Genomic DNA, 48401 nt, shown 5'->3' with positions numbered 1-48401 from the left:
CGGCAGGCTCGGTTGCCATCCTCTGCGGGGCGGGGTGCCGAGGCTCGGCCGAGCTGCTCCGCGACCTGTCGGACCGTCTGAAGGCACCGCTCGTCCACACGGTCCGCGGTAAAGAGATCATCGCCTACGATGACCCGCGCTGGATGGGCGGGCTCGGCATGATCGGCAGCAAGCCGGCCTACAATGCGGTGCAGGACTGCGACCTGCTGCTCATGGTCGGCACGGACTACCCCTATTCGAACTTCCTGCCGGCGCACGGGAACGTCATCCAGATCGACGAGCGGGCCACGGCGATCGGCCGGCGTGCGCCAACGGCGATCGGCGTAATGGGCTCGGTACGGCCGACGCTCTTCGCCCTCCTGCAGAGAGTGCGACAGAAGACCGGAAGCGCCTTCTTCGAGAAGGTCGCGCGCGGCCGCCGCGCTTGGGACGAGCTCCTTGACAAGAAGAGCGACCTCATGCGCAGCCACGACAGGATCCACCCGCAAGCGGTAGCCCGCATGGTCAGCGACCTCGCGAAGGACGACGCCGTGTTCGTCTTCGATACGGGCCTCAACACGCTGTGGTCGGGCAACTGGATTCGACAGAGCGGCAAGCAGCGCATTGTGGGCTCCTTCAACAACGCCGCCGTCGGCACGGCTCTCGGACAAGCCAACGGTATACAGGCGCTCGATCGGTCGCGACAGGTGATCGTCCTCACCGGGGATGGCGGTTTCAACATGCTGATGAGCGAATTCCTCACAGCGGTCCACCACCATTTGCCCGTGAAAATCGTGATTTTCGACAATGCAGCTTTCGGGCTCATCACGCTCGAGGCGCAGAGCGTGGGAATTCTTCCGTTCCGGAAGGCAATCGAATTCACCAACCCGGATTACGCAGCGCTAGGGCGCGCCTGCGGCGCGCAAGGTTTCACGGTGCGCGATCCAGCGCTGCTCCAGTCGACTTTGATCGAGGCGTTTGCGTGCCCAGGCCCTGCGATCGTCGCGTGCGGCGTGGTGCCTGACGAGATGCCGAACCTTCCCCACGTCGAACTCGAGCAGGTCGGCGGCTATGCCGTCGCGAAAATCAAGGAAGCGATCGCCGCTTTCACCGGTGGCTGATGGCTGCGCGCCTTCTCGCTCGTCTCACGCACGCCAAGGACCCCGACAATGAAGATAGAAGCGCTATTCGGCTGGGCCCGCGAGCAGAAGCACGTGGCCGCGGCGAGTTTTCTCGGCTGGACGCTCGACGCGTTCGACTTCTTCTGCTGGTGTTCGTCCTCAAGGACATCGCCGCCGAATTCCACACAGAGATTTCGAACGTCACCGTCGCGATCCTGCTTACGCTAGCTATGCGGCCGATCGGGCCGTCTTCGGCCGTGCCGCAGACCGGTGGGGCCGCCAACCGAATCTGATCGTCAACATCCTCGCCTACTCTGTCCTCGAGTTCGCCTCGGGGTTCGCGCCGAGCCTGACGGTGCATATCGCGCTGCGCGCCCTGTATGGCATCGCCTGGGCGGCGAGTGAGGCGTGAGCGCGTCGCTGACAATGGAGAGCGTCCCTGCCCACGCGCGCGACGTCGTCTCGGGACTTCTGCAGTCTGGCTACCCTGCTGGCTACTTTCTGGCTTCTATCGTCTACGGCCTGCTGTTCCAGTACATCGGCTGGCGCGGCATGTTCATGGTCGGCGTGCTCCCTGCACTGCTCGTCCTCTACGTCCGAAGGAACGCGCCGGAGTCGCCGAGTTGGAGCCGCGACGGAGCAGCTGGCGGCACGCCCGCTGTCGTGAAGTCGCATTGGCGGCTGGGAACCTATGCGGTGGTCCCGATGACCGCGTTCAACTCCTTCAGCCACGGGACCAAGATCTCTACCCAACCTTCCTGCAAGTGCAGCACAAGCTCTTGCCCCGCGCGGTCGGAATCATTGCCGTGATCTACAACATCGGCGCCATATGCGGAGGCATACTGTTCGGAAGCTTGTCGGAGTGTTTCGGGAGAAGGCGCTGCATCGTCATCGCCGCACTGCTATCCCTCCCCGTCCTTCCGATCTGGGCCCTCTCGAGACGCGAGGCCGCACGGCCACGCTGACCGTCGACGAAGCGTTGTGCCGAAAGTCCGAAACAGGACGCCGCGAGTCCGAAGTAGCAGCGCGGGCGCTAGGACTCGTGGCTGTTCGAATCCAGAGTGAAGCAAAGGTTTGGGCGGCGCTTGCCGCGCGTTCGCGGAGAATGCGGTCAAGGCATGCATATCGTCCTCCCGCACAGAATGGATTGGATGATGACTTGAGCGAGACGGATTTGATACAGGGGCCGCCAGGCACGTCGACACCGGCGGCCACGACTTCTGCGCTTTCGCGTGAGCCGGAGTTCGATGTCGACTTGTTCGTGATCGGGGGTGGGTCAGGAGGCATCCGCGCTGCGCGCGTGGCGTCGGGACATGGCGCGAAAGTGATGCTCGCCGAGGAGTACCGGCTGGGAGGGACGTGTGTCATCCGCGGCTGCGTGCCGAAGAAGCTGTTTGTCTACGCGAGCCGTTTCAGCGACACGTTCGACGAGGCTGCGGAATTCGGCTGGCGCTTGTCGGTCCCGCGTTTCGACTGGCCGTCATTGGTTGCCGCGAAGGACCGGGAGATCACACGCCTGGAAGGGCTCTACGGCACCGGCCAAGAAAGTGCGGGCGTCGAGGTCGTGAGGTCTCGTGCTGTGCTCGAGGACGCGCATACAGTGCGCCTCCTCAAAGACGGCCGTCGCGTGCGGGCGCGCACGATCCTCATTGCGACAGGCGCACGGCCCGAACTCCCTCCCTTCGACGGCATCGAGCTCGGCATCACCTCGGATGACATCTTCGACTTGAAGACATTCCCGAGGAAGCTTGTTATCGGCGGCGCGGGATACATCGCAATGGAGTTCGCTGGCCTGTTTGCCGCGTTGGGAAGCGACGTCACCGTCGTCTGCCGCGGAAGCAATGTCCTGCGCGGCTTCGACGAGGACGTGCGCCAGGCGGTCGCCGCGTCCTACACGATTCGTGGCATCAAGCTGATGCTTTGCGATAGTATCCGCCGCCTTGAGCGGCCGGACGAGCACGTCGGCGGAGGCGACCGCGCGGGAAGAATCGACGTTACGACCGAACAGGGCGGAAGGCTGGTGGCCGACCAGGTGCTGCTCGCCTTCGGGCGCAGCCCGAACACGACCTCGCTTGGCCTGGACCGCGCTGGGGTCAAGACTGGGACAGACGGCTCAATCGTTGTTGACGCGAGCTCCCGCACGAATGTCCCGAACATCTACGCCGTGGGTGACGTGTCGAACCGGTTCAACCTGACGCCCGTCGCGATCCGCGAAGGCCACGCGTTCGCTGACAGCGTGTTCGGCGAGAAAGCCTGGCAGGTCGACTACTCCAATGTGCCAACCGCGGTCTTCTCCAACCCGGAGATCGGCACCGTTGGCCTGACCGAGCTGGAAGCGAGGGCGCAATACCATGCTGTCGACGTCTACAAGGTCCGCTTCCGGCCGCTGAAGGCGGCCGTGACGGGCGATTGCCAGGCCTCGCTTTTGAAGGTCATTGTGGATTGCGAGACGGACCGGATCCTCGGGATCCACATCTTCGCTGAGGAGGCCAGCGACATGATCCAGGTGCTGGCGATCGCCATCGGCAGCGGAGCCACCATGAAAGACTTCATGTCGGTCATGGCCGTGCACCCGACGGTCGGCGAGGAGATCGTCGCCATGCAGACGCCGACGGTGCGTTACGATCGGCGCGACGCTTCGACCCCGCTCGTCCCAAGCGCCGCCCCTGACGCCACCGGCTCGCACCCGAAGGGGCTCGGAACATTGCGGGGTCGCTACCGAGCCCCGCAAGCGGCTGGAGATGAAATCGATAACGCTGCGCCACTTCCGTAGCGGCGAAAGCGCGGGCGATGTGGCGCCGGCCGCCTCAACCGGCGGCCCCGACTGCGCGGCCCTTGCGCGCAGTCAGTCTGAAATCCTGAAGGTGAGCGCGATGATCCGTTTCTATTTCCACCCGACGCCCAATCCAGCCAAGGTCGCCCTGTTCTTGGAGGAGTCCGGGCTAACGTATGAGCTGGTGCCGGTCGACACGAGCAAGGGCGAACAACATCGGCCCTCATTTCGCGCCGTCAATCCCAACGGCAAGGTGCCCGTCATCGTCGACACCGAAGGCCTGAGCGGCAAAGAGGCGCGGGTTTTCGATTCCAGCGCCATTCTGCTGTACCTCGCCGAGAAAACAGGCCGCTTCCTCGGGCAGCCCGCCGACCGGGGTGAGGTTTTGTCGTGGCTTTTCTTCCTCGGAACGGGCCTCGGACCCTTCTCGGGACAGGCCGTGCATTTCCAATTTGCGGCTCCCGACGGCCTCGACTACGCCGTCAACAGATATCGCCGCGAAGCGGAGCGCCACTACCGCGTACTCGACAGTCAACTCGCCGGCCGCGACTATATCGTAGGGTCCGACTACACGATCGTCGACATGTCCGCCTGGGGTTGGATCGATCGTGCCTCCCGTGTGATGAAGGGGGCGGCCGACCCCCTGGCCGCCTTCCCTAACATCAAGCGGTGGTTCGCCGGGATCGACGCTCGCCCAGCGGTTGCGAAGGCTCGGGCAGTTGGGCAGGATCACGAATTCAAGAAGACGAACGACGAGGAAACGAAACGCGCTCTCTTCCCGTCAAACTACCCTGCGGCCAACGCCTAGGCGTCCGGGTGTCATCATGTCGGGGTCGCGGGAATGGAAACGATAACAGCATGCTATTTCCCAATGCCGTAGACGAAACATAGCGTCCCGCGTTGCGGACTCTGTGGAAGCTGGCGGCCATCCGGCGCCCGTGTCCGCGGGTCGTGCGCTTATTGATTGACGCATCTGCAGCGGCAGCAGGAGCGCCGCGAAACCCGGGAGATTGCAAATGAACCTCGACGTCGGCGACAGGGTCGAGGCGGTTTCGGAACTCCTGAGACGCGGCTACAACCACAAGTACCGGATTAAAGACGGCCAGCTCGATGATCTGACCGCCGACAAGCCACTCGCCGTTGGCGACGTGCACGTGGATGCCGCGGTTATTCGCAAGCGCATTGAAGAGGCGTTCGGCTGGATCAAGACGGTCGCCGGTCAAGCGCCAAACCAAGTTCCGGGGCCGCGACCGGGTCGGATGGGCTTCGCCTTCGTTGCCGCCGCCTACAATCTGGTGCGGCTGCCGATGCTCATCGCTGGGACCCAGTTGACATGGCCACGGTTCCAGCCATCGCCAAGGCCTTTGCCGGTGGCTGGCGAATCGTCGAAATGGATGTCTGGGACAACGATTTCCTCGATCTCGTCGAAGAGGCGCATCTGACGTTCAAAGGCGCGGCGGGCGGCGAAATCGGCTTCGGCGCCCTCAAAGGCTTCCTTGATGTCCGCTACGGCGCGCGAGACCGCTCGGCCTGCGCGGAATTCACGTGGGAGGGTCACGACGAACGCGATCCCGCATGCGGTCGCGGATGGGCGATAATCGGCACCGCGAGTCGCCTCGTCGGTCACTTCCACATCCACAATGCCGACGATTCAGGCTTCGTTTGCGAGCGCCTGACTTCTCGACGAACCGCCCTCAACTGACCGACTGATGCGGCTCAATGTGGCATACACCTAAGTCACGGACGACGGGCGCGAGGCCCGTCGTTAATCACAGGCTTCAGCCCTATCTGTTTGCGCCACCTAGTTGCTTCAGGTTCGCGCAAAATTCCGCGTAAGGCTTGCTCATCGCTGCATCTTGGCACTCTCTCATCATCGCGTCCTGGTCGCTCTTCGACATGCTTTTCCAAGCGGCCTTGAATTTGGCCTTGGGTTTCATTGTTTTCATTCCTGCATCAGTGAAAAACGGCGCCATCATCGCTGGCGAATCGAGAGCGCCCGCGAAAGCCACGCCACCAAGCGTTGAGAGAGCCAATGCTCCGAACAGAATGGGTTTTAGGTTCATGATAGGGAGTCCTTCTAGTTTGCGGGAGTGCTTCGGCAACGTGTGTTGCGCCAGGTCGAACGTCCCGTTGTTTCTGGCGCGCTCAGAGTTCGCCCGAGGTTGCCGATCTAAGCCAATGAAAGCGTTGTATGGATTTCATGCCAGTCTGGAATATCTCAGCCTGCAAAAGATCGCCGACGATCTTCGGTGAGTCATGACTGCATTGCGGCCGGAGCCGTCGGTCCGCTATTAGGTCGCCTTAGCCACATAGCTGCCATTCAGCCATCGGCCTCAAGTCGGCCACGCAACCGGCTTTGTTTGATTATCAGTCTATGTAGTAAAATAACGAGTATCCAATCAACAAGTCTTCAATTTCACCTGTCCACTTCCCCAAAAACAATATCCAAAGATCCAAGTATAGCACTGATATCTGCCAGCATGTGGCCGCGGCAGAGGAAATCCATGGCTTGCAGATGCGCGAACCCAGGCGCGCGCAGCTTGCAGCGGTAGGGCTTATTGCTGCCGTCGGAGACCATATAGACGCCGAACTCACCCTTCGGCGCTTCGACCGCGGCATAGACCTCGCCGGCCGGCACGCGATAACCCTCGGTGTAGAGCTTGAAGTGATGGATCAGCGCTTCCATCGAGCGCTTCATCGCCTGGCGCTTGGGCGGCACCACCTTGCCGTCGAGGTTCGACACCGGACCGGTGCTCTCCTTGCCGAGCAGAAGGTCGACGCACTGGCGCATGATCTTCGCCGACTGGCGCATTTCTTCCATGCGCACGAGGTAACGGTCGAAGCAGTCGCCGTTCTTGCCGATTGGAATGTCGAAATCCATTTCCGAATAGCATTCATAGGGTTGCGACTTGCGCAGATCCCAGGCAGCGCCCGAACCGCGCACCATGACGCCCGAAAAACCCCAGGCCCAGGCATCGGCCAGTGAAACGGTGCCGATGTCGACATTGCGCTGCTTGAAGATGCGATTGCCGGTCAAAAGCGCATCGAGATCGTCGATCGACTTCAGGAACGGGTCGATCCACTTGCCGATGTCCTCGACCAGCTTCGCCGGCAGGTCCTGATGGACGCCGCCGGGGCGGAAATAGGCCGCATGCATGCGCGAACCGGAAGCCCGCTCGTAGAACACCATCAGCTTTTCGCGCTCGACGAAACCCCACAGCGGCGGCGTCAGCGCACCGATATCCAACGCCTGCGTCGTCACATTGAGTATGTGCGACATGATGCGGCCGATTTCGCAGTAGAGCACGCGGATCAACTGGCCGCGCTTCGGCACCTCGATGCCGAGGAGGCGCTCGACGGCCAGCGCGAAGGCATGCTCCTGGTTCATCGGCGCGACATAGTCAAGTCGGTCGAGATAGGGCACCGCCTGCAGATAGGTCTTGTGCTCGATCAGCTTTTCGGTGCCACGATGCAACAGCCCGATATGCGGGTCGACGCGGTCGACCACTTCGCCGTCAAGCTCCAGCACCAGGCGCAAAACACCATGCGCTGCAGGGTGTTGAGGGCCGAAATTGATGTTAAAATTACGGACGGATGTTTCAGCCATTTTGCGTCTCACATTTGCGGCCATCCAACAGGCAACCTCGGCCAGCTATCTTGGCAAAAAGAGAGAATGCGAAGGCGAACCCGATGTCAGCGAAGCCGGGATTGCTGACCCGGCCATAAAGTCCACTGAATCATAGCCGATAAGGGAATTCCCGCCTATTACCGACAGCTATCGATCTGATGCTCAGGCGTGACGCTCGTACCGGTGCACAGCCTGACGATCCGTCCGATGCACGCCTCGATCTCCTCCTTTTAATAGGTCCTGGGCCTAGCACTACTTTGGCAGATTTTTAGCGGAGAGGGTTCTGCGGCAGTGGGGACAACGGATTGGGGGCGGCTGCGCGAGCGCGGTGAGGATGGCTTGCCTGACGGCGGGTAGGCTCGGTTGGGGCGGCGGGCCAAGGATTCTTTTTTCCCCCTCCCGCTTGTTTGAGGCGGCGAGATTGCAAGAAGGCGTAGGCGATCATCGTCATCAGCGCGTGCCGGTGCAGGCCCGTCCATGAGCGTCCCTCGAAGTGGTCGAGGCCAAGTTCCTCCTTGAGCTGCTGATGCGCCTGTTCGCAGACCCAGCGCGCCTTGATGGCGCCTGCGATTTGCTTGAGCGGGGTGTCGGCGGGCAAGTTGGAGAGGTAGTATTTGCGCTCGCCGGTTGAGCGGTGCTCGCCGATCACCCAGACCTCCTCGCCGGGCAGATGCTGAGCGCCCATGTCGCGGATGCGCTGGGGTCGGCCATCTGCAACCCGGACACGGACAGCGGCGAAGCGCGCCGAGAGGCGGCCTTTGGTGCCACGCCGCCAACTGACCGCGCGCCATGGGGCTGTCTCAAGCATCGCCTGCGCGGTCATCGACTTCACATCGGGGATATGCCGCTGGCGCGGGCGGCCGCGTCCGACAACGGGAAAGATCATTGCCACGTCGGCGGGATAGACCTTTTGCTTGGACGGGATACCGACGGCCCAGTAAGGCCGCGCTCGGTGAGCGCCTGCCGGAAGGGGGCGCTCAAGCCATATCCGGCATCGGCGAGCACGCAGCCAAAGCGTAGGCCGGCTGCGCGAACCCGGTCGATCTCGGCCAGCGTGATTTCGGGCTTGGTCCTGTAGGCACGATGGTCCTCGGACACACCGGCACGGTCGAGCCGGGCGGGATCGGAAGTCCAGCTCTCGGGCAGAAACAGCCGCAGTCCCACCATGACCGGCACTTCGCTAGAGGCCAGCGTCAGCGACACCAGCGTCTGGCAGTTGGCGTTCTTGCCAAGCGCCGAGGCATATTGCGGCGCGACGCCGACCGAGTGGCGCCCCTTCTTGGGGAGCGCGGTGTCGTCCACGATCAGCCACGCATCGTTCCCGCCAACTTGTCTGTCGGCCTCCGCAAGTAGCACCTTCTCCAGCGGCGCAGCATCCCACACGCCGCTCGCGATGAAGTGGTGCAGTTGGTCATAGTTGACGCCTGCGTCGCGCGCCGCCATCGGTTGGATGCTCTTGCGATCCCCAAGGCCAATCAGCCCAGCAATATAGGCCGGACACATCCGCGCACGCGTCTTGTGCCTCGACGCCGAGACGAACGGCTCAAGCCACTGCTCCAGATCGACTTGCCAATCCCTGTTCATGGCCGGCCCCTCCAACAGCCGACCTCTCATGAATCACGCAAAACCGCTCTTGGGAATCCTCAAAACGCTCCCAATAAAAATCTGCCAAAGTAGTGCTAGTATACGGGCCAATTAAAAATCGAGCTTCATCCAAGACAACCGAGCAGGAACCGCCGCTCTGATGAGTGGAGGGAAAGGCGGTAGCGCTCTCCCGCTACCATCACTGTAGCGTTAGGCGCTGTTCCTGGCTTGCGATTTGGCAGGTTGAGAAGCTCCGCTAGCGCACCGTGGACCTTCAGCTCAACCTGTCCCCTACCCTCCGTCGGAATGATTTCGACCCCCGTGACCAACGAGCGGATGATCCTTGCCGCCTCGTTGCGCTCGGGCTCATCGGATTGCAACGCGTCTTGGAGCTCGGATACTTGCCGACGGTAAACCGTCACCGCGGCCGGATGAAACTCCACAATGCTTTCCGCGGCCGCCATCGCCTGAAGCTCTCGGGCTAGATTCTCCTTTTCGCGCTCAAGGTCTCCTCATTCCTCGCTCGGCTACCAGGCCCCGGCAGCCTATGCCGAGGTCATCACCGCAACCGGCTCCGACGCTGCGCTGATCGAAGGCTCCGCGCCTCCGCCGGTTGCTCAACCCGCGCCAAGAGGCATAACAGAAACGGCCAAGGCTCTAATCGCCACTGGATGACAGTTCAGTGGCAGGTCAGGTCGGGCTCATTCTTGAGGTAGGTGTCGAGGATTTTGCGGAGGTGGGTCTTGAGACTGATGGAGCAACAGAACGCCCAGCTGCATTACCGGACTGGCCCGGCTTAAACTGATGCTCGACGGGTGGCTTTTTAGCCCTGTTCGTCCCTGTTAGTTCCCATTACGGGGAGCATGACCCATCAAGCCTCGACAGGCAAGAAAAACTACTTGATGTTGCCGAAGCCGCCAAAGCTCTTCGCAAAAATTTTGTTTATGTCTTTTACCTGCCTTTGCATTGGGCCGATCATCGCCTTAATCATCTCATCAAACGCAGAGGGCTCCAGCAGTTTTAGATGAGAAGGTGAGAGGAGCTTTTCCCGTGAAATGTTGTCCAGCAGCGAATACTCCTCGACATACGGCTTAAAGTTTTCGCCGACCTCAGATTGGCAGCTATAAAACAGCAGGAGAAGCTCGTAGTCGGACAGCTGTGCTCGCAGGAGTTTCATGTACCGGCCCTTGTCGACCGCACTGCCTTCGATGAAACGAATGACATTGTAGAGGTATCGGAAATAGTGGCCTAGGTCCTGCCGGTAGCGCTTGATGAAACTGTCATATGCCTTTGCAATGCGCTGACGTTCATTCGCGGCCTTCGTACCTGCGTAAGCCAATTTGAAGCGTGCATAGAACGTTTTGAAGCAATCACGGCCCTGCGCCACAACCTGGCCATTGCTGCGCAGGTCCATTGCTCCAATCATCGAGTTGTGAAGGTTCAGCATGTTGAAGAACGTGGCTTCAAAATTCTGGCGCTCCAGAGCTTCTTGCTGGGCTTTCATGGCATTGCGGACTTCTTTCGACTCGGCTTGGGCGTGCTTCAGGGTCTGCTGCTGCAAAATGACGGTCCAAAGCAGTCCGAGAAAGGTCAGGAAGGTCAGGATCGGATTGACTATGCCCCCAACAAATTCGCCGAGAGCGGCCAGTCCTCCCTGCTTGCTGTCGAAACCCCATACCCCTATTGCAATGCAGCCTAGCAATGTGACTAACGCGAGCATCATCAGCCGAAACAGCGTCTGGGAAGAGTCGCCGGATTCCGGACGGATCATATTGTAGAACCATCGCGTACCGGGCAATTTGAGCTCGATTTCAAGCAGATGGTTCAGAATGAAAAAGATGGCGACTACCGTCGCGAAAAACGCGTAGGCAGAAAACACGGTACCCCCCCTAGAAACTGCACTTTTCGTATCGGATCGTCCTAACAGAAATTCAACAATTACTTCAACGCTATCCTTCCCTTCTGCTGCGGGCACCCCGTAAGCACCATAGCGCGACGGACCGACGCACCTATATGTTCGCAGCGGACATGGGTGGCCCGACACAAGGTCGGTAGAATTCAGGGGTGAATCCAATATGTGCATCAGGGCAATCAAAGGCGCGATCATCAACCTGGCACTCAAAATCGCCATGCGACGGCCCGCGCCGGACCGTATTCCGATGTCGCCGCCACGGTCATTGCAAAATAACTTCTACGAAATTCACCTCGTGGAGGATGCCCCCAGCACCTACATCCTTGTCCGAGACCGGACACGGGCAGGAATTACCGGCTTTCGGTTCGATGAAGCCGGCACGCGGACCGAAGTCTCGGTCGCTAAGGCCGACTTCGCCAACTACGGTTTTCAGTCAATTCATTACCTAAAGGGCTTCGTTTTAACAGTGCATTCCGCCGTTCTATTCATCATGGGGGCCATCACCTGGTTCCCGAGACTCCTGATTTGGATGGAGAGAGTGGCCCAAGCCATCTTCAATCGTCGCAATCTTGAGCGGCAAGACAGGTTGAATGTACTCCGCATCTTCCGGGACAAAACAGTTGAAAAGGATGATTTTGCGATTGGCGAAATCGCCCTCGTGCAGATCATTCACAGCAGCCGTGGACTTCACCATCCACGGCGTTACGAGCTGCTTCGCTACTACCGGCTTCTGATGGAATCGTTCGTGGCCGACGGCTACCTCGCACAAACCAGTGGTCTGTTCAGGCTGTCCCCTTTGGGATTTTCAGGGTTGGCGGGGCTCGAACTCGAAGAGCAGCGCTACCAGGGCAATCGCCGACAGCAGAATCTGATGGGCCTTTTCACGTTCGTTCTTGTTTGCATCGGGCTCATACAGGCTTACGCCGCCTACATGGCAATACCCGAGCCAATCCCCTAGTCCGAACGCTCTACTGTTTCTATTTCTGGTGGATAATTTCGAAACTATAGCTACCCGTCACGTATTTCGGCTTAGAAGCGAAACGGAGGGGTGAAATCATGTCTTTTGAAACTGTGATGCGGGAAGCAGCTCACAAGGCTGCAGATATTGCCGATGTAGTGATGGGAGACCTTGGCGCGGGCCTAATCAAACATGAGGATGATTTTTCGGGTGCGCTTGCGGGCGCCTTTCGTGAAGGGTTCCGGGGACTTCAGACGCAAGGCATCCATTGGAACGCGGCGGTCCTGACCCATCGGCGGAGCGGGGAAGAGAAAACCTACGGGGGCCGACCTTCTCATACATCTGAAGCTCGAAACGTCGGAACAGAGCTACTCCAAAGGCGTCCTTGCTCAGGCAAAGCGTATAGGTCCGGGCGAAAATATGTCCGGCAAACATCACCAGGACCTCAAAGACCATGCGACAAGATGATGGGCTACACCCCTGAATCATTCGTATTCGCGTACGATCCATCGGGCATGCGCTGCGGTTCGGCGAACAGGATAGCCGGAGCTACGGAGCGGGACATCTATGATCAATGCAGCTGGACGGCCTACGGGTTTTTCCTTGAATTTTTCAGGTGCCCGGCAGGTGACAAGAACATAACCAGTGCAAGAGTGGAGGACCTCAGGCCAAAAGTAGCTATGGAGATCACGGCCACAGGCAGCTTCAACCCTCCACGACGGCGCGTACGGTTGGATCGGTCGTAACCAGTCCAGCTGGCCATTTATCATGGGATATCGATTCCTGTTGGGCTCTTACTCTTCTTGCACCACTTCTCCCAACCGCTGCCCTTGCCGCGATCGAGCGCCATAGTAGGTGACGCCACCGAACTCCCTGGCTATCATCTCGGACTGCTCCGGCTCTTTAAAGCGGAAACCGAGCTATTCCTTGTTGTCACGGCGAATGAAAATCGTTCAGTCCGCGGTCCCCATGGTGCGCGCGCGGCTATAGAGGCGGCTCTTGTAGCAAGGCAATCAACGCCGTGAGAGGCTTAAATGTCGAACTGCGCCAGAATATTCTCTGCCACCCGCCTATGTGTCTCATTTGATGGATGGAAGTGGATCTCAGTCTGGAATTCAGGCCACTGGCCCGCCTTGCGGATGAGGTAGACCACTTCGGCCTCCACCGTCTCGATATCCAGCTCGTCGCGATCCACTGCGTCTGCGTGGCCCCAGACATCGAGATTTGCGGCCTCACCTTCATGGCGCCAAGCATAGCCGTGGTATCCGTGCTCCCCGACGGCCTTCCACCCGAATGTCAGCCGTTTCTGGATTCTCTGCTTGGTAACGCCAACATAAATTGGTTTCGAGTCGATGCTGGCGATGTAGAGCTTGGGCATTGGCGAGCTGGCTATCCCGGAGAATCTTGAGGTTCCCTTCTCGCACAGGACGGTGAAGCTGGCAGGCGTATATCTCAGAGCGTACCGCTCGGGGCCGACGATTTGCATGAGACTCACCAATGTCCTATTCACGCGACCTTTCGCCGGACATCAGTGGTAAAGCAGCAGGCCGATAACAGCCAGCACGGTGGCGATTGTCCATTGCCAATGGGCAAACCAGAAATCTGCCACCACTTGTGCTGCGCGAGCAGTCCAGTGTCGCTCATAGCTGCCCATCAGGATAAAAAACCCGCTGCCAGGGTCATACTGAGGCGGGACGTATCTACCCTGATACCATTCAGAAATGCGCTGTTTGAAAGCCATCGGTAGCACCCCTCTTCTCGCAATTGATTTAATTCCAAAAAGACAGGTTTCAAGCTGCGATGAACGAAGGCAGCTCAAGCCGGGTATAACCGGTCTCAGCGCGTTGTAGATTCGCTGTTTGTTCTATATGCGTTTTCGATCGCTGAAGGGCTTGGGCAATGCAGGAACTCTTGGGTCCGAACGATCCGAACAGAACGCAGCAGCCGGTGCTGGCTGAACAGATCGTGAAGCCACACGCGATATCTGAACTGTTTTCGCCTCTGTATGAGGAATCCCGTCAGGCCGATGACTGGATCATCGGTAAACGGCCGCTGCTGGCCCACTACACGTCAATCCAGACGCTCGAAAAGATCCTCGAAAAGGAGGAGCTATGGCTTTCGAACCCGCTTTTCATGAACGACCTGGACGAATTGCGGTTCGGCATGGTCCGCGGCAAGGCAATCTTTGACAAGACCGACGTCGAGAAAGAATGCGGACTTGATCCTGAGAAAGCGGCTTCGATCCGTGAGGCATTTACGCTTTACTACAGTGAATACGAGAACAAGCACGCACTCAATGTCTACATTCTGTGCCTGTCGGAACATGACGCGACAGACACAGATGGCATTCTGTCGATGTGGCGGGCCTATGCCAACAACGGCAACGGCGCCGCGATCGTTTTCGACACGAAGGTCATTGGAACCGTGGTCGAGGATTCTCCCTTCGTTTTGGTCAAGGTCAGGTATGCCTCCACTGAGGAGCGCCTGCAGTGGCTTGAGAAGACGGTATTGGAGTGGTGCCAGATCGTAGCCAAGTCGGATATCCCGCCCGACCTCCTGTATGTGGCCGCCTATCAGCTGTTTTACCTGATTTTGGTGTTCGCCCTTTCGGCCAAGCACAAGGGCTTCAAGGAGGAGAACGAGTGGCGCCTGATTTATATGCCGGATCGCGACCATAAGAAGCTGCTGAAGGACAAGTTCCATTATGCCGTTGGCCCTCGCGGCGTTGAACCGAAGCTTATTCTGAAGGTGGCGCCGATGGAGGGAGCAATTCCGGATTTCCGATTTTCCGAGATCGTGGAGCGCGTCTTGCTCGGCCCAAGCATTTCCTCGCCCTTGGCGACGGCAAGTGTGGCCCGAATGCTTGAAAAGCTCGGCAAGCCCGAGCTGGTTCCCAAGGTTCATTCCTCGACCATACCACTACGCCCTTCATGGCCGATGTCGCCATAGACGCCGGAATCCGACCGGCTACGATTCGCCGGCAGGGGCATGGAGGAAGGCTGTGGACGACCGGCAACACCACTTTTCGGGATGATTGGGCGATATCGGTTACGGCTGAGACGTCCGAAGTCCGCCCGTTGATGGGGAGCTTTTGCCCCTTTAGCATAACATAAATGGAAAGGTACACGCTGCGCGGGGCTGGCCTCTGTCCCAAATTGGAAAGTTTTGGACTAAACCGCGTGCCTCCGATAGCAGAAGAACGCCTCTTCGATAGTGGAGTTGTGATGTAGCGGTCTCCCGCTACCAAAATCAAATAAGTTATTGAAATAACTAGTAAATCATGCATCTGTGGTAGCGCTCTCGGACAAAATTCCTCAATAATTTCAATGCTGCACGACTGACGCTACCAACAGGATGCTCATATCCGTCACGAGCAGTCATTCGGGCTGAAGTCCGAACGCGATCGACGGCGAACGGTGACGGGTTGTCGCTGAGTATGCGATTGCTACATGCATCATTGGTCCGCAGAGGAGCGTTCCCGCTCCTGGTGAAGCCGCGCTGAAGCCACGCCAACGACCGTCCGGCGACGCGCGCCGGCTGGCCAGAATGGATAGCCGCCGGGGCAACGTCCGGCCTGCGGATCAACATTTTTGGACGGAAAGGAGCATGCGAGCTCCCGGAACGGCGTGGAAGCGCCATTGACGGAAGTTCGACGATTAGAGCGAGATGGTCCGCTTCGCGCGCTGATTGCGGGCGTACATCGTTGCTGCCTGGTTGTCGCATCTCGACTAAGCCCGATTCTGCTCTGCGAGGTCACCAACACGATCCGCGCCCTGATGAACCCTCGTTGTCCGCTCAGCAAGCGGTCGTTGCCGATGCAAGCGGTCTTATGGTCCGGTCCCCGCAACGAAACCATTTCGGCTTCGTCGGTGCCCGAATTTTGCACGATTCTATTGCCTGAGCCGATTGGTGCTACACTGGCAAGCCAGTTAACGCGACGGACCTGTGTTCGGTGATATGATCAAAGTAACCGCTTTACCCGACCAGATCGATTTTAACGTGGCCGCCGATGAGACCTTGCTCGAGGCGGCTCTCAGATCGGGCGTGCCATTTGCCCACGCATGCGGCGGCCGGGCGAAATGCTCGACATGCCGCGTCTGGGTGCTCGATGGCCTGGAGGCTTGCCCGGACCGGAATCCGGACGAAACCCTGATGGCGAACCGGTTGAGATTGGCCGATGAGGTTCGGCTGGCCTGTCAGCTCAGGCCGGAAGGCGAGCTTCGCGTCCGACGCCTGGTGCTGGACGAAACCGATATGATGATCACCAGCCAGCTTGCCGGTTCTGCCGCGACGCGTTGCGGCGAAGCAAAGCATGTTGCGGTCTTCTTCAGTGACATTGTCGATTTCACGGCGCTGTCTGAGCGGCTTTCGCCCTACGACGTGATGTATTTGCTCAATCGCTACTTCGCCCAGGTCGGCGACATCATCGAGCAGAATGGCGGTTTCATCGACAAACTCATCGGCGATGGGCTCATGGCAATATTCGGCATCGACGACCAGCCCGACGCTCCGCTCCGCGCCGTGAACGCCGCGCTCCAGACCCTCGCCACAGTCGATCGTCTGAAGCCGTTCTATAGCTCGATGTATGGCGTCGATTTCGATATTCGTATCGGCCTCAACTATGGCGAAGCCATCATCGGCACATTGGGTTTCGCCGGACACGAACGTCTCACGGCAATCGGCGATGTGGTGAATCTGGCCAGCCGGGTCGAGGCGGCCAACAAAGATGCTGGTACGCGCTTGCTGATATCCGAGGCCCTCCGCGACCAGATCGCCGAAAAGGTGGAAATCGCCGACTTCGTCAGGGTGCGCCTTCGCGGTACCGGCGAGCGCACAAGCCTGTTCGAAATCGTCAGGCTGAAGCCCGAGATTGACGCCGAGCTGAATGCCAGACGGCCTCGCGAAACCATCCGTCAGGGCGGCAGGAGGTGGATTCGCGCTTTTGCGGAAGACGAGCTTCAGCCCTACGAACGCCGGATTCTCGATTTTGAAGATTACGATATCGTCGTCGTTCGCGGATCCGACAACTATTGCGCCTTCAACAATGCCTGCCCGCATCTTCATCTGCCGCTCTACGAACGCCGAAGTTCCGCTCAGGCCGAAGTGCTGAAGCTCCCACACACGGAGAGCACGATCACCGCAGATCTTGGCCTGGTCTGCCGCTGGCATCAGAGTTGTTTCGACCTGCTTACCGGCGAAATCAGGGAGTGGGCGAAGTTGGAGCACGACGGTACCAGGGCGGGCCTTGAATATTTGGGTGACATTTCGAAAAACCGCGCAAAGCTGATCGTATATCCCTGCCGAAAGCAGGACGGCTTTGTGTGGATCGGGCTCGAGTGAAAACGGTCCAATATTTTCAGTTTTTCCGTCGCGGTCCCATGTCGCCTTTTCTCCGAAGCTGACCTTCGCGGAACCTATTGCAATTGTCCGGATCGGGTCAGACTTTCCCGTTCCCCACCAGTCTTTGCAGCACTGGTGGTAAGGCCATCATTCCTATCGATGAGGTCTGCCGAGACTATTTCTTCCACCTGACGCCAACGAAGTTGGTCCGAAAGATTTCCATGGGGGAAATTGCCCTTCCGCTCGTGCGGATCGAGGACAGTCAGAAGTGTGCCAAGGGCGTCCATCTAGCCGATTTGGCCAAATACCTTGAGTTCCGTGCTGAGGCTGCAAGAAAGGAAATGAGGGGTCTCACGGAGTAGTGAGGGAGAGTAAATGAGGTTCGTTCAGCGCCTGCCGTACAAAGCCGCCCGCGGCTCATGGCCTAATGAGCGACGAACTGGATCAACCGTTTCAAGTCCGGTACTGCATTTGGTACGACACGACTTCAACAAAGGCTCGTAATAGACTGTCTGAACTGCATGTTTGTTGGGACTGCGTCCCATCTGATGTTGGCCGAACCGGTCGATTCGCGGTGCGAGATCGTAGATGCGCCGATGTGTTGAAGAAGTCGGCTGATGACAGGGTGTTCGTTGGTCGCCATTTGAGGATGTTCGGAGGCCAGGGCCCTCTCACGCCGGTTTCGGCATCGGCACCGGGATCAGCTTGGCGAGTTTCCGGAGGTTCTGGGCGGTGGCTGCCAGGTGGAACGTTATCTCCGTCAGCAAGCTGACCCAACAAGTATTTGCCGACGCCAAGTCCTTGCGATTCAGCAGCACGCAGATCGAGGAAGATAGCGGCAGCGTCTACGAGGCGATCTTGGACGCCATAGTTCATCATGACGCCGGTGTGGCTGGCTGATTCCTGTGGCGAGTCAGCCGTTCGACCGCGTCGATAATTGCCTTTGCAAGGGCCTCGCCCTCATGCACCGGCAGGGTCAATAATGAACATTCACGGCATCCTCGCTCGGCAGCACGTTGGCGGGGCAAGTCAGCTCGATCACCATGCGAACCAGCTGCAAGCCGACCCTCTCCCCGTGGACACAATTCTCGTCCATCGTAAGAAGTCTGGCGCCCGCCCGGCAATCGTTAAGGCCGGTCTAGGCGCACAATGGCGCGCGCGATGCTCGACCTTGGCGTTTCCCGGCGGCGATCAGCCGCCTCAGCGATCGGATGATCTCGCCACGCGTCCCACCCCGCATTGAGGGTGCAATCGACGATCGCCTGAAAGCCCGGACCGTCGCCCCAGTCGCGGATGGTGATTGGCGGCCAGACAGCGCCCTAAAGACTTCGCCGCGAGCTTTCAGCATTAGGATGTCGGCCGGATCAAATGTTGTACAGCACCCCGTAGACATTGAATAAAGACTATAAGCAGTTACTAATAGGCCGTGCATGACAGCGTTTGATTTTGACGCAATTGGCGCCGCCTTCGCAGAGGCGGCAATTGACCCTATCCCAAGGAGAAATGCTATGGCAGTAGAACCACGTACCGTGAGCCTTGATGAGCTTGACAATCTCAAGGTGGGCAAAGACGACCAACTCTACTGGAAGAGTCGGGCGATCGCGATGGAACGCAGGCACAGCCTAAACGGCGGCACGCTCATAGCGGCTCTCCTGGCTGGCGGCGGAGCCTTCCTCGGCGCCATTCATCCGTTCGGCGTGTCGTTCCACTGGTGGTAAATTCGCGCCTGCCGAGTTCGGGAAGGAGTGCGGCATAATCCAGACGAGCGCGCCCTACCTCCATCTACGGTGAAATCGCGCCGAGATGGTCGCGCCGAACTCGCACGATCATCGATTTCCTCCGGTGGAAAGTCGCGTATCGACTATCGCCAAGTTAGTGAGATGCATCTTGCAAAAATCAAAAATTCTGCAAATTACAAGGACTCTCAAAACTCACGTATGCATATATGCCGGATCTTGAAGAAGAACATCTTAGCTTGATCTGTTTGAGCATTATCACTGCAGGAGTCCGACATTCCGATAGTGGCCAAGCGATCCCAAGTCGGGCCGCGGATCCAAGGCAGGCCACGCTAGTTGGTGCCGTCGACCGACGTCTTGACAGCGCTCGTAGCATTCATTTTTTGCTCGTTCGAACCGCGCGAGTCGCGCTTCGCCACGAACGACTCAGCGGCGTGCAACTTTTGGTCGGCGAGTTTCTGCTGCGCCAAAAGCCGCCTTCGAACGGGCGTTGAAGCCGCGGCCAGTATTCCCTCATCCACCGCAGACAATCTCCTGACGGCCCCAAGCTTATGACCGGCGTTCTCATTGGCTATAATGAAAGTCAACGCATCGGTGATTGTTGTTTAGCTGCACCGAAAAGCCTAGTCGATTTCAGGAACGTGACGCATGTTTGGTGATATCGACCGTCATGCCTAGGAGCTTGATCAATGACCAATAGCAGCGCCGCCCGTGTTAGCATGAAGACCTTTTCTAAACTCTTTGCCGAAGCGACACTAAAGGGTCACCAATCATTCGCATTTTTTCTGGGCGCCGGTTGCTCTGTCAGTTCTGGCATACTCCCAGCGAGTACGTTGGCACTACAGTGGATCAGAGAACTGAAGAGGCGTAGCACGGGGACCTCGCTTGATTTTGAAAGTTGGTATGCTGAAAAGTATCCCAGCTTCACAACACAGAATGCGGGCGACTTTTATGCGTTGGCCATGGAAGAGCTCTTTCCTACGCTCGCGCTGCGGCGGATGGAGGTGCAGCGTTTCATTTCCCTTAAGGACCCAGGATTTGGCTACGCAACTTTAGGGTCCATAATGACCAGCAAGACGCTTGGTTCGTTGTGCAATGTCGTCCTGACGACAAATTTCGACGATCTTTTGCAGGACGCTCTGTTTCTCTACCATCATGCAAAGCCAACGGTCATCGCCCACGAGGACATGGGAGGGCACGCGGTGCCCGACCCGGCGAGGCCATTAATCGTCAAGGTTCACGGTGACGCGCTCGACCCCAGGAATCTTGGAACTGAAACGGACGAATTGCCGACATCCCTTGCGTCGGCTCTAGGTGCAATTCTGGGGGGTCGTGGCCTAGTGTTCTTCGGTTACGGGGGAAACGACAAGAGCGTAATTACTACGTTACGCCGGCTGCCATCTGAAGCGCTGACAAATGGGGTCTTTTGGGTGGGGAAAACCTTGCCCCGCAATCCGGATATGCATGACTGGTTGCAAGAAAGGAAGTGCGTGTGGGTTCAGCATCAGGACTTCGATGAGGCTATGATGAATCTGGACCTTGAATTTGGGATCGCTCAGCCTTCGCCGAGGCGCCTTTCTCTTCTGATGTCCTCTTACGAGCATTCCCGCGAGGCTCTTTCGCGACGAGTTGGAGGGACCGGCACTCGAGGGCCTGAACCGGCGGTGGACGCAAAGGCGGAGATCGCGATCGACTTAGCCCGCCGTCTGCCTGAAGAGCGACGTAATGAAGTACTCGCTGAAGCGATTGCACGCCTACCGCGCAGTGCCCGGCTAGCTGGCTTCTACGCTCAACACCTGCGCAAGATGGGCAGGTATGACGCTGCCCGAAGCCAATTCGAAGTCGCCCTTACTCTAGACCCCGACAATGTACCAACCCTCTGTCACTACGCGAGCTTCATAGTCGACCGCGCGCCCCTCGATAAGCCAGGCCCGCTAGACGAGGCAGAAGCGCTACTGCGCCGCGCCTGCAGGAGCAATCCCTACGATCCACTGGCGCTTGGCACCCTCGCAAGTTTTCTGTGGACTCGAAGGGGCTTGGAGCGACGGGAGGATGCAGATTCCTTCTATCAAAGAGCTTTGCAGGCTGATTTTTCTGATGCTGAAACGCTGAGCAGCTATGCCAATTTCCTCTGGCGCGCCTATGATCGTCGCGAGGAAGCTATAGAATACTATGAACGATCGATAGATATTAATCCTAGTCATTTCAGGACTTTGGCTAATTTTGGCCAGTTACTATACGTGTCCGGTGACCAAGGAAGGGCTTACCGTTTCGTCAAAACCGCCGTTACTAGGTCGAGTAGTGCCATTCTTCGGCTCGAAGGACTTTTCTATCTCTTGGCTCACGATCAAGAGGCGAAACGAGGCGGCTATCTTAGCACAATACATGGTCTAATACACGATGGCATCAGATCACCAGGCTGGGACCTTACTCCGACCGTGAATCACGCCGCAGCGGACGGCCATAAGCAAATTCTCTTGCTTAAGGCTCTTAGCGAAGTCATCTCTGGGAGCCTGTCTGCAGAAAGCTTGAATCAGTTCACGGAATGGCAAACTGTCACTGACCTGACAATGTAGCGGGCCTGGTACGACTCGAACATACGACCTCCCGCCTAACTAGCGGACGCTCTAACCAGCTGAGCTACAGGCCCTATACTAACATCGGCGAATTCTTGCCTGCGGTCAATTGTTGGGCTGCCGTCCCGCGGTGCGGCGTAAGTCTAAGCGAAAGGAGAGGTCAGCCCCTTGAACCGGCGCCCGCCCCACTGAACCAACCGAGGCTGCGTGAGCCTGGACCAAGTCAGCCCTCCGTTTGACGTTCCCCATACCATGGTCCCGCCATAGCTGCCCACCAGAGCCCAGCCGCGCAGGTCGTCTTTGAAGAACACGTCTGTGACGCCGTTGTCGGAAATCTGGACCTCATGCCAGGTCATGCCGGCATCGTGCGTTGTGGCGAAAAGCCCGGCCGAGTGTGAGTACCCCGCATAACAGATGCTGTTGCGAGCAATGGCATCGCAACACCAGCCAGAACCCGCAGCCATGTGGGATAGGGTGATGCAATCGTCACCTAACCGGGCTGATACGCACCCGTGCCCACTGCTGAGCGCGACCACCTCGTCGTCACCGATTCGCCTCAGGCCGTCGAATGTGCAGGCTGGCATCTCGGCCGCGATCCATCTGCGCCCGAAGTCGGGGGTATAGTGAAGGGACCGTGTTAGGAGGCGTTCCCGCGCGGTGAACCAGTCAGCCTGCTCATTGTTCTTCGCGGCGGCCGCCTTCTGGCGTGAAAGCCACAGGTAGTATGCAGCGGTGCGAACCGCTTCCTCCCTGGGCCTCTGAAGCAGCCAGATTTGGCCGGGTTCACGACTTTCTAGATCATCCACGTCGAAATCTCGGCAGGGCATGGGGATTTCGGTCCACACCGTCCCCTGATCCGTCGACACAAGGACCTGACCGCCAGTAGTCGAAACAGTGATGTTCGACGGATCCGGCGCGGCTATGGCCGTAATGTCACCATTGACGGCCAGCCTGGATTCGTTCCACGTCTCGCCGGCGTTATGCGAGATCGCAAACCGGCCCTCTTCTCCAGCCGCGACGACGAAGTCGCCGGGCAGCGCCAAGAGGGCACTGTAGCGCTCGTCCTCCAGCACCTTGGACCACGATATGCCTGAATCGACCGACCGCCAGACGGCGCTGTGCAGAACGAGACCGACGTTATCCCGCGCGAAGCTGATCCTTCTATGAATGTTGGCCATCGGATCGGTGCTCCACTTGTCGGTTGAGAGCGATTCCACCACCGACATTGCAAATCTTGTGAATGGGTGGCTACCCGTAGCGCAGGCGTTCCCCGGCGAATTCGATCTCTATTGCCCAAATTGGAGACGCTTGGCATTCCAGAAACAAAATTCAGACTACAACATGCCGTGTTTGGACGAGGGCAGTTGGCGAGGTTTGCGCTGGGTTCATCGCCACCTGTTTGATTTTGATCGCTGGGCCATGTCCGGGAAAGTCGATAAATGAGCCTTCAATGGGGACCATGAAATGGGGTCGAGGAGATCCAGGAAAAAGCGGACGGGCGCCTATTACGTCATTATGAACAAGCAGCTGGTACATTAGCACTTGGTTTCCTCTTTAAGCAGTGCAGCTTAGGACGATGAAGCCGTTAGCGGGGAGATTGATTGCGGCCGAGGCATTTAAACCATGCATCGGTCGGTCTGAAGCATACAGGCTGCCGCCGTTCCCGGTCGCTCCAGCATTGACCCAACCGTCATACACATCGCTGTTGAATATTTCCCGCCATGTTCCAGCCTTTGGGAGGCCAAGTTCGTATCCGAACCAGGGTTCTTCCCGAAGATTGAACGCGAGCACGACATCATTTCCGGTACCCGGCACCCAACGGTGGAACGCGAGGACGCGGTTGTCGTTGTGGACATGGAACACGTTGATCGCATCGGAGGTGAGCGCCTGTTCGCTTCGACGTAACCCAATCAATTCGCGAATAAAACGAAGATGATCCTGCATGGTGCGGTCGCGATCCAACCCATCCCACCAAATGAGATAGTCCCCGTAAAAGTCCGGGCTGTCGCTCCAGTATTTGTCTTCGAGAAACTCTTGCCCCATGAACAGCATGGGCGCACCCGGTGCCGTCAGTAGCAAGCCGTTCGCCCACCTGGCGCGCGACCGCGCATGCCACGAGCGTGCGTCGCTCCCGTCACCGACGGCGGCAATCCGCGGTTCGCGGTCAGACTCGTTGTTAACCCGCACGACGTCATGGTTTTCGAGGTGGTGCACCGAACGCCAGGCCTGGCCGTATTTCGGTAGAAGCTCCCGCGCAACCCCGTCGAGGCCGATCGCCGCATCGCGGCCTTGTGCAGCCTGCCGCAACACGCCCCGCACCGTCTCGCGCAGCCCGGAATCGACGACGGCGTCGAAGCCTGCGCCACCTTGGTCGCTGCCACGAAGGACCGCCGACTGATCAGCCCAGTACTCCGCTATCATCGCCGCGTTCGGCTTGCGATGGTGCAAAGTGTCAGTGAGATCTTGGAGGAAATTCCAACCCCCATTCTTATCAATGACTGTCACCTCATCGAAGCGAAATCCGTCGACATGGTAGTCATTGAAGAAGAAGACGGCGTTGTCGATAAGGAATTGTCGCACCGGCTCCTGCCAATACGCGAACACCAACCCGCCAGCCCAACCGGCATTGGTGAAATAGAGGCTGCGACTGTTGTCGCCTTCGGGCTGCCGGTCGAGAAAATAGACGCTCTCCGCGCCAAAATCCCCGCCGGCATGGTTGTAGACCAGATCGAATATGACCGCGATGCCATAGACGTGAAACAGGTCTACCATGGCCATGAGCTGCTTAGTCTGACAGTCCAACTCGCCAGGCTGAAATGGCGCAAACCCCTTCGTCGCTAGCAGTGCATTGGCGAGGTCCAGATAGCGTTGGAATTCGGGCGAGCCAGGCGGCAAGGCATAGTCGAGTTCGGGCGCAAACAGGTCGGTACCGTTGTACCCCAAGGAGCGCGTGGTCTCGAATTCCTGGATCGGCAGGAACTGCACTGCGGTCACGCCGAGATCGGTGAGATATTCGAGCTTCGCCAACACATCCAGAAACCGGCCGGGCCGCTGCCTGCGCACGTCGACGCCATTTCCGTCCGTCGCGACAAAGGCTCCTACATGGAGCTGGTAGATGATGAGCTGATGGAAGGGAGGAGGCTGAAATCCTGCGTCGTGCCAGGGGAAGGTTGCCGGCTGCGTGATGAAGTTGTTGCAAGCTGGAAACGGAGGGTCCCACGTCCTGGACCGGCCGCGTGGATCGCGCTTCGCGCCCGCGGAGCCAACACCTTCAATCTCGAACTTGTACTGATCTCCCTCCTTCGCGCCCTGAACAAAGGTCCACCAGTAGCCGTCCGCTTGCAAGTTAAGCGCCAGCTTGTTCCATTGGTTGAATGAGCCGCCGACGGAGACGTTGCGCGCCTCCGGTGCCCAAATGCGAAACGTAGCGCCGCCGTCTACGAGATGGGCGCCGATCGGGTCATTCTCCCCGGCCATTCGCAACCCTTATCCTCCCTTTCGCATCAGTCATATCCGCCGAACATCAGCAGAGGTATGTCCTCGTCGGTCGGATTCATCAATCCGTGCACTTGGCCCGGTTTCAGGAGCGCGAAGTGTCCGGCAGGCAGGGTCCTCATCTCAAAGGCGCGCTGCCGCGTTGTTAGTTCACACCAATCGCCGACGATCATGACAACCTCGTTCTCCATCACCATGAAGATTTCCTGATTGTCGCGATGTCTGTGCAAGCCGATACCGGCATTCGGTCGGATCACATGTAGGTCCATATAGTCGACACTGAGGAAAGGCTCGGGCCGTCCTCGATGCGCTTTGGACCCGAACGCGTCGGCGTTCCAAGGCGCGGGGGTACGGCCGAGCTCCCCGCTGTTTTGGAACTCGAAGTAGTTTGACAAAAGATTGCGGTATTCGAGCCGACCGAGGCCGCCATGTGGGTTCGAGCTGCCGCCGACCTTCAGATAATTGTCCCAGCCGCGAACGATCATCGAGAATTCATAGACGTAGTTTTGTCCATGGCGTGAATCCCAGAACGCGCCGGTCATATCGCTCCAAGCGAGTTCTATGCGCACCGGCAGGATGGGATGCATCGCGTGCCCGGGACTGACAAGGTTCATAGGCTTGTCCTCGACCGATTCCCGCCGAAAGTCCTCGGCTGACCCGACGACCAAATCGGGGCGTAGGATCAGGTGTGCGCGGTCGAGCGCCGCTCGACCGCGCATATCGAGCTTCGCGTGCAAATCGTTATCTGGATAGGACCATATCTCAACTTCGTAGCGGTCACTTTCCGTGTTGTAGGGCACGGTCAAAAGCTCAGCTCCGGACTGGTCACCAACCTTTAGGTAGAGCCGGATGCTTCCACCGAGACTATGGTTCGCAGCCGCGGACAGGCGACTGTCCGGTCCGCCCCGATACGAAAGCTGGAGGAAAGGGCCGGTCCAGTCTTCGACTGTTACCCACCCGCGTAAAAGCCTGATGTCGCCCAGCGCGAAGTCGCATACGTTCTGCTTCTGAAAGTCGATGAAGTCCTGCTCCACCGGATCGAGGCGTTGCTCGTTGGGCGGCCGCGGACCATAAAGTGTAATGGACTCGACCGGAAGCAATGCCTGTACGAGATCTCGCTGATAGTGCTCGCGCTCGGCCGCGAAGGAAAATCCCTCATAGACGTCCATGAGCCGCTGGATCGGATTGCCAGTCTGATAATCGGGGTCCACGCCTGACGGCATTGCCCTGGCCACAGGGTCGGTATCGACAATCCGCATGGGAGCTCCTTTCAGGCGCTGTGGTATAGGAAAGCCACGAACTTGAGCGGCTGTTTGCCAATGTTGCGGATCCCGTGGACGCCCCCGCTCTTGGTAAAGATCACATTGCCCGGCTTGACCGGGAGTTCGACACATTCACGTTCGAACAAGCCGAATACGTTTCGCATGACCACGTTGTATTTCGGCTTGCCTGTCGCAGAGTCCACAGCCGTCGTTTCCGGGTCGTCGCCTGCCGCCATATAGGCGATGCCTTCACCCGAGACGATGTAGTAGAGTTCCTCGGAGCCGACATGACAGTGGGTGCCTTCGGTCGTCCCAGGCGGTATCGTCACTTCGTGGAAGAATACGACGGTGCCACCCAGCTCCCGCTGCAGCAGCCATCGCATTTCGATAACATTTGCGTCCTTGAAGGCCTGCGGCGGCGGAGTGCCCTGCCAAGCTGCTTCGTTGCCGAGTTCGGGGTGGATCGCCGGATCGACATAGTCGGGATTACCGGGGTCCATCATCGCGTTGCGATAACGGACCGGAAGCGTCGTGTTTGCGTCGAGGAACCAGCCCTTCTGAAAATTGACGAAATAGTTGCCGACGGGAATCGTGTTCTTATCGTTGTCGCTCGGCACTGGAGATCGCGGGTCTTGGTAATTGCGCTCGAGATTGTTGTCCCACATGATGTTGATGATCGGCTTGCCAAATGGATAGTCGACATCATTCTCGCGAAACAACATTTCAACAGTGCGAACTTCGTCGATGAGTTCCAGTACGGGTGCGAAATCGCGGATCCGTGTGATTGACCCTCTCGGCCCCATCTGCGCCGAAACTTGGAAGTGGTGATGGGTATTCGAAGGTGGCTCTAGTGTCTGCCAGATCTCGACCTGATAGGCGTTGATCCATGGGCAGAAGTGCATCTTGACGAAAGATTCGACGATCCGCGCTTCCGTCTTCGGCGCAACGTCACCCTCGGGCAGATGGATGTTGCCGTTTTCGTCCAGAACCTGGCCCTGCGCGTTGCGCACGAACGCCTTACCGGCAAGCCGGACTTTGACGATCACCTCCTCACGCAGGAATCGACCGACCTCGCGCGTCTTCTCAATGAGGCGACCAGCCCGGTACTCAATACGCACCAGATTCGCGAGCTTGCGACCATCCATGAAAACCTGAGCCTTCAGCACCGAAATATCGAGCACCGACCGGGCGTCAGATACCGCATAGCGGTAGCGTTGTGGAGCGCGGGTGGCGTTGAGATACTGTGCGTGGAAGATACGGTCCGGGAAGAAGACAACCTTGAAGATCTGATTTTCAGGCGACGAATAGATGTCCCGGAACTCGAACAGCGTGTCGCCCTGCGGCTGCGCCGTTTGCGGGATCTCCGGGCGGATGGTACCGCTCTGCAGGCCGGATGTAGGACTACCCAATCCGATGCTCGGCGGCAGCGACGTCACCGCTGTTCCACTATCCCCTACAAGTCGCCGAAAGGTCTCTTCCGCCGACGGCGGCCGCTCGAGATACATTCGTCCAGAAGGAACGCTCACCGCGGTTTCTCCAGCTTAGAGCTTGTCGGCGACGCGGAAAGCGTTCGCCTGGATGGTCAATGTGGGATTCGCGCCGCCCGAAGTCGGCATGAAGGATCCGTCGGTCACATAGAGATTGTCGAATTGCCAATGACGGCAATTGCGATCGAGCACCGAATCGTCTGGGTCCAGTCCAAAGCGAAGGCCGCCGAGAATATGGTTTGCGATGCGGGCTCGGGCGTCGTCGCCGACATGACCATAACCTTGCACCTCCACCCCACCGCTTTGCAGAATGTCGCGACACATTCCGGCCATGCGAGTCATCAAGTAGCGGTCATGCTCATGCCAGCCCTTAATGATGTAAGCTACGGGCCGGTTCCATTTGTCGCGCACCGATGGATGCAATTCGATGCGGTTTGAGCGCATCGGCACCTGATTTGCCATGAAGCTGACCGACAGGCCCTTTTGGAAATTGGCCTTCAGCCACCCAAGAAACTCATCACCGACTAGGTCGGCCTTGTCTACATAAGCTTTCCAGATCGTGTCGAGGTCTTGTGCGCCATAAGTCCGGCCGAGCGATATTGGGAGCGCTTGGTCCGAGGTGTTGTTGTAGACGGCGGCACCCGCCCAAAGTCCATTCTGTTCAAGGAACTCCTTCGTCCCGCAGAAATCGGTCGCATAGTCGCTGTCGAGCGAGCGTGATTTGTCGACGGCTGCCGGGACATCGCCCTCTGCTCCACCGAAGCAATGCGTAAGGAAATACTTGCCAACGAGGCTGTCGGCGACACTCATACCCGAATGCAGGCGGCGGTCAAACTCGGGGTCCATCCCGCCGGAAAGCAGAAGCAGCCGCACACTCTCGATCGCTGAGCATGCCACGACTACGGTGCGCGCCGTCGCAATGCGCGCCGAGCCCGATGGATCGAGATAGTGGACGCCGCTAATCTTGCCGTTCTGCTGGCTCAGATGCGTGACGACGCAGTTGGCGCGCAGGTCCAGCAATGGCCCAAATTTCGGATGACGCAAGGTAGGCCGAAGTAGGGCGACGTACGTATTAGATTTTAATCCCAACGGGTCGCCGTATCGATTCACGTAGCCTGTCTTTGCCTCTTCCGGATCAGGCATGCCATTCTCGTTGCGCGGGGTGAGGCGACCGCTTGGCCCGTGGTCTTCGGTGATGACGGCAAGCGGCGTTCGATAGGGCGTCATGCCCAGTGCCAACATACCTTTGCGGGCGAAGTCGCTAATTGGATTGGGAGTGAGGGGTTTCTGATATGTCTGGGGATCGCTAAAGGCTTTCGACTGACCCAGCTGCTCGCCGTTCAACCCGACGAGCCGTTCCGCTTTGCAGTAAAAGGGCTCGAGGTCGTCGTAGGAGATCGGCCAGTCCCGCGCCTCACGCGCGATGTCGCCTTTCGGATCATCCGGCAGGGTTCGCCCGGCATTGAAGGTCTTGAGGCGCAAATCGATGTCGGTGAAGCGCAGCGAGACCGCGCCATACAGTTGCGTGCCGCCGCCAACGGCTTGAGCCGTATAACCCTCTATTGTCGCGTAATCTTGACCCAACGCATTCTGGTAGACGTGCGGTTCGTCATTGAGGTCCGGCTCGATATGGCTATTGAAGATCGAAACAGCACGGTTTGCGAGCGCGTGGGTTAGCCGCTTCTCCGACCCTGTCGCGAACATTTCGTCGCGCTTATAGTCGGAGGGCGAAGAGACTCCTGGCGTCTCGTCCTGCGGAAGGAAGAATGGACCCTTCTCCAGGATCAACACACTTCGGCCCTTGCGCGCCATCTCGTAGGCGATGGGGGAGCCGCCCGCACCGCTGCCAATCACGATCACATCGAAATCCGTCTGCGCCATGCTGGTCTTGTTCCAAAAAGTGCTAGCCGAGATAAGAAGAACTAGTTCCAAGCGGCTTCTCAAGGCTCCGACGCCAATTGAAGATCGAACCGTTTGGGTCGGGCGCAAGCTCTTTATCGAGATAAGACCAGCCCGCCAGCGCGGCGTTTCCGCCGTACTTCGGATGAGAGAATGCGCCAGTAAAAACGTGACGGCGAACCAGCTTGAGGAAGTTGGTGGGGTCCTGATAGGTGGAGACGTCCCATCCTACCACCGTACCTGAGGCGAACTCACCGTAGAGCTGTTCGAAGAGATCCTTAGAGACATCCGCTGGTTCGTGTTCTGGATCCCGGGTACGCAAGATTCGGGCGATCTGTTGAAGGCAGATCTTGTAGTCGATACCGCGGTGTGCCTCTTCACGCGCCAGTATATGGTCGATGTAGATCGCCGCACCTGCGGAATCATCGAATCGATAAGCCCGCCTCTGAACGCCTCGCCTCGCCTCGTTGTCGAGCCCGTTGTAGTACCATGATAGGAAACGCTGCCCCTCACGCGTACGGAACGGTAGGATATGGTTGCTGAGGCGCTGCACTAACGCCATTTCGAATGACTCGAAGAACAGTGGCTGGCTGTGTTCCCAGGTGAAAAAGCGGGACCAGGCCTGCCCGTTGTCGGCCCGCACCACCTGTGGGTTGACCGAATCGAGGACCGCGTTTCCATCGACGACGAACTTGTAGGAGAACGCCTCGCGCCGAGGCACCGAGACCGTTATGGCAAAGAAGGCAGTATTCTCGTTGAGAAAGCGCACGCGCCGCAAAGGCAGGCGCTGGTAGAGCGGTGCAAACGAACCGATCACCTCAACGGACTGTGGCGGATCCTCAAATGCCGGGTAGACGAAGGTGACATCATTCATATCTGAGGACTTGGCCCCGTCAGGCGGCACCGCACAGGTATCGATTATCGGAAACCGCCAAGCTTCGCGGATTCTCCCACGGCGATCCGTTTGAGCGTAGTGGCCGAATCCAAAATTGTGCCTGTTATCTATATTCGCGCGGGAAAGATAAGGCGTACAATGGTTTAGTACATATTGATCATCACGCACAATCGCAATCTCCACCTCTCATCGATCCACACTCGCTGCGCAAAGAAAGATCCGCTGCAAGCGAGGAGGTGGGCTTAAAAATACCCGAGAGCACACGTCTATTTCCGACGTGGCGCCTTCAGCGGCATCCCCAAATGTCTAACTACGATTCTTTTTGGCAGAGCAATATTTCCATGCTAAATTAGATCACCCTGAACCCTTTGTCTAGATATCTGATTTATTGAAATCGGAGCAATGCGAGAATGATATGAGCCCATGCGATCTTTTGTCTGGCGCAGAAATAGCGGAGGATATTCATTATGATAGATGATCACGACGAACACATTCGTATTCGCGCTTACAAAATATGGGAAGAGGCCGGACGGCCAGATGGACTCGAGAAGCAACACTGGGAACAGGCGGCACGCGAGAGTGAAGTTGAGGGCCTGACAGCTTTTAAGGATCCGACTCAAGGTCTCGCCTTCAATTCGAAGGTCGCTAGAACCTCGAAAAAGGCGACCGCGGGACGTAAGTAGAGAAGCAACAACTCGATACCGGCTCGGGCCATATCTGCCCGGCTCGGGGCTCCGACTTATTCTCGACCATCCATCTTGCGGAGCGTGGTGAACACGGTTTTGCGTCCGCTTGCTCTTACCGATAACCAATGTTCCGACGTCGGAGCCCCACGCAGGCGTCGCCGACTAGTATTTTCCAGAAAGAGCGCTCACCGAAAGGCAAGTAACCGAAGGCCACATTAGCCTACTAATGCTGCGACCAGGGAAATTACTAAATGACTGGCGAACATCGCTCAGTTGCCCTCGTATCCAATGGAACAGGCAACTGGACTGACGGCACCATTGTGGAGCTCAATTGGATGTTTGTCTTCTTGGGCGGCCGCGCTGGCTTTTACAAGGCGTCGACTGTCGTCGCCGAGGTACGACCCTCTAGCCCACAGTTCGCAACAGGAGGAAGCATACATATCCTAGAGCGTTTTCATTCGTCAGGAGTAGTCGCAAAGGAAGAGCGATTCGTCCTTAGCCATAGTGGTAATTCTTTTGTATGTCGCTTCGACTGGGAGTCTACAGTCAATAATTCGGAACAAGAACTTTCTGTACTGCTGACTTCCGAAACTCAATTTGGCTCTGAATCTCTTTTGAGGGATCCAATCTCTGGAAGGAGAAACTTCCTTATTTCCTTTTCGTGATCAAACAGTTTCGATATTCCGTCGCAGTAAGCCTTTGCTAGCCGGTGCGAATATTACGGACCGTGCCGTTCTGTAGCTGGACACTTCGAAAAACCTAGCAATCGAGAACGCATTTTGATTCACTTCGCGTGGTGATTTGCACGGAGGCGTTGGATGCGAGGCTAGGTGGGTTCTGGGATATTGACGAGCGCTATGTCCGGCTGAGTGAGGCCGGCGATCCACTGGAGAAGCTGAACGCGGTGGTGCCTTGGGAGGTTTTCGGGAAACCGCTGGCCAAGGCGCTGAAGCGCTCCGATGGCGCCAAAGGCGGCCGGCCGCCCTTTGATGCGGTGATGATGTTCAAGGTCCTGGTTCTGCATGTGGGCCGACACCGCCTATCGCTCGAAGAAGAATGAGGCGTGGTTGGACAAGAACGGCTACGTCTCCGACAACATTCATCACAAGAAGCCGAAAGGCCGGCCGATGAGTGAGGCGATGGCACGGGCCAATGGCCGGCGCTCAAAGATCCGCGCTTTCGTCGAGCACGTCTTCGCGCAACAGAAATCACGCATGGGCCTGTTTGTCCGCACGATCGGCATCGCTCGCGCCCGCACCAAGATCGGCATGGCCAACCTCGCCTACAATCTCACCCGCTTCGTTTGGCACCAGGGGCGAACTGCGTTCGCATGACGGCGAGAGCGGCGGAAAACGCCGCCGCGATGCCGAAATCGGCAACCAGCATCAGCCCCAACGACCGAAATCCAGCCACCGCCGCGCGTCAGACTGTTCACAACCTCATTGCCGCACCACTCCCTTTGGAAATGCCGGTAGTTCGAGGTGTCCAAATGCTAGCAAGGTCGGTGGCCAGTGCTGAGGATTACAAGAGGTCGCCGCCTCTTATCGGAGACTCGGGGGCACTAGCGAACAGATACCGAGGAAGCGTGAGAGGAGTTGAGGGCTACCTGCGAACCTTAGCTCCCCGAGAGGTTCATCTGTCCAAGGCGAGTTACTTCGGCTCGTTCGACTTGTGCTCGTTCATCAACTTCGCGGCCGCCGCTGACGGTTCTGGGACGGGCACGCATTGGACCTCCGGCGGCAGCGCGGCCGCCGGCGCGGCCTGCGTTTGGCTTCCCGCAGACAGGATGGCCGCCTCCGCAGCGATCTTCGTTAACCTGAGCGCGAGCAGGAAGGCGACGATGACGATCCAGAGCCCTGAAAGGCTCTTGTACTTAGAGAGTTGCCCGACATCCAGCTTGGCACTCATCGCCGCGGACCGGAGTTGCCAGGAATCGTCGTAGAATTCGCAAAATGGGATGTTCGTCGTTTTGAACCCCACCCCGTGCGAAACATACTGCATGGCCTCGTCCTTTCCGTCTCTCTTGTTGCCGCAAGGCAAACCGGTAGAGAGGTCGAGGGTCGCGCGGTCATAGTCGTAAAGGAGCAGATCGACGAACGGATAGCCGGGCTCGCTCTTCATCTGGTCGAGATCGGCGTAAAAGGCCGGGAAGTATCTGCAGGAATATAGCTCCTTGAGCTGGGGAATGTGCCGGTTGTCGTTACAATAGGTAATCGTCTGCAGCATTGACTGCCGCAGTTCGCTGAGTGCCGTCGCGTACTCGATCTGGCGCTCCTGTTGTGCGCTCGCGGCACGGTAAATCTGGAAGTCGAGAGCGGCGGCAACCACCGCAGCGGCCAAGACGACATTCGCCAGGTAGTCCAGCCTAGTCCAAGTGAGTTTAGTGAGCGGCCGGAGGTAGATCAGGAGGACATGAAGCAGGGTCGCAGAGACCAGGAACGTTGCTGCTACCACCACGATAATCACGGGTCGCCTCCTTTGGTAACTGGGCGCGCGGAAGCGCGGCAGACATAATGGCGGCCTTCGTTGTGCCTGTCGACGAGGCTCGCCCGCGCACTGGGTAAACTGGGATTAGAAAACAGCGAGGCACTGACGTTCACGCGCTTCTGAGTGAAAGGGGTTTCTCTCGGAACCACGCAATCTTTCCACTAATCGACGACTTTCCCTTCGTCGACCGCTCTATACGTAAGCACTTGATTGTCATGTTTTATTCGCCTCGAACCGGGTCTCTTGGACCCCTCGGATGGAGGTCACGAGCCGTGTCCCGAAAGTCGTCTTCAGAGACTTTTGAAAGACATTCGGAAGCCCTTACGCTTAGCACACAAGTGCCATTCGCAGCATCTACCCAGGGGCTCTATGTCGAGTGCTCTAACAAAGGTTTGGGCTTTGATCAGATCGCGACTGTCAGTGATTTATGCTGGAACTGGTTGCGGAGGTTGGAGTCGGACCTATTTGCGCTGATTAAGAAGCCCCGTCAGCAAACGAACTCGGTCACAGCACTGTATTGGCGGTATCCCTCTATCGACTCGAACCCCCGCGCATTTTGCAGCGCGACAGCGCCCGTGCCCCTCGTCAAGCCGCGAATCCTTGCCGCTCGAGTAGTTGTTCAAAGTAATGTGGTCGTCCCGGTTGGACGTTGACCCAACAAGCGGTCATCACTCACAGAAAGCCGGCCGGCGGCGGTCGAGTCAGGATTAGGAGGACCGCGCGCAGCCATTGCCCGATGTCGCACACGCGCCGCCGAGCGCCTCGTTCATGAGGCGGCGCATGGTGCGCACGCAACGGCCGCACTGGGGGCTGCAGCCGCGACAGCCATAGACCTGAGTGATCGAGCGCGTCCGCTCCGCCTCGACGGCGGAGCGGAAATCCTGATCGCTCAACACATTGCATGAACAGATAGTCATGTCGCGATGGCTCTCGGCGGCGATCTTAGCTAGGTTGGTCGTCACCCTGCAAGCGTTCAGTAATCCCAGACGGCCGGTACGCAACGAAAGGCGTCGCCGTCGACCGCCACATGGCAGACCGACGGGGACGGCAGGTGAGTGGCCACCAGCGGCTCGCGGTTCGCCGCGAGTTCCCGCATAAGATAAACGCGGACGCGTGCCGCCTCCTCGGGGTCGTGTTCGAGCCGTTGTGCCAGTCGGGATGGTCGAATCCGATCTGGAACACGAGGTCCCCGGCGAACGCCAGCCGGTCGCCGCCTGACGCCACGCGGACCACGCTGTGCCCGGGAGTGTGGCCGCCGGTGCGACGGACGACCACCCCCGGCGCCACCTCGTGTTCGTCTTCGAACGGCCGCAACTGGCTGCGGTACTCATTCACGAACCGCTTGGCTGCCGGCCGAAGCGCATCCGGAAACCCCTGCGGCATGGAGGCACGGGAGAAATCGGGCGACCCCAGAACTTGATCTCAGCGGCTGCCACGTGAATCCGCACCGTCGCCCTTTACCCAGCGGCGATCCGCACTGAGTTGCTGGGTGGGATCACGGACCCTGGCGCAGCCGAGGCAGTCGCTCTATGACAAGCACGCGATTACTCCGGACCGGATCGCCAGTGTCGTGTCCTTCGCAATAGATGTGCCCGAGGACACGACGATCAGCGAGTTCACGGTGGGTCCGACCAGTCAAGGTGAGCGGGGGAGCGCAGCGAACTCTGCACGGGATGGCCGATTTCCGCCTTCGTGGCCGCCGCAAAGGGCGGCAAAGTCAACAGAGCTAGCGAGAAGTGGCTGCCATCTAATGATCTCTGACCAATTTCATGAACGCCTCTATGGGACGCAATGTTTGGCGGACCTTCAGGCACGCCGCGAAGGATTGCGTGAACGGCTTGTGATCCGAGATCGAAAGCGCCGTCAAACGGTCATCCGGAAGATACTCGGTCTTGGAAACAATGCCGGCGCCAAGGCCGGCGGCGACAGCTTCACGAACGCCGTCGCGTGGAATTTCCATCACCACATTGGGCCGTACTCGATGCTTGTCGAGCACCTCTTCCAGCGCGCGACGGGTCATCGAACCCGGCTCGCGGAAGATCAGGCGCTGCCCGTCCAGTTCCTCGAGATCGATCTGCTGGCGTCCACCCCATGGGTGGTCGCGATGTACGAAGACGATCACTTCATGGCGGCCAAGCTGGATGAGATCGAGGCGCGGATCGTCATAGTCGCGGCCGATGATGGCGACGTCGACCTCATAGTTCAGCAATTTGTTATAGATGACGTCGGAATTGCCGCTCTCGAGGAAGACCTGCATCAGCGGGTATTTTCCGTGGAAGGCACGGAGCAGTTCCATGACGAAGAACGGCCCGACGGTACCGACGCGCAGCTTTCCCGATATCTGGTTGCCCTCGGCTTGCAGAATACCGACCGCCTGTTCCTCCAGCGAGAAGATCTGGCGGGCGACGACAAGCAGCGCTTCGCCTGCGTCGGTGAGCTTCAGGCCGCGCGGCGAACGCAGGAAAAGCTGAACGTCGTATGTCTCCTCCAGCGCCTTCACCTGCGTCGTTACCGTCGGCTGGCCGACACACAGCAGGTCGGCCGCCTTGGTGAAACTCAGTTCGCGCCCGACCGCATAAAATGAACGTAGCTGGCTGAAATTGACGAAATGCAGCTTGTTAGAGCCACTCAACCCGTTTCTCCTCCCTGCGGAAGGCTTGCGCCAACTGCGTGATCCCTTCGGCTATTTCCGACCGCTCCTCCAGCAGATCGCATAGGACCGTGTAGTGGTTTTTGTCCCGCAGCGAAACCAGTTCGGCATGCCGGCCGGATGCACGCCAATGCCCGACGAACTGCCGGGACTGCCCCGCAAAGTCCGATGTTTCGTCGGCCCCGACAAAAGCCGTCAACGGACAGGATATCGGCGGGCGACGTATTGGGCTGAGTTTTGCAGCGCGCTCGTGGTCCAGCTCGAGAGCCGCATTGAGCGACGTTTCCACCAGCGGCTCGAGATCGAAGATGCCGCTGATCGGCGCGCAGGCCGCGAGCGCCACATTGCCGGCCTTGCTCGCCAGGGTCAGCATCGCAGCGAGATGCCCTCCCGCCGAATGGCCGGTCGCGATCCAGAACGGCGGCGGGGTCCCGAGCGCCTCCAGGACCGCGGGCGGGCAGCCGCAGACGCTTTCGACGATCGCCTCGAGGCTCGCGGCCGGCGCAAGCGGGTAGTTCAGCAGGGCCACCGAGAAACCACGCGGCACGAGCGCCGCGGCGACGAACGAATAGCGATCCTTGTCGAGGCTCTGCCAATAGCCGCCATGGACAAAGATGACCAGCGGGGCGCCGTCACCTACCGGAAACAGATCGAACACCTGGCGACGATGCGCGCCGTAAGGCACGTTGCGGCGGCATGGAAGCGAAGCGCGCGCTGCGGCGCTCACCTCGTCGAACCGGCGATAGACATGCTCCCGCTCCGGATAACGGTCGCGGAAGACGTAGCCGGCTTCGTTGGCAAGCCCCACGCTGGTCACTCGAAGTGGACGACGCTGCGAACAGACTCTCCCGCCCGCATCAGGTCGAAGCCGCGATTGACCTCGTCGAGCGTAAGCGTGTGGGTGATCTGCCGGTCCAGATCCAGCCGACCCTCCATGTAGAAGTCGATCAGCCGGCCGAGCCCGCTGCGTCCCTTGACGCCGCCGAAATAGCTGCCGCGGATGCTCCTGCCGTAGCGGACGCCAACCGGCGGAAAGCCCAGTTCCGCGCCGGGAGGCTCGACGCCGAGCAGCACCGCCGTACCCCAGGCTGGCTGGCAGCAGTCGAAGGCCTGGCGCATGACCGGGACGATGCCGGTGCATTCGAAAGCCACGTCGACGCCGCCGTCGGTCAAGTCGCGGATCGCCTGCACAACCTTTGCGCCTTCCCGGCCGGCATTGACGAAGTCGGTCATGCCATAGGCTCGGGCAAGCGTGTTCTTGCGATCGGTGACATCGATGCCGATGACGGTCTTGGCGCCCGCCAGCCGCGCGCCTTGCACGACATTGATGCCGATGCCGCCGAGGCCGAAAACGGCGACGGCGTCGCCTTCGCGAATTTCGGCCAGCGCAGCGCCCACGCCGGTGGTGACGCCGCAGCCGAACAGGCAGACTTTCTCGAGCGGCGCATCTGGCCGTATTTTTGCCAGCGCGATCTCCGGAACGACAGTATAGCGAGACAACGTCGACGTTCCCATGAAGTGATGCACCGGGTCGGCCCCGAACGCGAAACGCGACGTGCCGTTCGGCATCACGCCCTTGTCGCGCGTCGGCTTGATCGTCCAGCAGAGATTTGTGCGGCCGCTGCGGCACATGCGGCAATGCATGCATTCGGGCCCGTAGAGTGGGATGACATGATCGCCGGGTTTCAGGTCCAAAACCCCCTCGCCTACCTCGATCACGCGGCCCGCGCCCTCGTGGCCGGGGATCAGCGGGTAAACGCTGGTCGCGTTGACGCCGTCCAGCGCGGTCAGGTCGGTGTGGCAAAGGCCTGAAGCAACGATCTCGACCAGTGCTTCGCCATGACCGGGCGGCGCCACCTGGATCTCCTTGACGGCCAATGGCTTGTTCGGCTCGAAGCAGATTGCGGCAGGAGAGCGTATCACAATGCCAGCCTTTCAGGCTGGGCTGCGCCAAATGCCGCAAACCCCTTCCCCGCGAGTTCGGCAGGATTCAGTCGGCCGCCGGTCTTGATCGTCTCGCGAGCGATGCGGATGTCGCGTCCGCATGCGATGCCAATAGCGCCGACGAGACGCTCCTCATCGGCAAAGTAGGCGAGATAAGCACGGTCGCCTGGCCTGCCGCGCTCATAGGCCGGCTCCCGATCGCCTGGGATTCCGGCGACCTGGATGTTCAAGTCGTATTGGTCGGTCCAGAACCACGGTACCTCGTCATACGGCGCCGGGCTGCCGCAGATATGGGCGGCGACGATGCCGCCCTGGTCTTCAGCGTTTTTCCAGGATTCGAGCCGCCAGCGCTTACCGAACTGGCGGTTTTCATGCGAGGCGACGTCGCCGGCGGCGAAGATGTCGGGATCGCTGGTCTGACCGAACTCGTTGACCACGATGCCGTTGTCGACGTTCAGCCCGGCGTCGCGGGCAAGCTGGTCGTTCGGCGTTCCACCGATGCCGACAAGGACGAGATCGGCCTTGATCTGGGTGGCATCGTTCAGGCGGAGCAATGCCGCGCCGCCCGACCGCCCGGAAGCGATCACTTGCCGGCCGCAGAGGATCCTGACGCCGGCTTGCCGGTGAACGTCGGCGAGCCACTGCGACAGGTATGTCGGAAGCAATCTGCTCAGAGGGCGATCCGCGGCTTCGAGCACCGTGACGGTCGCACCGCGCTTCACCGCGCTTGCCGCGACTTCCAAACCGATGAGCCCTGCCCCCACCAGCACCACCGAAGAGCCAGGCAGGATGCGGTCGCGCAAGACTAGCGCGTCCTGAAACGAGCGGAGATAGACGACCCGGTCCGCGACGGGCTCCACGGATTCGATGCGGCGCGGCGAGAGCCCGGTCGCAAGCACCAGCTTGCGGTACGGCAGTCCGCTGCCATCGGCCAGCGTCACCGCCTTGGCCCGCCGGTCGATGCTGATCGCCTCGGCGCCGAGGTGAAACCTGACGCCGAACTCGTTCCAGCGGGCCGGCGGCAGAAGATAGGCATTCGCCGGAACCTCAGCTGCGGTCAGCACGCTTTTCGACAGCGGCGGGCGCTCATATGGCAGTTCGCGTTCGATCCCGACCACATCGATCGGGCCAACGAAACCACCGTGCCGCAACCGCTCGGCGGTACGGCCGCCGGCATGTCCCGCGCCGACGATCACGACGCCGGCCGTTCTTCCCAAACCAGCCACGGCCAATCAGGCTCCCTGGCCGGCCGGTGCGGCGCCGGGACGATCATTCTTCAGCACGTCGCGGATTATCTCGCGATGCACCTGAATGTATCCCTTGCTGACACATTGCAGATGCGGCGAAACCTCGCTGTGAAGCTTGCCGAGCGCGTGGAACGGCACAGACGAGGCCAAGTGGTGCTCGGCATGGAACGGCATGTTCCAATAGAGCATCCGCAGGACCGGATTCGCCAGGGTGGTGCGGGTGTTGGCGAGCAGGTTAGGGCTTTCTTCCGCACCGGTATGCTCGGCCATGCGGATGGCGCGCAGCACCGGTTCGCCCATGACACGGGGCAGCAGGAAATAAATCAGCGCGATCGTGCTTCCGTAGTGGATCGAAAAGGCGGCAATGACGATGTAGGCCAAGACCAGTAGCCGGATTTCCAGCATCACCTGCTTCCAGACGGATTCCGGCAAGAATTCGCGTTCTTCGTCGGTAAAACGCCCGGTCGAGCCGCGCCATAACGTGCCGACCAGCTTGGGCCAGAAGGATAGGCCGAGTATCTGCCCGAAATAGTCGCGCAGCGAGGTCGGGAACGGCACGATGTCGGGATCGTGGTCCTCATGCTGAGTGTAGGTGTGGTGCGCGGCGTGGCGATATTTGAAATACAGAAACGGCCGGAAGGTGAACGCGGCGACGGCGAAACCGATGAGGTGATTGATCCAGCGCGAGTGAAAGGCCGTGCCGTGCGAGCATTCGTGCAGCGGTGCAAACAGCAGCACGATAACAACGCCGTAGACGAACATCGCCGGTATCTGGAGCCACGGCGTCGAGGACGACAGATAGACGGCCAGAGCACCAAGGATAAGTGCGCCGATGTGCACCGCGAGCCTGACCAGGCCCGGCCCATTGGTGCGCGTGCGAAGCCTCTTCAGCTTGTCACGCGAAATGATCTCGGGGCCCGTCAGCGGCCAAATTTTGCTGCCGATGCCGCCGATGCCCGCATAGCTGGCAGAATTATCGCCCTGCATGCCGATCCTCCTTCAAATTGCTTGTTGTCGAAGGAGACCTACCGACGCGGACGGGAAATAGAAAATTCATTGTTTCCATACCGTTATCGATCCTGCGTTCAGGCAACGAAGCAATGAGCTATCGCCTCGGCCGAGAAATCCTCGCGCTGAAAATGCCCGGTAATCCGACCGCGGCTCATGACCAGGATACGGTCGCAGGCGTCCATCATTTCCTGCAGCTCGGTGGTGAGCAGCAGCACCGCCTTGCCTTCGTCGGCTAGGCCCTGGATCGCACGCCAGATCTCGAATTTCGCGCCGACATCGACGCCGCGGGTCGGATCTTCGGCGATTACGATATCGCCGCCGCGCGCGATCCATTTGCCGATGACGATCTTCTGCTGGTTCCCGCCCGAGAGCTGGGAAGCCAGTTGCGACAGGCCGCTGGCCTTGATGGCAAGCTTGCGCACCAGATCGTTGGCCGATGCATTCTTCTGCCGGCGCTTGAGGAAGCCGAGGCGGCCAAAGCGGCGCAGGATCGTCAGCCCGAGATTGTCGCCGACGCTCATCGGCAGGACCAGCCCCTCGCCCTTGCGGTCGGCCGGCATGAAGGCGATGCCGGCAGCAATTGCATCGCGCGGCGAGCGAAGGGGCGCTCTCTTGCCGTGCACACGAATTTCCCCGCGGTCGATCGATGAGGCGCCGAAGATCGCACGCGCGACGGCTTCGCGCTGGCAGCCAAGCAGGCCTGCGATGCCGACGATCTCGCCGGCACGTACCTCAAGGGATACGTCGTCAAACACCCCGGCCTTGCCGATCGCCTTGGCCTCCAGGGCGACGGAACCTTGCCGGCGCTCCTTGTAAGCGCTCTGGCCCGGCTTGTGCTCGCGCCCAACCATCATAGAGACGAGCGCCGTCTCGTCGAGGTCGGCAACGTCGCGCGTACCAACGACACGGCCGTCGCGCAGCACGGTCACCCGATCGGCAATGTCCAGCACCTCGCCGAGCCGATGCGAGACATAGACGATGCCGAGGCCACTTGCCTTCAACTTGCGGATGACGGCGAGCAGGTGACCGACCTGATCGTCGTTCAGCGAGGCGGTCGGCTCGTCGAAAATCAGCACTTTCGGCCGGCTTGCCAGCGCTCGGCAGATCTCGACTATCTGCTGCTCATTCAAGCTGAGTTCGCAGACCGGACGCGACGGATCGAGGCTGACATGGATTTCGTCGAGGAGTTCCCGCGCCATCCGGTTGAGCGCCGCCCGGTTATTGCCGCCGAGGCGGGCCGCGGGCTCGCGACCGAGGAAGATGTTCTGGGCGACGCTGAGGTTCGGGCACAGCACCAGTTCCTGGTGGACCAGAGACAGTCGGTTGGCCAGCGCGACCGTCGGATCACTTAACACGACCGGCTGGCCCTCGATGCGGATCTCGCCGCTGTCCGGCGCGATCAGCCCGTTCATGACCGACAGCAGCGTCGACTTGCCCGCGCCGTTCTCCCCAACCAGCGCATGCACTTCCCCGGCCTTCAGGTTGAAGGTGACGTCGGCCAGCGCAACCACGCCGGGAAACGCCTTGCGGATCGACTGGACCTCGAGCAGCGAGACGTTCATCGCCGTCATCCCGAATGATACCGATTGAGCAGGGCGCGGTGACGATCCATGTCGCCACGCAGATTCTGGTAGATCGAGGACCAGACCTCGAAGAAGTCGTGGTAGCGCTCGTGCAGCTTCGGATCGGGGTCGATTGTCTCTTTGATACGCACGATGCTTTCGAGCGGCTCGATCGGCGACTTGTAGATGCCGGCTGCAACGCCCGCGAGGATGGCGTCCCCGATGGGCGCCGCCTCGCCGATATCCGGCACCTTCAGCGGCAGATTCACGACGCTCGCGGTTATCTGGTTCCAGAAACGGCTCTTGGTCGGGCCGCCGTTCAGGATCAACCCATCGACGTTCACGCCGGCCTGATTGGCGATGCGCACGTTCGAGTACAGGTCGAATGCAACGCCTTCGATCAGCGAACGGATGAAATGCGCGCGCGTCGTCGTCGGGCGTACGCCGAAGAAGACACCCGCGGCGTTGCTGTTCCAGTTCGGCGACAGCGTATTGCCGAGATACGGCAAATAGAGCAGGCCGTCGGAACAGGCGGGCACATGCTTGGCCTGCTCGGTGAAAAGGTCGAAGACGTTGTGGCCCATGCGCTCGGCCAGCCGGAACTCGGAATCGCCGAACTGGTCGCGAAACCATTTCAGCGATGCGCCGGTGAAGGCCATCGGCCCGTCGAACATGGTCAGGCCGGGCAGTACGTGCGGCCATTTCAGGATGCGGTATTCGTGGACGTCCTGCTCGGTCGGGATCATGATGCCGAGGTTCGAGCCAGTGCCCATCGAATAATAGGCCTCGCCGGCCTTGGTTACACCAACGCCCAGTGCCGCCGAGCTGATGTCGGTGCCGCCTGCCGCCACGATGGTGCCGGGACGCAGTCCGGTCTCCTCCGCCGCCTGCCTGGTGACTTCGCCCACCACCTCATGCGACCGGTAGAGGCGTGGGAATTTCTCCAGCGGGATGCCGATCGCCGTGGCGATGGATTCGTTCCAACGCTCCTTCTGGTACTCGTAGGCATAGGCCAGGCCGGCGTCACCGGTGTTCATCGTGAAGTTGCCGCACATGCGGTAGGTGCAGTAACCCGATGGCGACAGGAATTTGTGCGTCGCGTTGAAAATGTGGGGCTCGTGTTTCTTGATCCACAACGCCTTGGGGTCGATGAACCAAGGGGCGACGCGGTTGCCGTTGTTCTTGTTGATGGTCACCTCGCCGACGCTGCGGCGGATATCCTCGCATTCTTCTTCCGAGCGGGAATCCATCCATATCATCGCCGGGCGCAGCGGCTTGCCCTGATCGCTGACCGGCAGCGTCACGCCGACCAGGCCTGACAGTGCGATCGCGGCGATGTCGTCGGAAAACCGGCCCTGCTCCAGGCACTGCCTGACAGTCGATACGACCGCCCCCCAATAGTTTGAGGCTTCCTGCTCTGCCCATCCGGGGAACGGATGGAACAAGGGATGCTCTTGCGAGCCGAACGCCACCACCTTTCCGGTGTTGGTATCGAGGATCGCCGCCTTGACGTTGGTCGTGCCGATGTCGATGCCGAGCGTTAGATGTCCGCCCATGAAATGCCTCTCCTGATTATGGATGTGTCTTCTTGCGGCTCATCTTCGACAGGCCGACCGATGCGATGAGTGCGATGCCGATCGCCAGGTTCTGATACCAGGTGCCGACGCCCCAGATCGCCAGCAGATTCAGACCGGCGGCAAAGGCGACGCTGCCGAGCAATGTGCGCCATGGCGACCCGAAGCCCCCCGATAGCGCTGTTCCGCCGATAACGGCGATGGCGATGGCCGTCAGTTCGTAGCCAGCGGCAAGCGGTGCGTCGACAGACTTCAGCCGCGCCGTAAAGACGATGCCGGCGATGGCGGCGCAGAGGCCGCTGATGACGTAGGCCAGCAGTACGTAGCGCTGCGTCTTGATGCCGGCATAGAGCGCCGCCTTCTCGTTGCCGCCGATGGCGTAGAAGCGAGCGCCGCGCACGGTTCCGTTGACGAAGGCGATGAGCGCCAAGAGCACCGCGAGGAAGATCAGGAAGCTCACCGGCATGCCGAAGATCTTGCTGTCGCCGATCCAGCCATAGAACGGCGCCTTGAGGTAATAGGGATGGCCGTTGGTGAGCACGTAGTTGAAGCCGCGCAGCGCGGTCAACGATACCAGTGTCATGATGAAGGATGTAACCTTGAAGTAGGCAACGCCGATGCCGTTGATCGCGCCGGCGACAATGCCGGTCGCAAGCGCGATCAGAATCACCGGCACGATCGGCCCCGCATAGGTGTTGCCGCGTACCAGCCAGCGGCTGCCTAGCATTGGGCCGAGCTCGGCCATCACGACCACGCCGACAATGATCGAAAAGATCATCAACGCCGCTACGGAAAGGTCGATGCGGCCGGTAAGCAGCACCACCGTCATTCCGAGCGACAGCAGTCCGATGACGGCGATGTTGCGCATCAGGTTTTCGAGGTTCAGGGCGGTCAAATAGTATTCGGAGGTGAGCGCGCCGACCACGAAGATAATCGCGATCAGCCATACGATCGGGTCGCGCAGCAGACCCTGCAGAAACGGGGCGACGCGGGACGACGACGGACTGGACAGTTCGACGGCGCTCATTTCGCGATCCCCCGCTGCCGCATGCCGGGCAAGACTACCGCTAGGATGACCGCTGCGGTCACCACCTGCTGCAGGTATATGCTGACGCCGAACTGGTTGAGGAGGTTGTTGACGATACCGATGATGAGGGCGGCAACCAGGGTGCCCGCGATGGAGCCTGAACCGCCGGCGAGTGCCGCGCCGCCCAATACCGTCACCGCCAGCACCGAAAGCTCCATGCCTTCAAGCCCGGCGGGATTGATGTAGGACAGCCGCGCGCTCTCCAGCATGCCGGCGAGCGCGGCACAGGCGCCGGAGATTATGAAGACAGTGGTGCGCACGCCTACGACATTGACACCTGATAGCGCGGCGGCCCTGACGTTTCCGCCGGTGGCGTAGAGCTCGCGACCGAAGATCGAATACTTAGTCAGCGCGATCGCGGCGGCGCCTAGAACGATGAGCAGCACGACCGGAACTGGAATGCCGGCAATGTTGCCGCGGCCGAGCCAGAGGTAAGCAGTAATGGCTTCGGGATAGAGCGCCTGCCCGCCGGACGCTATATTGGCCAGCGCGCGACTTATGCCCAACATGCCAAGCGTAGCGATCAGCGACGGAATGCCCAAGGCGGCGACAAGTACGCCGTTCACCAGGCCGACAACCAGCCCGGTGAGAAGCGTGGCGCCGATGACCAGCGTGGCCGAGCCCGTCGGAATCAGCAGTCCTCCGGCCACGCAGGAGAGAATTGCGATGCCGGCAATGGAAAGATCGATCTCGCCGGTAATGACGACCAGCGTCATGCCGTAGGCCATGATGCCGATAGCGGCCACGGCTAAGAGGATGACGTGGATGTTGGCAAGGGAAAGAAAGGACGGTGCGATCGCCTGCCCGACGATGACGAGGGCGACCAGCACCGCCGCGCGGCTCATAGCTCCGATGCTCAGGTGCCGCCAAGCATCGGAAGGCCGCGCCGGCGAAGCGGGTTCGACCACCTTTGTCTCAAGAGTATTCATCGTCATGACGCACTCGCCTGCCTTGGGTCAACGACTGCCGTCCCTCCCGCGAGAGGGCCGGCAGTCGTCTTGGGAGCGGATATCAGCCCGAGACCTCCGGGCCATATGCATAGGGCCATTCGTCGGGAGTCAGCGTCTCGATGCCTTCGATGTTCATCTTCTCCTTGGTGATCATCGGCAGGTTCGGCGTCATGATAAGCTTCGGCGGCGCTTCGTTGAGGCCCGCCTTGGCGCCGATATGCATAACGACGGCGCGGATGCCGATGTCGCCGATCAGCGGCGTGTAGGGCGATACCATGTCGATATTGCCGGCCTTGATCTCCTTCAGCACCTCGCGGGCGTCGTCGTTAGCGAGAATCATGATCTTCTTGCCGCCCGGCCCGCTGTTCAGCCGACTGGCTTCCCGGATCGCGTCGAGAGCGCCCATGGCCTCCTCGCCGCCTGTGTTGAACGACACTGAGATGTCCTTAAATGCCTGGAGGGCATCCGCCGTCGATTTGAACGCCAGCGTGCGCTGGCTGTTGGTGTGATAGTTGGCCAGCACCTTGTAGCCCGGCGTGTTACCGATCGCTTCGAGGAAGGCACCGGTGCGGATCGAATCCGCAGTGCTGCCGAGATCCTTGCGGTTGAATATGATATTGCCGTCCGGCGCGGCATGCTTGAGGTACAGGCCCTCCTGGAGACCGTTCGCATAGAAGTTGCCCAGAACCTCCGAGCTGATCTGCTCGGACGAGGTGCGACGGTCGAGGCTGACAACCGGAATGCCGGCGGCGATAGCACGGTCGACGGGCGGGCCCATCGGCGCTTCACGGTTCGGCCACAGCACGATGCCATCATATTGCTTGGCGATCCAGGTATCGATCACCTGGCCCATCTTGTTGTCGTCGAACTCGGCGTCGATCACCTCCAGTTCGATGTTGGGATGGCGCTTGGCCTCCCAGGCGGCGGTATCGGCGAGGCTGATCAGCCAAGGATGGTTGAAGCCATGGAAGACGAGGCCGATGCGGTATTTCTTGTTGGCGTCGAGCACCGGACCTTCAGGCAACGGGAGATAGTCAGTGAAAGGCGCCTTGATCTGCAGTTTGCTGTAAGGGCCGACGAAACTGGCGCCCATGCCCGGCTTCCAGACGAATCCGCCGGCGAGGTCGCCGACCGGATAGACGTCGAGATAGTCGCGGAAGCCGTCCTTCTCGAACAGTGCGGCGACATCGGCGTTCGATATGCCCGCCTTGGCTTCGTCGGAGTATTTCTTGATCAGACCGTTGAGAACGGCGTGGACGGAGTCTTCGGCGAAGGCCGGGACTGTTGTCAGCGGCGCAGCGACGAGGACGGAAAGCACCGCGGCCGTCTTCAGCAGATGGCGGCGTGATAGTTTTAGCATTTTAGGTTTCCTCCCATATTTTGGTTTCAGCCCGGGATATGTCCCGAATAGTTCAAGTCACTGTCCCCCTTCCACCAGGATGTGGACGTAGCCGTCCGACACTTTGGTTTCGTAGGTTTTCAGCCGCTCGGTGACTGGCGGTGAAAGCGGTGTGCCGGTGGGAATGTGGAAAAGTCCCTGATGCAGAGGACACTCCACCGTCTGGCCGTCGATATAGCCTTCCGAGAGGAAGGCGTGGGCATGCGTGCAAATGCCGGATGTGGCGTAGAACTTGCCTGCAAGGTTGAAGATCGCGATACATACTCCCTGGTGCTCGATGCGCGTCGCATCGTCGACCGGAAGACTGTCGGCACGGATCGCCTGGATCCACTGCCTACTGTCTGCATTAGTCTGCGCGTCCATGCGCCTCCCCATACCCGTTTTCTTTCGTTTATTTTCGTTCTCTTTCCTTCGACCGCAAATTCATTGTGGGAATAGAGATATCGATGAACCCTATGCCGAGCAGGCTTATGCTGAGCGTCATGATGGCAATGACTACGCCGGGAAACGCGGCGATCGACCAAGCGCTGCCGAGGTGGTTGCGCTCCACACCGACTATGTTGCCAAGCGAGGCCATGGGCGGCTGGATGCCGAGACCGAGGAAGCTCAAGCCTGTTTCAAGCAGGATGATATCGGGAAAGCAGAGGGTCACTTTCAAGACCAGTGCGCTCGCGACGTTCGGCGGGATAGGGATGACGTTGATGCGCCAACCCGTTGCGCCGAGTTGTCTTGTGTCTACCACCGCGCCGACAATTGTCGCCAGTATCGCGACGGGCAGGCTTATGCGGATCGCCGTCGTCAATCGGCTTTATATATCGCGGCCGAGTTCGTCTGTGGCCAGCAGATGGTCAACCGATCCGCCAAGGAAGATCGGCGGACTGAGACGGAACGCTAGGTCGACCTTGGTGAAGGCTTCGACTATCAGATGCACATCACAAGGTAGCGGATATTCAACTCACTCGCAGATTACCCACCGATCACGCAGCGTCCAATATGTCCGACTCCGCCTCAAGAATTGCCACAGGTAGGGACAGCGATCTCGCGATCCGATCCCGATAGCCCTTGTTGTACCTCAGAGCCTGAATCAAAAAGAGTGTTTTGATATCAACTTCTTGCGAGCCTGCGGGTGAGCAGGCGAATGTGAGCGACGTATATCCAG

At 59.4% G+C, this 48401-nt stretch carries 39 protein-coding genes, 1 tRNA gene and 6 pseudogenes; 18 read left to right on the top strand and 28 right to left on the bottom strand.

Going from position 1 to position 48401, the window contains the following annotated elements; translation table 11 throughout:
• From NKJ46_RS29395 to NKJ46_RS29365, 7 genes and pseudogenes are all read left to right on the top strand, one after another.
• Positions 1–1100, top strand: a 1100-nt coding sequence (locus NKJ46_RS29395) for a thiamine pyrophosphate-dependent enzyme (protein WP_352669940.1), incomplete at its 5' end; no start/stop codon positions are given.
• Positions 1101–1508: 408 nt separating this feature from the next.
• On the top strand, positions 1509–1910 hold the full coding sequence (locus NKJ46_RS29390; RefSeq protein WP_352669937.1) for an MFS transporter: 402 nt from the start codon (positions 1509–1511) through the stop codon (positions 1908–1910).
• Entirely contained in the window at positions 1865–2065 is a 201-nt protein-coding gene (locus NKJ46_RS29385) for an MFS transporter (protein WP_352669935.1), read from the top strand. Before NKJ46_RS29390 ends, NKJ46_RS29385 begins: the two co-directional genes overlap by 46 nt.
• A 290-nt stretch (positions 2066–2355) precedes the next feature.
• A complete protein-coding gene (gene gorA / locus NKJ46_RS29380; protein WP_352669950.1) occupies positions 2356–3873 on the top strand; it encodes a glutathione-disulfide reductase in 1518 nt (505 codons plus the stop codon).
• Between the two features lie 100 nt (positions 3874–3973).
• Positions 3974–4681: a glutathione S-transferase family protein gene (locus tag NKJ46_RS29375; protein WP_352669947.1), complete on the top strand. Its 708-nt coding sequence runs from the start codon at positions 3974–3976 to the stop codon at positions 4679–4681.
• Between the two features lie 361 nt (positions 4682–5042).
• A pseudogene (locus tag NKJ46_RS29370) lies at positions 5043–5192 on the top strand (transposase); the annotation flags it as partial.
• Positions 5193–5206: 14 nt separating this feature from the next.
• Positions 5207–5575 (top strand): hypothetical protein, encoded by a 369-nt coding sequence (locus NKJ46_RS29365; protein WP_352669944.1) that lies wholly within the window; start codon positions 5207–5209, stop codon positions 5573–5575.
• A gap of 82 nt (positions 5576–5657) precedes the next feature.
• Here the strand turns inward: NKJ46_RS29365 and NKJ46_RS29360 are convergent, their stop codons facing one another.
• The 3 genes and pseudogenes from NKJ46_RS29360 to NKJ46_RS29350 form a co-directional block, all read right to left on the bottom strand.
• Complete coding sequence (locus NKJ46_RS29360) at positions 5658–5936, bottom strand: hypothetical protein (protein ID WP_352669932.1); 279 nt, start codon at positions 5934–5936, stop codon at positions 5658–5660.
• Positions 5937–6289: 353 nt separating this feature from the next.
• The gene (locus NKJ46_RS29355; protein ID WP_352669930.1) at positions 6290–7480 is read right to left on the bottom strand and encodes an NADH-quinone oxidoreductase subunit D; all 1191 of its coding nucleotides are present in this window, start codon (positions 7478–7480) and stop codon (positions 6290–6292) included.
• Positions 7481–7769: 289 nt separating this feature from the next.
• Positions 7770–9004, bottom strand: a pseudogene (locus NKJ46_RS29350) (IS701 family transposase).
• Positions 9005–9595: 591 nt separating this feature from the next.
• Between NKJ46_RS29350 and NKJ46_RS29345 the strand changes: the two are divergent.
• Positions 9596–9760, top strand: a pseudogene (locus tag NKJ46_RS29345) (IS3 family transposase); the annotation flags it as partial.
• Positions 9761–9980: 220 nt separating this feature from the next.
• Here NKJ46_RS29345 and NKJ46_RS29340 read toward each other — a convergent pair.
• Positions 9981–10964 carry a putative phage abortive infection protein gene (locus NKJ46_RS29340; RefSeq protein ID WP_352669927.1) on the bottom strand — a complete coding sequence of 328 codons (984 nt, stop codon included), beginning with the start codon at positions 10962–10964 and terminating at the stop codon, positions 9981–9983.
• Between the two features lie 196 nt (positions 10965–11160).
• Here NKJ46_RS29340 and NKJ46_RS29335 point away from each other — a divergent pair, with 196 nt between their 5' ends.
• Complete coding sequence (locus NKJ46_RS29335) at positions 11161–11955, top strand: hypothetical protein (protein WP_352669924.1); 795 nt, start codon at positions 11161–11163, stop codon at positions 11953–11955.
• A gap of 1030 nt (positions 11956–12985) precedes the next feature.
• Here the strand turns inward: NKJ46_RS29335 and NKJ46_RS29330 are convergent.
• Together NKJ46_RS29330 and NKJ46_RS29325 are read right to left on the bottom strand one after the other, a co-directional pair.
• Complete coding sequence (locus NKJ46_RS29330) at positions 12986–13441, bottom strand: hypothetical protein (protein ID WP_352669922.1); 456 nt, start codon at positions 13439–13441, stop codon at positions 12986–12988.
• A gap of 42 nt (positions 13442–13483) precedes the next feature.
• Positions 13484–13696 carry a hypothetical protein gene (locus tag NKJ46_RS29325; RefSeq protein ID WP_352669919.1) on the bottom strand — a complete coding sequence of 71 codons (213 nt, stop codon included), beginning with the start codon at positions 13694–13696 and terminating at the stop codon, positions 13484–13486.
• Positions 13697–13854: 158 nt separating this feature from the next.
• On the opposite strand from NKJ46_RS29325, the gene NKJ46_RS29320 reads away from it, so the two are divergent.
• The 6 genes from NKJ46_RS29320 to NKJ46_RS29295 all read left to right on the top strand — a co-directional run bounded on the left by NKJ46_RS29320 (position 13855) and on the right by NKJ46_RS29295 (position 21607).
• A complete protein-coding gene (locus NKJ46_RS29320; protein ID WP_352669916.1) occupies positions 13855–14904 on the top strand; it encodes a DUF2971 domain-containing protein in 1050 nt (349 codons plus the stop codon).
• Between the two features lie 1008 nt (positions 14905–15912).
• On the top strand, positions 15913–17295 hold the full coding sequence (locus NKJ46_RS29315) for an adenylate/guanylate cyclase domain-containing protein (protein ID WP_352669914.1): 1383 nt from the start codon (positions 15913–15915) through the stop codon (positions 17293–17295).
• An 83-nt stretch (positions 17296–17378) separates the two neighbouring features.
• The gene (locus NKJ46_RS29310) at positions 17379–17657 is read left to right on the top strand and encodes a pyocin activator PrtN family protein (RefSeq protein ID WP_352669912.1); all 279 of its coding nucleotides are present in this window, start codon (positions 17379–17381) and stop codon (positions 17655–17657) included.
• Positions 17658–18027: 370 nt separating this feature from the next.
• The gene (locus NKJ46_RS29305; RefSeq protein WP_352669910.1) at positions 18028–18195 is read left to right on the top strand and encodes a hypothetical protein; all 168 of its coding nucleotides are present in this window, start codon (positions 18028–18030) and stop codon (positions 18193–18195) included.
• Positions 18196–18803: 608 nt separating this feature from the next.
• Positions 18804–19013 carry a hypothetical protein gene (locus tag NKJ46_RS29300; protein ID WP_352669908.1) on the top strand — a complete coding sequence of 70 codons (210 nt, stop codon included), beginning with the start codon at positions 18804–18806 and terminating at the stop codon, positions 19011–19013.
• A 707-nt stretch (positions 19014–19720) separates the two neighbouring features.
• Positions 19721–21607, top strand: coding sequence for an SIR2 family protein (locus NKJ46_RS29295; RefSeq protein WP_352669906.1), 1887 nt, complete (start codon positions 19721–19723; stop codon positions 21605–21607).
• On the opposite strand, the gene NKJ46_RS29290 is transcribed toward NKJ46_RS29295, so the two are convergent.
• The 7 genes from NKJ46_RS29290 to NKJ46_RS29260 form a co-directional block, all read right to left on the bottom strand.
• Positions 21608–21681: transfer RNA gene (locus tag NKJ46_RS29290), tRNA-Asn, on the bottom strand.
• Positions 21682–21750: 69 nt separating this feature from the next.
• Complete coding sequence (locus NKJ46_RS29285) at positions 21751–22833, bottom strand: DUF2934 domain-containing protein (RefSeq protein WP_352669903.1); 1083 nt, start codon at positions 22831–22833, stop codon at positions 21751–21753.
• A gap of 328 nt (positions 22834–23161) precedes the next feature.
• On the bottom strand, positions 23162–25084 hold the full coding sequence (locus NKJ46_RS29280) for an alpha amylase C-terminal domain-containing protein (RefSeq protein WP_352669900.1): 1923 nt from the start codon (positions 25082–25084) through the stop codon (positions 23162–23164).
• 26 nt (positions 25085–25110) lie between these two features.
• Positions 25111–26361, bottom strand: coding sequence for a cupin domain-containing protein (locus NKJ46_RS29275; protein WP_352669897.1), 1251 nt, complete (start codon positions 26359–26361; stop codon positions 25111–25113).
• Positions 26362–26372: 11 nt separating this feature from the next.
• Positions 26373–27890, bottom strand: coding sequence for a cupin domain-containing protein (locus NKJ46_RS29270; protein WP_352669894.1), 1518 nt, complete (start codon positions 27888–27890; stop codon positions 26373–26375).
• 15 nt (positions 27891–27905) lie between these two features.
• Positions 27906–29732: a GMC family oxidoreductase gene (locus NKJ46_RS29265; protein WP_352669891.1), complete on the bottom strand. Its 1827-nt coding sequence runs from the start codon at positions 29730–29732 to the stop codon at positions 27906–27908.
• A gap of 22 nt (positions 29733–29754) precedes the next feature.
• Positions 29755–30624, bottom strand: a complete 870-nt coding sequence (locus NKJ46_RS29260) for a gluconate 2-dehydrogenase subunit 3 family protein (RefSeq protein WP_352669889.1) — start codon at positions 30622–30624, stop codon at positions 29755–29757.
• 488 nt (positions 30625–31112) lie between these two features.
• Here NKJ46_RS29260 and NKJ46_RS29255 point away from each other — a divergent pair, with 488 nt between their 5' ends.
• From NKJ46_RS29255 to NKJ46_RS34875, 3 genes and pseudogenes are all read left to right on the top strand, one after another.
• Positions 31113–31328 carry a DUF2934 domain-containing protein gene (locus tag NKJ46_RS29255; RefSeq protein ID WP_352669887.1) on the top strand — a complete coding sequence of 72 codons (216 nt, stop codon included), beginning with the start codon at positions 31113–31115 and terminating at the stop codon, positions 31326–31328.
• 796 nt (positions 31329–32124) lie between these two features.
• The gene (locus tag NKJ46_RS34880) at positions 32125–32391 is read left to right on the top strand and encodes a transposase (RefSeq protein WP_502903473.1); all 267 of its coding nucleotides are present in this window, start codon (positions 32125–32127) and stop codon (positions 32389–32391) included.
• Positions 32354–32665 (top strand): annotated as a pseudogene (locus tag NKJ46_RS34875) (transposase); the annotation flags it as partial. The gene NKJ46_RS34880 and the pseudogene NKJ46_RS34875, both read left to right, overlap by 38 nt.
• Positions 32666–32981: 316 nt before the next feature.
• Here the strand turns inward: NKJ46_RS34875 and NKJ46_RS29245 are convergent.
• The 15 genes and pseudogenes from NKJ46_RS29245 to NKJ46_RS29175 form a co-directional block, all read right to left on the bottom strand.
• Positions 32982–33797: a hypothetical protein gene (locus NKJ46_RS29245; RefSeq protein WP_352669884.1), complete on the bottom strand. Its 816-nt coding sequence runs from the start codon at positions 33795–33797 to the stop codon at positions 32982–32984.
• Between the two features lie 994 nt (positions 33798–34791).
• Positions 34792–35266, bottom strand: a pseudogene (locus NKJ46_RS29240) (MBL fold metallo-hydrolase); the annotation flags it as partial.
• Positions 35267–35565: 299 nt separating this feature from the next.
• Entirely contained in the window at positions 35566–36450 is an 885-nt protein-coding gene (locus NKJ46_RS29235) for a LysR substrate-binding domain-containing protein (RefSeq protein ID WP_352669881.1), read from the bottom strand.
• Positions 36437–37276 (bottom strand): alpha/beta hydrolase, encoded by an 840-nt coding sequence (locus NKJ46_RS29230; RefSeq protein ID WP_352669878.1) that lies wholly within the window; start codon positions 37274–37276, stop codon positions 36437–36439. The genes NKJ46_RS29235 and NKJ46_RS29230 overlap by 14 nt, the downstream gene beginning before the upstream one ends.
• A gap of 5 nt (positions 37277–37281) precedes the next feature.
• The gene (locus NKJ46_RS29225; RefSeq protein ID WP_352669942.1) at positions 37282–38388 is read right to left on the bottom strand and encodes a zinc-binding dehydrogenase; all 1107 of its coding nucleotides are present in this window, start codon (positions 38386–38388) and stop codon (positions 37282–37284) included.
• Positions 38388–39638: an NAD(P)/FAD-dependent oxidoreductase gene (locus NKJ46_RS29220; protein ID WP_352669875.1), complete on the bottom strand. Its 1251-nt coding sequence runs from the start codon at positions 39636–39638 to the stop codon at positions 38388–38390. The genes NKJ46_RS29225 and NKJ46_RS29220 overlap by 1 nt, the downstream gene beginning before the upstream one ends.
• Before the next feature lie 6 nt (positions 39639–39644).
• Positions 39645–40646 carry a fatty acid desaturase gene (locus tag NKJ46_RS29215; protein ID WP_352669872.1) on the bottom strand — a complete coding sequence of 334 codons (1002 nt, stop codon included), beginning with the start codon at positions 40644–40646 and terminating at the stop codon, positions 39645–39647.
• A gap of 98 nt (positions 40647–40744) precedes the next feature.
• Positions 40745–42232: a sugar ABC transporter ATP-binding protein gene (locus NKJ46_RS29210; RefSeq protein WP_352669869.1), complete on the bottom strand. Its 1488-nt coding sequence runs from the start codon at positions 42230–42232 to the stop codon at positions 40745–40747.
• Between the two features lie 5 nt (positions 42233–42237).
• Positions 42238–43788 (bottom strand): xylulokinase, encoded by a 1551-nt coding sequence (locus NKJ46_RS29205; protein ID WP_352669866.1) that lies wholly within the window; start codon positions 43786–43788, stop codon positions 42238–42240.
• A gap of 16 nt (positions 43789–43804) precedes the next feature.
• On the bottom strand, positions 43805–44833 hold the full coding sequence (locus NKJ46_RS29200) for an ABC transporter permease (protein ID WP_352669863.1): 1029 nt from the start codon (positions 44831–44833) through the stop codon (positions 43805–43807).
• The gene (locus NKJ46_RS29195; RefSeq protein ID WP_352669860.1) at positions 44830–45828 is read right to left on the bottom strand and encodes an ABC transporter permease; all 999 of its coding nucleotides are present in this window, start codon (positions 45826–45828) and stop codon (positions 44830–44832) included. The genes NKJ46_RS29200 and NKJ46_RS29195 overlap by 4 nt, the downstream gene beginning before the upstream one ends.
• A 76-nt stretch (positions 45829–45904) precedes the next feature.
• Positions 45905–47203 (bottom strand): sugar ABC transporter substrate-binding protein, encoded by a 1299-nt coding sequence (locus NKJ46_RS29190; protein ID WP_352669857.1) that lies wholly within the window; start codon positions 47201–47203, stop codon positions 45905–45907.
• Between the two features lie 57 nt (positions 47204–47260).
• Positions 47261–47605: a non-heme iron oxygenase ferredoxin subunit gene (locus NKJ46_RS29185; protein ID WP_352669855.1), complete on the bottom strand. Its 345-nt coding sequence runs from the start codon at positions 47603–47605 to the stop codon at positions 47261–47263.
• A gap of 28 nt (positions 47606–47633) precedes the next feature.
• Positions 47634–48044 carry a hypothetical protein gene (locus NKJ46_RS29180; RefSeq protein WP_352669852.1) on the bottom strand — a complete coding sequence of 137 codons (411 nt, stop codon included), beginning with the start codon at positions 48042–48044 and terminating at the stop codon, positions 47634–47636.
• A gap of 175 nt (positions 48045–48219) precedes the next feature.
• Positions 48220–48401: pseudogene (locus NKJ46_RS29175) on the bottom strand (XRE family transcriptional regulator); the annotation flags it as partial.

The sequence above is a fragment of the Mesorhizobium sp. M0166 genome (assembly GCF_040322255.1).
GTDB lineage: Bacteria > Pseudomonadota > Alphaproteobacteria > Rhizobiales > Rhizobiaceae > Mesorhizobium.
This window is presented reverse-complemented; position numbering and strand designations above follow the sequence as displayed.

Coding starts and splice junctions, on each gene's coding strand:
- NKJ46_RS29190 (WP_352669857.1), bottom strand. CDS start 47,203: ATGCTAAAACTATCACGCCGCCATCTGCTGAAGACGGCCGCGGTGCTT.
- NKJ46_RS29285 (WP_352669903.1), bottom strand. CDS start 22,833: ATGTCGGTGGTGGAATCGCTCTCAACCGACAAGTGGAGCACCGATCCG.
- NKJ46_RS29195 (WP_352669860.1), bottom strand. CDS start 45,828: ATGACGATGAATACTCTTGAGACAAAGGTGGTCGAACCCGCTTCGCCG.
- NKJ46_RS29280 (WP_352669900.1), bottom strand. CDS start 25,084: ATGGCCGGGGAGAATGACCCGATCGGCGCCCATCTCGTAGACGGCGGC.
- NKJ46_RS29200 (WP_352669863.1), bottom strand. CDS start 44,833: ATGAGCGCCGTCGAACTGTCCAGTCCGTCGTCGTCCCGCGTCGCCCCG.
- NKJ46_RS29185 (WP_352669855.1), bottom strand. CDS start 47,605: ATGGACGCGCAGACTAATGCAGACAGTAGGCAGTGGATCCAGGCGATC.
- NKJ46_RS29330 (WP_352669922.1), bottom strand. CDS start 13,441: ATGCAAATCGTCGGCCCCGAGCGGTACGCTCTGAGATATACGCCTGCC.
- NKJ46_RS29300 (WP_352669908.1), top strand. CDS start 18,804: ATGGCAGTAGAACCACGTACCGTGAGCCTTGATGAGCTTGACAATCTC.
- NKJ46_RS29215 (WP_352669872.1), bottom strand. CDS start 40,646: ATGCAGGGCGATAATTCTGCCAGCTATGCGGGCATCGGCGGCATCGGC.
- NKJ46_RS29255 (WP_352669887.1), top strand. CDS start 31,113: ATGATAGATGATCACGACGAACACATTCGTATTCGCGCTTACAAAATA.
- NKJ46_RS29355 (WP_352669930.1), bottom strand. CDS start 7,480: ATGGCTGAAACATCCGTCCGTAATTTTAACATCAATTTCGGCCCTCAA.
- NKJ46_RS29325 (WP_352669919.1), bottom strand. CDS start 13,696: ATGGCTTTCAAACAGCGCATTTCTGAATGGTATCAGGGTAGATACGTC.
- NKJ46_RS29375 (WP_352669947.1), top strand. CDS start 3,974: ATGATCCGTTTCTATTTCCACCCGACGCCCAATCCAGCCAAGGTCGCC.
- NKJ46_RS29360 (WP_352669932.1), bottom strand. CDS start 5,936: ATGAACCTAAAACCCATTCTGTTCGGAGCATTGGCTCTCTCAACGCTT.
- NKJ46_RS29315 (WP_352669914.1), top strand. CDS start 15,913: ATGATCAAAGTAACCGCTTTACCCGACCAGATCGATTTTAACGTGGCC.
- NKJ46_RS29210 (WP_352669869.1), bottom strand. CDS start 42,232: ATGAACGTCTCGCTGCTCGAGGTCCAGTCGATCCGCAAGGCGTTTCCC.
- NKJ46_RS29365 (WP_352669944.1), top strand. CDS start 5,207: ATGGCCACGGTTCCAGCCATCGCCAAGGCCTTTGCCGGTGGCTGGCGA.
- NKJ46_RS29295 (WP_352669906.1), top strand. CDS start 19,721: ATGACCAATAGCAGCGCCGCCCGTGTTAGCATGAAGACCTTTTCTAAA.
- NKJ46_RS29205 (WP_352669866.1), bottom strand. CDS start 43,788: ATGGGCGGACATCTAACGCTCGGCATCGACATCGGCACGACCAACGTC.
- NKJ46_RS29260 (WP_352669889.1), bottom strand. CDS start 30,624: ATGAATGATGTCACCTTCGTCTACCCGGCATTTGAGGATCCGCCACAG.
- NKJ46_RS29275 (WP_352669897.1), bottom strand. CDS start 26,361: ATGCGGATTGTCGATACCGACCCTGTGGCCAGGGCAATGCCGTCAGGC.
- NKJ46_RS29335 (WP_352669924.1), top strand. CDS start 11,161: ATGTGCATCAGGGCAATCAAAGGCGCGATCATCAACCTGGCACTCAAA.
- NKJ46_RS29265 (WP_352669891.1), bottom strand. CDS start 29,732: ATGGCGCAGACGGATTTCGATGTGATCGTGATTGGCAGCGGTGCGGGC.
- NKJ46_RS29320 (WP_352669916.1), top strand. CDS start 13,855: ATGCAGGAACTCTTGGGTCCGAACGATCCGAACAGAACGCAGCAGCCG.